The organism is Bacillus sp. AFS015802, from assembly GCF_002561455.1.
In the GTDB taxonomy this organism is placed as follows: domain Bacteria; phylum Bacillota; class Bacilli; order Bacillales; family Bacillaceae_B; genus Rossellomorea.
Genome location: NZ_NTUP01000065.1, coordinates 1 through 55,665 on the forward strand (window position 1 = coordinate 1; position 55,665 = coordinate 55,665).

Sequence of the window (55,665 nt, forward strand, 5' to 3'; positions counted from 1 at the left end):
TGCTTCTGTTTGAAGCGACCCTTTAAATATTACATTATCAACTCGTTTAAGTCAATAACTTTTTTAAAAAGTTTTTTGTATCGTTTGTCGCCGTTTTGCGGCAACAGATAATACTATACCACCATAAAAACCGGTGCGCAAGAGTTTTTTTCGATTCTTTTCCTTCTATTATTCAATACAAGTCAAATGGCATTGTTTCCTTTCATTTTATCGTAATGAAAAGGAGCCTTTCGTCCCGTTTTCGAGCTGGTGATGACACCATCCTATTATGTGCAAACTTCCCCATTAGATTCTAAAAAAATAACAGCCGGGAAAGCCCGGCTGTTGTTATAGAAATATCTTATTAGTCACGATGACGCATCAATGGGAATAATAATACGTCCCGGATGGATGGGGAATTCGTTAACAGCATAACCAGTCTGTCGATCCCGATTCCAAGTCCACCTGTTGGTGGCATTCCGTATTCAAGAGCCTCGATGAAGTCATTGTCCATCATGTGGGCTTCGTCGTTTCCTTCTTCTCTTTCTTTCAATTGCGCCTCGAAGCGTTCACGTTGATCGATTGGATCATTAAGCTCCGTGAAGGCATTGGCATGTTCACGACCTACAATGAATAGCTCAAAGCGATCGGTGAAGCGTGGATCTTCGTCATTCTTCTTCGCAAGTGGAGAAATTTCCACGGGGTGACCGTAAATGAAGGTAGGCTGAATCAGCTTGTCTTCCACTTTTTGTTCGAAGAATTCATTGACCACATGACCATACTGCATATTGTCTTTGATTTCGATGCCGTGTTCTTTCGCAAGGGCACGGGCATCTTCATCGGACATTTCCTGCCAGAAGTCTACACCTGTGTGCTCTTTCACTGCGTCTACCATATGAAGACGTGTCCACTCCGGCTCGAGGTTGATTTCATAGTCGGCATATTGAACAGTGGTCGAACCGAATACCTCTTTGGCAATATGTGCAACAAGATTTTCCGTAAGGGCCATGATATCACGGTAATCCGCATACGCTTCATATAGCTCGATCATCGTGAACTCAGGGTTATGTCGGGTTGAAACTCCTTCGTTACGGAATACACGGCCGATTTCGTATACTTTTTCAAGGCCTCCGACGATCAGACGTTTTAAGTGAAGCTCGATTGCGATACGCATAAATAGCGGCATATCAAGAGCGTTATGATGTGTATTGAACGGACGGGCAGAGGCCCCTCCTGCGATGGCGTGCATCATTGGTGTTTCTACTTCCAGGTAACCGTTGTTGTCCAGGTATCTTCTCATGGATTGGATGATACGGCTGCGGGCAATGAACGTTTCTTTACTTTCCTGACTTGTGATAAGGTCCAGGTAACGTTGACGGTAGCGTTGTTCAACGTCTTTTAAGCCGTGGAACTTCTCGGGAAGCGGGCGGAGTGCTTTCGTCAGAAGGTGGAATTCTTTCGCTTTTACAGAAAGTTCCCCTACTTTTGTCTTGAATACTGTACCCGTGATCCCTACGATATCCCCGAGGTCTGCTGTATTGAATACTTCATAAGCCTCTTCACCGATGGCATCTTTACGAACATAGATTTGGACTTGTCCAGCCAGATCCTGAAGGTGGGCGAATCCCGCTTTCCCTTTTCCACGCTTGGTCATGATACGACCTGCGATGGTGACCGTGATATCCTTCTCTTCCAATTCCTCTTTAGAAAATTCATCGAATTGGGATTTAATATCCGATGAACTGTGTGTGCGATCATAGCGTTTACCGAATGGATCCTGTCCTTTTTCACGGATGGCCTCCATTTTTTCGCGTCTGACTCGAAGCTGGTCGTTGATTTCTTCGTGACTCATGTATTTCACTCCTATTCTATCTGCTTGCTTTACTAGACTAATACGATTATATACCATACTATTTTACACAATATCTATGTTTGTAACACCCCTAAAGTATGAGTAATTTCAGAAACGTACTTCGGCATGTTAAAAACATATGAAAAAAATCTAAAAAAGGCCGATCCAACCTGGTGACGGGGTCACGTATTGGTTCCAGCCTTTTCTAGGATAACATAAAAAGAAATACAGGTGAATGAAACGGCATTCGTTGATCCGGTTAAGGGTTTTCCCGCTTCTCAGGTGCAATGCAGTACCGTTGATCTTCACTCACTGCGTTCATCGCCTTCATCCGGCATGAGGTCATGCAACGGGACGTTCAGCACGTCTGCCACGTTCTCTAAGAAATCTTCTTTCGGTATCCGGCTTCCTCTTTCGACTTCCCCGAGGACCGATACGGAGATGGAGAGTTCCTTAGCCAAACTTTCCTGAGTATATCCTTTTAGCTTTCTGAATGCACGAATGCGTCTTCCCCATTGATCTGTTTCCATAACCGAACTCCTTCTTTGTCAGGTATTTCGTCCAGAAATTCAGCTAACGGGGCATTAAAAGACGGGTGCTCTACTTCTGGAGCCACCTCTAATAATGGAATTAATACAAATGCTCTTTCTTGCATCCTTGGATGAGGGATGAGTAAATCGTCGGTTTCGATTTTTTCGTGATTATAGAGCAAGATATCAAGGTCTATTATTCGGGGACCCCACTTGAACTCCCTTTCCCTTCCAAGGTCGATCTCCACCTGCAAGCACTGATGTAATAGAGTTTCTGGACTTAAACTGGTACGAATTTCGATGACCATATTCAAAAATTGACCTTGTTCTGTAAATCCTACCGGGTCTGTTTCATACAGAGAGGATCGTTTCGTTACCTCTATCTTACCATGACTGCCCAAAATGTTTATGGCTTTTTCTAAATAACCCGCCCTGTCTCCCATATTGGAACCAAGGGAAATATATGCAGTATTCATCCTATCGACTCCTATTGATCTCCACTGCCACCGATTGGTAATGACCCGGAATAGGTGGATCAGGCTTGATTAGTGTGATTTTACAGCTGTTTACGACTACGAATGTGTCCAGGATACGGGAAGAAATGTCTTCAGCCACCGCTTCGACCAGATTCCTCGGCTCTCCCTCTACGACCGATTTGGTGATGGAATAGACCTCTGCATAGTTGACGGAGTCCTCCAGCTGATCACTTTGTCCGGACTTCTTTAAATCCAGGTTCAACTCTACACTGACACGAAAACGTTGTCCAAGTTTGTTTTCTTCCTTAAATACACCATGATAGCCGTAAAACTCCATTTCATTCAATAGAATCTTATCCATACGATTTCTCCTTTCCAATAAGGGCGTCCATCATTTTGGCCATGCGCGCCATTTCCTTTACATCATGGACCCGTACGATGTGGCAGCCCTTTTGAATCCCGTAGCATACTGTAGCCCCCGTACCTTCCATCCGCTCCTCCACGGGAAGATCGAGGACATGTCCAATGACCGATTTACGTGACGTTCCCAGAAGCACCGGATAGCCAAGGGAGACGATGACATCCAGATGCCTCATCATATCTATGTTCAATTGTACTGTTTTGGCAAAACCAATGCCAGGATCTAGGATGATTTGCTCATCTGTTACGCCGGCCGCCTTTACCAGGGTGATGCTTTCCTGGAGATCCTGTATGGCATCCCGCATGAAGTGACTGTATTCCTGATTATCCCGGTTATGCATGAGGATGATGGGGGCACCCGTTTCCGCGGCAACGGCCGCCATTTCAGGATCCTTCTTCGCGCCCCAGACATCGTTGATGATGCTTGCTCCTGCTTCCAGGGCTTTACGTGCCGTCGCAGCCTTGTACGTGTCGATGGAGATGGGTACGTCCACTTCCCGGGAGATTGCCTCTATAATCGGTGCGACCCGTGAAATTTCTTCTTCGGCAGCTACAACCTGGTGCCCCGGCCGGGTGGACTCTCCACCTATATCGATCATATCCGCTCCCATTTCCACCATTTCTTTCGCACGCTCCACTGCCCTGTTCAACTCATTGTAAGACCCGCCGTCCGAAAATGAATCGGGAGTGATATTCAAGATCCCCATAATGAGGGTCTTCTGTGAAAAATCAAGCTCATATTTTCCGAACTTCATTGCGTCATTCCCCCTGCTTTAATTCCTTTATTGAACTCAAGTGTCGTTTATAGTAGGTGTACCGCTCATGGAGCAAACCAACATACTTACCGTTCCGCCCCGGAAAAGAGAAAGATCCCATTTTATTTACCGGTATGATTTCTTGAACGGAATTTGTAAAAAAAACCTCATCTGCTTCCAGTATGTCCTCTTGGTCAAAGAACCCCACCCGGACCGGCATGTCCAATAGACCGGAAAGTTCCAGGATGAACTGACGGGTAATCCCATTTAAAAGCCCGGTTTCCACCGATGGGGTAAATAATTCTCCGTCCTTTACCCAGAAAAGGTTCGAGGTGATCCCCTCGCACAGATGCCCGTCTTTTGTCAGAAAGATCCCTTCCTGATCAAATGAAGCTCCGATTTCCCGCTTGGCCGCCATATTGTTCAGGTAATGGTGGGATTTCAGCCGCTCTCCCGTTTCCGGAGTATTTCTCCTAAGCTTCAGGAATACACCTTCTTTTTCTTTTAGCGGGACGGAAGGTGGTAATTCCTTCTGAAAAAGAATCACCGTTGCGTTCTCATAAGGGGTCGTCTTCAGCCCGATTTCCCCCGGTCCACCCGACACATTGAACCGGCAATACGCATCCTTAAGATCATTCTTCTTTAACAGTTCAGCTATCGTCCACCTGATTTTCCCTTCATCAAGGTCGGCTGTAATATTCAATTCCGCTAAACCCCGGGATAGCCTCTCCAAGTGATCCTTTAACAAAAATGGATGACCATCATACGTCCGAAAGGTTTCAAACACTCCCATCCCATACAAGTATCCATGATCCAATGGAGAAATGGCCGCTTCTGATAGATGAACGATGTCTCCGTTTAAATAGAGATACATGGATCAGGCCATCCCGACTTTTTTATAGGTGTTCAGGAAGTTCAGGAGAAGCTGCTTCCCATGCTCCGTCATGATGGACTCAGGATGGAACTGCACTCCCTCAAGGGGAAGGTGTTTATGTCGGATGGCCATGATTTCTCCCTCTGATGTTTCGGCTGAAATGTCGAAGCATTCGGGAAGGGTCTCCCGTTTCACGATCAGGGAATGATACCTCGTTGCATTAAAAGGTTTCGGCATCCCTTCGAAAATCGTTTTTCCATCATGGATCACCGGGGAGACCTTTCCGTGCATTAACCGTTCGGCACGTACAACGTCTCCTCCGAAAACCTGGGCGATCGACTGATGTCCGAGACAAACGCCGAAAATCGGGATCTTACCGGCGAAGGTCCGGATGGCATCGAGACTCACACCGGCTTCGTTCGGGCTGCAAGGGCCGGGGGAGATCATCAGATAATCAGGGGACAAAGCTGCCATTTCATCCAGGGTGATCTCGTCATTGCGCTTCACGATAAGCTCTTCCCCAAGCTCTCCCAGAAATTGTACAAGATTATAGGTGAATGAATCATAGTTATCAATCATGAGGATCATAGATGTTCTCCTTCCGCCCTTGCCTTCGCTACCCAGAGGGCCTTCGCTTTCTTCAGGGATTCTTTGTATTCATACGTTGGGTTGGAATCAATCACGACTCCCGCTCCCGCTTGAATATGTCCTTTTCCTTCTTTCACGAGCATCGTCCGTATGACGATGTTCAATTCCATATCGCCATTGACCCCGATCCAGCCAATGGAACCGGTGTAAATGCCCCGCCTGACCGGTTCAAGCTCTTCGATGATTTCCATCGTCCTCACTTTGGGCGCACCGGTAATCGTTCCCCCGGGGAAAACAGACCGGATTAGATCCGCTCCCGTTTTCGCCTCATCCAATGTTCCTCTTACATTGGACACAATGTGCATGACATGGGAATATTTTTCGATCACCATGAACTCGTTCACTTCTACCGTCCCGTATCGGCATACCCTTCCGAGATCATTCCGCTCCAGGTCCACAAGCATCACATGCTCGGCTCTTTCTTTTTCATTGTGGATCAGTTCAAGGGCAAGTCTCTCATCCTCTTCGGCATCCTTGCCCCGGGAACGGGTACCTGCGATTGGCCTTGTACTTACTTCCATGCCCTTTTTCTTCACGAGGAGCTCCGGTGATCCGGATACAATTTGAAAGTCCGGGCTATGAATATAGCTCATATAAGGGGAGGGATTTAATTCCCGAAGCTTTTGATAAACCGTGTACGGCTCGGCCTTCAACGTTTGGGACTGCCTGACAGATAAATTCACCTGAAAGACATCACCCTGCGAAATATAGGATTGGATTTTCTTCACTGCCTCTGAGAATTCTTCCTCATCCATCGACACTTCAATACCCGCCGTTTCCCGTGGCACAGGATTTCCCTCAGGCTCTTTGGTTGGGGACAAGGCATCCAACCACGATGACGTCCAGTGGGCAAGCTGAACCTCAGCGGATGCCGCTTCTTCACCCGAGAGAAGCATCGTCCATAAACAATTCTCCTGATGATCAAACACGGCCCACTCCCTCAGGTAGTAAAAATAGAGATCGGGAATCTCCAGGTCGTCACGCCCCATTGAGGGAAGCTTCTCAATTTTTCTTGCATAATCGTAGCTAAGAAATCCGATCACTCCCCCCTGGAAGTCAGGCAGGTCGTCTCTTCTTTCCGTTCGAAAGGGAGTCATCCATTTTTCCAGCTCAATTAGCGGATCCCCATGTATCGTTTCCACTCCAGATGAGTCTTGTATGGTCAATCCCTCCGGCACACTTTGTAATATGACGTCAGGTTCCAGTCCAGCAACACTATATCGTCCACCACGTCCACTTTCTAACAAAATATGATGTGTCTGATGCTGACTGAGCCGTTTGTACGCTGCGAAGAATTGCTCTTTGGTTGAATGGTTTTTATGAAAATATAGGTGCTGCACTGACCCCTCACACTCCTCATCTTTATCTCCTTTCATGATACATGAACTTCAGGAAGGTTTCATCGTTAAAAAATTGAAATTATGTGTAGATTGGGAGGGGTGTAAACATAAAAAAACGGATCCTGAAGCATCGTGCGCTTCAGGATCCGAAATCGGGCTCTTATTCTTCATCAAATTGGTAAAGAGGCGTGCTGAGATAGCGTTCTCCGTTACTAGGGATGATCGCGAGGACTTTTTTGCCCTTCCCTAGCTTCTTCGCTACTTCAAGGGCTGCATAAATGGCTGCCCCGGAGGAAATCCCGCCAAGGATCCCTTCTTCCTTCGCCGCTCTTCTTGCATATTCAAAGGCTGAATCTTTCCCGACCTGTATGATATGGTCGTATAGTTCCGTATCTAAAATATCAGGGATGAATCCGGCACCGATCCCTTGAATCTTATGGGGTCCGGGCTTCCCTCCCGATAATACAGGGGAGTCCGATGGTTCTACAGCATATAGTTCAACGGATGGATAATGCTTCTTCAGCACTTCACCGACCCCTGTAATCGTTCCCCCCGTTCCGATACCGGCGATGAAGGCATCGAGCTGGTCACCCATCTGTTCGACGATTTCCGGTCCCGTTGTTTCACGATGGACTTTAGGGTTTGCCTCATTCTTAAATTGCTGCGGCATGAAATATCCTTTTTCATTCGCCAACTCCTCGGCTTTACGGATGGCGCCTCCCATCCCTTCAGCACCAGGGGTCAACACCAATTCAGCACCGTATGCACGCAGCAGGTTCCGTCGTTCCATACTCATCGTGTCCGGCATGACGAGCAATGAACGGTAGCCTTTAGCAGCTGCGACCATCGCCAGGCCGATCCCCGTGTTACCACTCGTCGGTTCCACAATCGTATCTCCCGGCTTGATCGTGCCTGCGGCTTCACCCGCTTCGATCATCGCGAGGGCGATCCTGTCTTTCACAGAGCTTCCCGGGTTCATATATTCCAGTTTCAAATAAACATCCGCACTATTTTCATCTACTAATCGATTCAGTTTTACCACTGGAGTCTGACCTATTAATTCTGAAATTGAATTGGCTACTCTCACCATTCATTCATCACTCCTAATTCCAAGTAAATTTGTTGGTTTTAATAAAATGTAACAATATTCAATAAATTTGTCAATGATATTGCACTTCTTATCCAGGCACCGCTCTGATGCCTCCCATACTCACCTACATATATATGCACATTACACTTATCCTATGTTTCGTTGAAAGTGACCGAACTATGTAAAAGGAGCTGACCGAAAATAAGGTCAGCTCCTCCATCACTCCTGCTTACCGTAAAACCACTCGACGTTCACCTCATCCCAGAAAGATTCCGGCTTCAATGGTGTCTCGACTTGTTCCAGAGCAATCTGCCTCCGGATTTGGGATTTTACGTCTTTAAAAGAAAAATGCCTCTCCTTCAAGATATCGTCCAGATAATAGATAACATATCCCGAATCTTGCTGTATCGGCGCTGTCCATTCTCCCGGTGACAACGGCTCTATCTCAGACTTGGCGGTTGAGGAGAGAATATCACCATCAAGGGGGACATACCCGAGGTCCCCTCCTAAATGAGCACTTTGCTCATCGGTTGACCGCTCCATGGCCAGTGCTTCGAAGTTAGAACCGGCATCGAGTTCCTCTAGAACCTGCTCCGCTTCTGTTCGACCCGCTACCTTCAACTGCTTCAGCCTGTACATTTTAGAGATTGAATATTGGTCCTCATTCTTTGTATAGAATTTCTTCAACTCTTTTTCAGGAACCTGTACATCCTTTGTGATGAGCTCCTCTAATAATAATTCAGATTTGATCTGCTTCTTCAGAGTCTCTTCATCTTCAAGGTTCTCTTCGTCATAAGCATCGTAAACAGATTGTATCAGATAGTATTCCTGCTCCACTTCTTTATCGGAAACGGAGATATCGTATTTCTTTGCCAAGTGGTCGATCACTTTTTGATTGACCAATGCCCTCAGCTCTTCCTTACCATGTTGCTGCTCAAGTGCATATAACCAATCCTCCCGGGTCACGGATTCCCCGCCAACCGATGCCACAACTTCCGGGGTGCCGATTTTACCCGAGGACCAGTTCCACACAAGGGTGATCAGGTTGGTGACTAGGAGCAGCCCGATGATCCCCATGAGTACAGATCGTTTAATTCTCATTTCTCCCATTCTCCCTGGACGTGATTTATTACTCTGCGCTTGATTTCAGTTCTTCTAGTTCCTCTTTAGAAAATACATATACTTCATTACAGAAGTGACAGCTTGCTTCCGCACTTCCATCTTCATCAATCATTTCCTGGATTTCCTGCTCGCCCAAGCTGATGATGGCATTTGAAAAGCGCTCTTTGCTGCATTGGCACTTAAATTCCACCGGCATGGTTTCCAGTACTTTGACTTCCCCTTCTCCAAGGACCGCTTCCAATACCTCTTCAGGCGTAAGCCCTTTTTCAATCAACTTCGAGATTGGAGGAATTTTAGCCAGTCGTTCTTCAATCTTCGTAATCGTTTCATCGTCTGTCCCGGGCATAAGCTGCAGGATGAATCCACCTGCTGCAAGGATGGTATTATCAGGGTTCACCAGTACACCCACCCCTACGGAAGAAGGCACTTGTTCCGATGTGACGAAATAATACGTGAAGTCTTCTCCAAGTTCCCCCGAAACAATCGGAACCTGACCCGAGAAGTGATCTCTCATGCCGATATCCTTTACAATCGATAATGTTCCGGTTGTGCCAACCGCACGGGCGACATCAAGCTTTCCGTGCTCGTTCAGATCAAAATGTACATGGGGGTTGGTCACGTATCCTCTGACTTGCCCTTTTGCATTACTATCCACCAGGATGGCACCGATCGGGCCGCCACCTTCTACTTTTATCGTTAATTTGTTGTCACCTTTCAGCATAGCCCCCATCATGACTCCGGCACTGATGCTCCGGCCCAGCGCTGCTGATGCAGTCGGCCATGTATCATGTCTTCTTTGCGCCTCTCCTACTGTATCCGTACTTTTCACTGCATAAGCACGTACCTGCCCGTCATAGGCTAATGCTTTCACTAAATAGTCGCTCATGGTTGAAGCTCCTTTCTTCTCAGCTCATATTTCTCTTGTAGATTAATTTCAACCCTTTTAACGTCAGGAATGGATCCACTACATCGATGCTATTGGATTCTTTCGATATCAGCGTCGCTAATCCTCCCGTTGCAATGACCGTTGGTTCTTTCTTACTTTGTGCTTTCATTCTTTGAACGATACCTTCGACTTGTCCGACATATCCATAAAGGATACCCGCCTGCATGGCTGTAACGGTATTCTTTCCAATGATCTGCTCGGGACGTGCGATTTCAATCCTTGGCAGCTTGGCCGCCTTCGAGTACAGGGCTTCCGTTGATATACCTATCCCCGGGGCGATCGCTCCACCCATATATTGTCGTTCTTCATTGATATAGCAATACGTCGTCGCTGTTCCGAAGTCCACAATGATAAGTGGCCCGCCATATTCGTGAATGCCTGCGACAGCATTGACGATCCGGTCCGCTCCGACTTCCCTTGGATTTTCATATTTAATATTTAAACCTGTCTTGATTCCAGGTCCTACGACAAGCGGAGTAATATGAAAATATTTCTCACACATGCGTTCCAGACTAAACATGATTGGAGGAACAACAGAAGAAATGATGATCCCGTCAATTTCCTCAAACGTCAAATTCACATGCTCAAAGAGATTCTTTACAAGCATGCCAAACTCATCTTCCGTCTTATGTCGATTCGTTTCAGCTCTCCAATGATATTTTAAATGGTCATTTTCATATACACCAAACACAATATTGGTATTCCCTACATCCATTACAAAAATCAATATCCTCACCTACTAAACCAATTGTTTTCACACTGCCAACATCATACCATAATTTATTTAGAATAGGTACAAAAGCGGAACCGGCTTGGTCAGACCCGACAAGCATAAGGCGACTTCACCGGAAAGGCGTTTTTTGCCTTTTTGGTGAAGTTGACTTATGACCTCGAGGGGCTAGCCGATGGAGCTGGATGGTATAAAAGCGCAAGGGCTTTGCCTAGAGGCGACATGCATAAGGTTCAGTAATCAAAAAAGGGATGCACCCATAAATGGATGCATCCCTCTATATTACGTGCGATCTGAATTAGAATCGTCTTCTTTTGAAGCCGTGTCTTCGTCGATCACGTTTTCTTCATTTTTCTTTTGGATATTCACCTTCACGTCACTATTCTCCTGATCGGATGCATAGGTGCGTTCCGGCAGTTTACCGTGATCCATTAGAGACTTGATTTGCGCAGCATCTAATGTTTCAACATCCAATAATGTTTTCGCAATGAGTTCAAGCTTGTCACGATTTTCAGTAAGAATTCGCTTCGCTCTCTCATAGCTTTCCTTGATCAAACGCTGCATTTCAAGATCGATTTCATACGCGATGGCATCTGAATAGTTTTGTTCACTATTGATATCGCGTCCAAGGAATACTTGACCACCTTGCGATTGACCAAACTGAAGTGGTCCGAGCTTATCACTCATACCATATTCAGTGACCATTTTACGGGCGATTCCAGTTGCACGTTGGAAGTCATTGTGCGCACCGGTGGAAACATCTCCGAAGATGATTTCCTCTGCTACACGACCACCGAGTAAACCTGTTATCTTGTCAAGAAGCTCAGGCTTCGTCATAAAGTAACGATCTTCTTTTGGAAGCATGACGGCATATCCGCCAGCCTGCCCACGAGGAACGATGGTCACCTTATGTACCATGTCTGCTTCATCGAGGACTAAACCGATCACGGTGTGACCCGCTTCGTGGAATGCCACGATTTTACGTTCTTTTTCAGATATGACGCGGCTCTTCTTGGCAGGACCTGCAATGACGCGGTCGGTTGCTTCGTCGATATCACGCATATCGATTTTCTTCTTATCCTCACGGGCTGCAACAAGTGCCGCCTCGTTCAGAAGGTTTTCTAAATCGGCTCCGGAGAAGCCAGGTGTTCTCATCGCAATCGCTTTTAGATCCACTGAATCATCAAGCGGTTTATTATGAGAATGTACTTTAAGAACAGCTTCACGGCCTTTTAAGTCTGGACGGTCTACTGTGATTTGACGGTCGAAACGTCCTGGACGCAATAATGCTGGATCCAGAATGTCAGGGCGGTTCGTTGCAGCGACGATGATGATTCCTTCGTTCGCTCCGAAACCGTCCATTTCAACAAGTAACTGGTTCAGGGTTTGTTCACGCTCATCGTGACCTCCGCCCAAGCCTGCTCCACGTTGACGACCGACTGCATCAATCTCATCAATGAAGATGATACATGGTGCATTCTTCTTCGCGTTTTCAAATAAGTCACGTACACGAGATGCACCGACACCGACAAACATTTCAACGAAGTCGGAACCACTGATTGAGAAGAAAGGAACTCCCGCTTCTCCAGCCACGGCTCGTGCAAGTAGGGTTTTACCTGTACCAGGAGGTCCCACTAGAAGGACACCCTTTGGAATACGGGCACCCACTTCAGAGAACTTGCGTGGATCCTTTAGGAATTCCACTACTTCTACAAGCTCCTGCTTTTCTTCGTCGGCTCCCGCTACATCTTTAAAGCGGACTTTCTTCTTCTCTTCACTGTAAAGCTTAGCCTTACTCTTACCGAAGTTCATGACACGGCTTCCGCCGCCCTGAGCCTGGTTAAGTAAGAAGAAGAACAGAATGAAGATGATGACAAACGGAATGATGGTGGTGAAGAAAGATACCCAGCCGCTTGTTTCTTTGGCCTGTAATACTTTAACATCGATGCCTTGATCCGATGCCGCTGCATTGATCTTATCCATCAGCTTTCCATCTGTGGTTAGGACATAAGTCAAGAAGTATTCTCCTTCTTTAGCGCCTTTCATCTGTCCTTTTACTTCATAAACACCTCTGCCAGGTTGAATTGAAAAAGAAGAAACGTCTCCGTCTTCAAGGTTATTAATAAATGTGCTGTACTCGATATTTTTGGTTGGCTCGTTGTTGTTGCTGAAATAACTCACCACACCTATGATCACTAAAAAGACCAGTAAATAGAATATGGTGTTTCGAAAGATCCGGTTCATCCCTTACCTCCTCCCACGGGTAAACAAACTAAGTAAAATAGTATCATAGAAAATCATGGCATTACAACAAATTGCACTTGCAAGATTCCTCTTTAGAATATACTTATTCTCCCGTTGTATACACTCTTGGTTTTAAAACACCGATATACGGCAGATTACGATATCTTTCAGCGTAATCAAGACCATATCCGACCACGAATTCGTCAGGAACGATAAAGCCTACGTAGTCTGCTTTGATGTCTGCTTTGCGGCCTGTTGGTTTGTCAAGCAGGGTCACAATACTGATGGATTTCGCCTTACGATAGCGGAAAAGCTCCACCAGATAGCTTAATGTCAATCCGCTGTCGATGATATCTTCAATGATGAGGATATCCCGGCCTTCCACCTTTGTATCTAAATCTTTCACAATCTTTACTTCTCCTGAAGAGACAGTAGAGTTCCCGTAGCTGGAAACGTCCATGAAATCCATTTCCATATGGGTATCCATACGTTTACAAAGGTCAGCCATAAATGGCATTGCCCCTTTTAAAACGCCAATGGCCAAAGGAAAGCGGTCTTGATATTCCTCTGTTAATTGTGCACCTAATGCTTTGATCTTTTCTTGAAGTTCTTCTTCTGAAATTAACACTTTCTCAATATCTTGGTTTAACAATGTTCAACTGCCTCCTAGAAGATGATTGCTTGTAAATTGTAGTACTAAACTATTTCCCTGCACTTCTCCCAAATCGTAAATGGACTTCTTCATTCCCGGAACCCAGAGTATGTGGTCGTCTGCGTCCACTACAATCGGCCACGCCTCACGGAGGTGAGGGGGAAGTTTATGGTCGATAAAGAGGGTCTTAAGCTTCTTAGAGCCTTCGAGCCCCTTCACTTTCATCCGATCTCCGCTTCTTCTTGTACGTACGTATAGAGGCAGGGATACCTCGTTTGGATCCAGATGGATCACGTCGCCGGTAAGTGCCTCATCGGGCGGCGAAGAAGAGAGAAGGAATTGATATTCACCTTGGATTTCAAGCCGTTTATTGACCTTGAGCTCACAATGATATGGAACCTCGGTCACGGCTAATTCCCCAAAGTGAAAATAACATGTATGATACGCACGCGTTACCTTAAGCCCATGAGGTAGATCTAAGCTGGCATTCGGCGTTTTCCCTTTTAAAATACCCAATACATCGTAAATATGTATAGACGATAAGGAAGATGGTCTTAGTTTGTAAAGATAGTTTAATATTAGATTAATCCCTCTTCTTTGTAAAGGCTGAGCCATTGCAAGAAAACCATCGATATGTAAAGTCGAGTAATCCCCGGTGTTATTCCATACTCTATTCAACTTTTCCCGTGTTAATTCCTCTAAATATGCCTCATCTTCTGTCAATTCTTCACTAAATCGTTGGAATTGAAGATGCACCAGAGGATTTTCCTGTTTCAGGAACGGAAGCATCCTTTTTCTAAACCGGTTCCTCGTATAATCTTCCTTCTCATTGCTGGGGTCTCTTCTCGGGTGCAGGCCATGCCTTTCACAGTAGCTCTCGATTTCTTCTTTTGTCACCGATAGGAACGGCCGGATGATGTCACCTTCCCCAAATGGTCGTTTCAAGGGAATTCCTGCCCTGCCGGCACCGGACGCACCTCTTGTCAGCTTCATCAGGATGGTTTCAACTTGATCATCACCGTGGTGCCCAAGGGCCAATTTGGAAGCGGACACCTCTTCCATGACACCCTTCATGAAGTCATAACGGATCTGACGCGCCCTATCCTGCAGACTTCCGCCGGTCCGCTCGATTTCCCCTCCGACATCCATTCTTTTTCCGTAAAAAGGAATGTTTCGATTGTTGCAGTAGTCCTGGACGAACAATAACTCCTGAAAGGATTCGTCCCCCCTGAACATATGATCAAGGTGAGCCGCTGCCACTTCTGCCCCCAGACCCTCTTTGTTCGAGTCAAGAAAATGAAGAAGCGCTAAGGAGTCGGGACCGCCTGAAACGGCTACAACGATACGGTCGCCCTTTTTAATGAGCCGGTGCTCTTGAATAAATCGTTTTGTCGTTTGCTCTAACATTGTGATCCTCTTCCTAAACCATTTTCCCCATTGTATCAATTTCTCCTCTATCCTCACACTATTACGCTACATCAATTCTCCATAGATATATAAAACGTACAGCAGGGATACAATAATCACAACGAGCACCGTCTCCAGGAAGTGACTGGATTTTTTACTCCGCTGGTTCTGATATCTGCTTGTGTGGGGAGAAGATGCTCTGACAGAAGAACCGTTAGGGACGGACCTTTGGACTTTTGGCTTCGGTTTCGACTGCGGCACCGTCTGGGCGTGTGAAAGTCCGTTTAAAAGGCTCACTCTCATTTCACCGGCGGATTGAAATGTCCCTTCCAGGGCATCTTGGATCGTCCCTGAGAACTTCTTCAATTGGTCCTTGGCATCGACGGCCTGCCTCAGTTGTTTCATATTCCCTTCCCCCGCTTTAGTGAAACGCGCAGGGTAGGCTAAATTGATCAGGATCATCCCCACAGAGAATAGATCATAGGAAGGTTCCGCCCGCCTCGATCCCCCTATCCAGTATCCTCTATCAAAAAACTCCGTAAACTCCTTGATGGCCCGGCCATTAATCGTCGTTCCACCCACATCGATGCAGCGTATTCTGTAAGGAGGACCTGTCACAATCAAATTTTCAGGTTTTAAATCCCCAAAGACCCATCCTTCCTTATGAATCCGCTCCAGGTCTGTCAGGAGCTGGGCAACGAGGACACCCGTCCAGGAAAATCCCTTGGACTGGACGAAGGACAAGAGATCGGTGCCCTGTATATATTCCATCACATAGAAATGGATTTTTTGACCCCTTACCTCCCAATCGTCCACATCAAGAAGCTTTGGCCCAAGGGGAGAGCCTTGGACCTTGGAGAAAGCTTTTAATACATTGACTTCAGATGTAATCGACACATTGCTGTCGCTCATCTTTAACGCCTGATATCCTGAGGATCCCTGCACCAGATAGACCATTCCATTGGCGCCGAACCCCAGTTCTTTTACGATTGTATAAATATTCTTGTACCATTTGCCTCTTATAACTGTTCCAGGTGGAAAACTAAATGGTTTCTTCGAAGTATTGTTCATCATCGCCACGAGAGAGCAATCCCCTTAATGAACGTTTTTTCTTAAAGTGTGTAATGGCTTCTGAGATTGCAGGCCCCGTTGGAGTGATTCCGCCTGGAGACAATTTAGAGAAAATACTCGTCAGTGTTTCGAGTCTTGGTGTCCAATCCAGCAGTTTTTCGACATCTTGTCGTTTCCCGGGAAATACAAACACAGAAAACTTATTATCACCCATCCTTGCATTTAAGCTTAATGATAGGTCCAATAGGGCTTCCTTGACTGTCGGAAGCTTATGTTTCATACTTGCTGACGTATCGACAAGAATCAACACTTCCATATCGACGGATTCACCCAGTTCATCGACCACTTCCATGACCTCTCCACGCTGTTCGGGCGGAAGTTCCTCCATGGAGGCGGATTTCCCAAGGATTTGTTTCAATTCTTTATTCACAACCCCCTGCAAGGTTTGGGTCATCGCTTTACGCGTGACCATCTGTACCGTTTGCGAAAGCTGCTGTGCATATACGATCTGGCTCACTCCACCCCCCGATAGAGCAATCCCTTCAATTTCCTGCATCCCATTATCATCTATGACATCATTGTCCATCACACCGATCACATTGACCGAGATTCCCTGCTCCTTGGCGAGGGCCGCCATTGCAATCGGGTCTTCTCCTTGATTCGAGCAACCATCCGTAATTAAAAGAATTTGACGAAGTGTACCTGGCTTCATCAGACTCCCCTCCTCATTCTAAAGTTGATATCATCTTCGCCGAAAGAGGAGGGATTTATACTCTAGTTAACTATTTTTATAGGGACGTGTGCGCCCTAGGAAATTTTATCTCTCGTTTTCGCTTTTTGCATCGGGATCGATGACCATTTCGGAATATTATGTTTGATCTTCGACACCACGATGGTCATATCGTCCTCTATTAAACCGGAGCTCGACCGGATGACCTCCTCCATTAAGATGTCCGCGACTTCCTGTGGATCGTCGGTCTGGAGTTCCTTTATCTTTCTCTTCATCCACAGATCATAATTCTCTACATGTTTCGGCCCCTCAAAGGCACCGTCGCTCATCATGATGAGGAGATCACCCGCTTTCAGCTGTTCTGACACGACATCGACATCAAAGTCCTGCTGAAGCATTCCCATCGGTAAGTTACTGGCTTCCACCTTGAGGATTTTATCCCCGCGCTTGATGAAGCTAGGGGTCGAGCCAATCTTTAAGAACCTGGATGACGCATTCTGGAGATCGATCATCGCTAAATCCAATGTCGAGAATATTTCATCATTCGTTCTGAGGGACAGGATCGAGTTGATGGACTTGATCGCCACCTGTTCTTCAATTCCCGATTCCAGGATTTTTTTAAGCAGCCTCAGTGTTTCATTGCTTTCATAGTGGGCCCGTTCTCCGTTCCCCATCCCGTCACTGATGGCGACGGCATATTTCCCCCTTCCTAATTCAATCATGGAGTAACTGTCTCCCGAAACCAGCCCGCCTCCTTTTGCCGCATGAGAAGCCCCTGTATCCACTACAAATTTCTTGGCAGATTGAAAGGTTACATGACATTGACCATTTGGAAATTGAGCACACTCCTCCTTTTGCACGACGATGTTTTCGCCTAATATATCCGATAACATGGGCGCAATGAGTTTTTCTCCCTGACCGTGCCCCCCGCAGTAAGGCATGGTGATATCGATATCGACATTTCCCTGTTCCAGATTATAGATTTCAATGTTTTCAATCTCGATCCCAAACTCCCCGATACTGGATAAAATCTGCTCTTCTTGAATATGATGATTTTCCCTTTCCCTTTGGATTTCTTTTGCGAAGTTCCCCATTACCTCTGATACACCAAGCAGCTGATCCGCCACAAGCTTCCTGCTTTCCTGAACCTGTTTCTTCAATTTCAGATTGGCCTGATAGAAAGTAAGCTCCTGATAGATCGTATCCTTCAGCTTCTTCTCTCTCGTACAATGCTTCTCTACCTCTCTTGCAAGTTTCGGGGAAAGGGGGACCCTGCCCTGGTCGTACTCGGTCATCACATCTTTCATGAGATTATAGGTCTTATCAAAATTCCTTGCCCAGCACTGATCTTTCTTAAAGCAGGTTTGACACGTCTTCTCCGTGACATTGCTTAAGAAATAGTCAAACTCTTTATCTTCCTCCTCTTCGAACCGGTCTTCTATTTGTTGAAAGCTGTTTGATAAAGCCTGGAACACCGAAGAGAACTGGGTGACCCGGTGGGCGGTCACATCCCTCACCCGGCGCATATACCCCTGTTGATCCTGCTGATATTCAGCCGTCCCCGGTATATGCCTCGCAATTTTAGATGTTAAGCTTTGAGGGGTTAAAAACAGGAGTAAGATCGCTGCCCCCGATTCATAAAGTGTTTTCGTAATGACTGTATCTGTATCTCCGTACATGCCCATCAATAATGTAGCAATTAACAAACCGATTGCCGCTCCGAATTTCTTCCCTTCTTTCATGAGTCCGCCCAGAAGTCCCGAGAAAGCAAGCAAGCTCATTTGATAAAAGCTTGAAACGTTCGCTAAACTGAAAACGAGTCCGGTCACAACCCCGACTGTCGATCCGACTGTGGCCCCCGCTATAAAGGAAAACAGCAGCACCAGATATCTCGATAACACATGTTCGACAGACAGATTGTATAAAGACCATCCGATCGTCCCTGTCATGATCGAGGCTAAAAGGATGATCAGACTGACGACTTCTTCGGTCTTCAGCGATTTTCTTCTGCGCTGAACCGTCACAAGCGGCACGCTCTGGATGAAGATATAGGTTAAGAGAAATGCAAGGCTCGCTTCTATTACCGCCATCACTCCGTTATAAATCGTGAGGGCCTGTCCCTGTTGGATATAATCGAAGCCAAGTTTTGCAGCGATGACCGTGAAGAATACATAAAAAGCGACAGCCCTCACATTATTTTTATGATATTTCTGTGATAACCGAAAAGCTAATAGGAATATTATTGCACTGACAAACGTATAACTGATACTAGGAATCGATAAGGTAAGAGCTCCTGCCAGCAACCCGATGAGTGCAATCGGTGACTTCTCTCTTCGAATAATATAAACAGACGCAAAGAACGGCAGAGCAAAAGGTGTCAGGTGTGATAGGATTAAAGCTCTTCCGAGTAGAAACCCGATAAAAAATAGAGCGATCCCCTTTTCTACGAATAACCACTCAAGCTTCGAGTAAATGGACCGGATTCCCTTGGACAGTTCCACTCTCGTATGTTCAATGTCTACGTTCTGAACAGGTTCGATGATCGACTGATCGACTTTCCCCATGTATGAAACACTCCCCATTTCTTTTTTGTTCAGTATAAATGGTACAAGCTTAAAACTTTGTCAAAATGAGGGAATGTATACCAAGAATGTTTCGACGTCTTTCTATGGATTCCGGTAAAATATTCAGAATATTCCAGGTTAATATCCTTGTGGAATTTATATATTTTCTTTTAAATGCTTATGTAACCGTGCTTAAGGGAATTCTGACAAATTCTTTATCATAGGTTATTGACAAGATAATTCTTTCTGGGTATCATAGATTTTGTGCCAAAAAGGCGCATATCCATATGGCGGTGTAGCTCAGCTGGCTAGAGCGTACGGTTCATACCCGTGAGGTCGGGGGTTCGATCCCCTCCGCCGCTACCATATTATTCCGGCCCGTTGGTCAAGCGGTTAAGACACCGCCCTTTCACGGCGGTAACACGGGTTCGAATCCCGTACGGGTCATAGAAAAAAGACTATCTTCGATGATAGTCTTTTTTTGTTTCACCTATTTGGCTGTTTCACCAAGCCTTTTCCGCGGACACCACTTCTTCAATCTGCTCCTGATGATGTTTATCGTGACCCATGAAGTCTTCGAAAAATTCTTCAAGTGTGAAGCCTTGATCGCCGACTTTGAACGATTGGTGAAAATCATTGTCCGACAGGCCCTTCACATATGTGATCAACGAATTCCGCGTTTTGATCCCTTCTTCGATTAAGGCTGTCTGATTGACCACATGGTGGGCATACTCTTCAGCTTCCCCGTTAAAACGTTGAAAATCAGGAAACGGAGGCAGCTCTGCCCCTTCTAGAGGTTGAGAGAGAATCTCCCTTAAGGAATATTGGTCCCACTTGATGATGTGAGAGACGTTGGCCGCGATCGACCATTTACCCTCCTCCATCGGCTGAAGCCATTCTTTTTCATGTATCAGCTTCAACTCATTCAGCCATACCTTAAATGATTCATGATGATCGATGATCTGCTCTTTTTGCATACAACCTGCCCCCACAAATTTATTTATCACTAATTATTCGATACGGGAAGGCAAATATCCTGTGTATACCTGCTGACAGAACCATAAAAAAACAGGCACACTCATCAGTATGAGTATGCCTGTTTTCCGTTCACAACCTGCTATATGGGTTAATAGACAGCAAGTTAACCTTTTTTCGCCCCTTTTCCGCCACGACGAGACTCAGTGTTTTTCTTTAAAGATGATAAACGATCTTCACTGTCTTTCAAGAAACGTGCCATCTTTTGTTCAAAACTCTCTTTCGTGCGAGTGTCGTTCGGTTTGTTATTACTACGCGGGCGCTGAGGACGCTGAGGGCGCTGCGGGCGTTGTGGTTGATCTTTCGCTTTACGGATGGATAAACCGATCTTTCCATCTTTCTCAACATTAATAACCTTAACTGTTACTTCGTCGCCGACTTTAAGGTGTTCGTTAATATCCTTAACATAGTTGTCTGCAACTTCACTAATGTGAACTAAACCAGTTGAACCTTCCGATAATTCCACGAACGCTCCAAAATTTGTAATACCTGTTACCTTACCCTGTAACTTGCTGCCTACTTCGATTGACATAAAAGAAATGCTCCTCCTTAAAATTATAAAAGATAAACCTTATTATATATTATAGCCAATTAAAAAAAAGAGTGTCAATAAGACACCTCTTCTTCTTTCTCTTTATCTGGTTCAGGTATGTTGAAAATAATCTCACCTTCATCTGATAAAAAGTAATCCCGGCGTGCCAGTTTGGCTATATATTCATCATCGTTAAGCTTCACAATCTCTTCTTCCAAGGCAGATTGCTTATCTTTCAGGTGTTCTAACTTTTTTTCCAATTGTGCTTTTTCCGTTTGTTTATCTTCTAAAACCTGGGCTCTGGAAATGAGGGTCGAGATTAAAAATCCACTAATTGCCAAAACTAAAACAAAGAAAACTGCTAATCGACGGACCAAACGCTTTTTTCTCTTAGAAGAAGATTTATGCATATGCTCCTGATGACGGACATATTCATTTTCCATTGGTGTCACGTTCTTTCTCATTCCCAAACCTCCCTTACAATATGGAGTGGCGAAGCCTTAAACCTATTCGTTGTCTTTCGGTTTCTTTTTGAACGTTTCTGCCACTCTATATACTTTTTTGATGTACACTTTCAAAATCCCTGCCACTTTATTATATAACTTCTCGACTCTTTTTGTAATATTTTTCGGCAATAAATTCCAAATACCCTTTAATATCCACCATATTGGTGTGATTATGAGCTTAATCGCCCATTGCACCACCCTCAAAATGACCTTTAAAAGGAATAATATGACGGATAAGAGCCCTTTGCCTACAGACAACACAATCGTGATCAGAAGCACAATCAACCATTTTATCGGTGAATAAATCATTTTCTTTATCATTTTCACGCCAAAATTATAGAGGGCGATAAAAAACAGGATCACCCGTTCCAGGAATCTCAGATAATACTGCTTGATCAACGCCTGATATCCGGCAAATCCGCACAAGAGCGCAAGGAAAATATAAAAGCGGATCTCGCCGAAATTAACGACGAATAAAATATAAAAGATCGAAAGGGCCTGTAAAATCCAAAACAGGATATCGTTAATGAATACAAGCCAACGTTTTCTCTCTGACCGGTTCAAAAACCGGGAGTACGTGTCGAGTGCCGCACCAAATAATGCTCCCATGCCGATCATGGAGAGCATCGTATAGAACTGGGTCGTGAGGGTCATCGAAACAGCTTGCTAAAGAAGCCTTTAGCCTTCTCCCCATTTTGTTCATCCAGGTAAACGAGATCGAACACCTTTCCTTTTATAGAGACGATGCCTTTATCCACGTCAAGATTTTTCATTTGAAGGTTCTCGCCCCTGACAGATAGAAATCCCATCACGGTTTCGAGGAGAAACTCTTCGTTATCGAAGCTTTCCACCTGCTTCACGCCGGTGATATCGAGAAGCTTTCGGCCCCTCATCATCACGTCATGTTCCTGAAACGTCGTTTTATCTTTGTTTCCATCATAATATTGATTCATATCCATCCCTCACATTCCCATAGTACAAGCTTTGTAACTATGTTTATGTGTCCAGGGGAAAAATAGAACCAAATAACAGACCAGGAGCTATGTAATCTTTACTCCGTTTCTTCCTGGATCCTTTCTTCTGAAAGGACGGAATAAAGCCCGCTCGCTTCTTCTTTTTTGGTTGTTTCCAGAAGCCTTTCTATCTTTACCCTCATGATCCTCTGCCCAAACCTTACGCTCAGTTCATCTCCTACTTTTACATTGGAGCTCGCTTTGGCCTGCTGGCCGTTCACAGTGATGCGCCCCTGGTCGGCAATCTCTTTCGCAAGTGTTCTCCTTTTTATAAGCCTGGATACTTTTAAAAATTTATCTAATCTCATGGATACCATTATACATTTCCCCTTATTCGATATTCATCTTTTTCGCTTCGTTCCAAAAGCGGTCTAATTCTTCCAATGAAAAATCCTCGAAGCTCTTTCCGGATTTCAACACCTGCTCTTCCACATAGGAAAAACGACGGTAAAATTTCGTGTTCGTCATGGCCAATGCTTCCTCAGGAAAAATCTTATAAAATCTTGCCACATTGATGAGGGCGAACAGGACATCTCCAAATTCCTTCTTCATGTGGTTTTCACTATTATTCTCGACCTCGTTTTCAAATTCCTTTAATTCTTCCCAAACTTTCTCCCAGGCACCTCGGGGGTCTGCCCAATCAAAGCCCACCTTTGCAGCTTTTTTCTGATATTCATATGCCTTCATAAGGGCCGGCATACCTTTTGCTACGTTTTTAAGCATCGGCTCCCTATCGTCCTGTTTTTCACGTTTTTTGATTTCGTCCCAGTTTGCTTTCACCTGTTCCGTGTTTTCCACTTGAACCGTCCCGAATACATGAGGATGTCTGCGGACCATCTTGGAAGCAAGGCCTTCGATCACTTCCTCCATGTTGAACATGCCCTCATCCTCGCCTATTTGGGCATGGAGCATGATTTGAAGAAGGACATCACCCAGCTCTTCGATCATATGATCAACGTCTTCTTCCTCGATGGCCTCCAACAACTCATACGTTTCTTCGAGGAGGTATTTTTTGAGAGAGTGGTGGGTTTGTTCCTTATCCCATGGACAGCCGTCCGGTCCCCTGAGCGTCGAGATGATTCCCCTTAAGGTTGCATATTGCTTATAGGTAGATTCCATTTCTTTCACCGCCGGGACATAGAGACTGGTCAAATTGCTCAGATCGGCAACACGGTCAAGCTCCACCAACGGGATTCGCTCCACCTTTTCTTCGCCGCTACCGGCAGCCGTTACAAGCATGACCTCATAATCATATGGATAGAGCTCCATCAAGGTGAGCTTTACTTCAGAGGCAATGAAGGCATCATACACCTGCCCGATGATGAGCTGCTGGTTCATATGGATATCATGAAGCTTTAAGCTGGTTCCGTCCAGAAGCTGAAATCCATCGATCGGATCCGCTCCGACAGAAGCAAACAGAGCATCGATAAAGCTTTGCCCCCCACCGATCTCAACACGGATCTTTCCTTCATTGTGAAGATCCAGAAGCATTTGCACAGCTTTTTCAGCGACCAACGGGTGACCCGGAACTGCATACACAAGCGAATGCTCTGTTGAGGCCTCTACAAGTTCTGAGACAATCTCTTCATACACAAGATCGAACTGATCATATTTTTCATATACAGCATCGAAGGATTGAAACGTGACTCCTTCTGCTGTTAAATCCTTTACGACGGGATGCCGATCCGTCCGCAAGTAAAGGTGGGAACTGCTTTTAATCCGCCTATATACGCCTAACGGAAGCTGTTCTATATCTCCTGCACCTAACCCTACAATCGTTATCGTATTCATGTTAATCTCCTCACTACTCTTTATTCGGCTGAATTTTATTCATCAGCCACACCCATTTACTCCCAAAAGGCAAGAAACTGATATCTTCTCTTGAGAGGACATTCCCTCTTAAAAACACGAGCAGAAAAAGAACACCTCCGACGCAAACGCCCCCTAATGAAAAAAAGACGGAAAGGAGACGCTCAGGCATTCCATTATCTAAAAGTGTATCATAAATCAGAAGCAACCCCTGTAATCCAACCGTCATGGCTGCACCGCTCATCAGTAATGTTTTATAAAATGAGAGTTTGAAAAACCGGATCGGAAACAGTTTTCTCAAAGAGATCACCATCATGATGGTAATAAAGCTTAAAGAGCCTACAGTCGAGACAGAGGCCCCCATAATTCCCATCAAGGGAACAAGCCAGGCATTGCCAAGATACTTTACGCAAATACCCAGTAAAATGCAAAAGGCCGGATAATATATTTTTCCGATTCCCTGGAAAATGCCTGCAAAGGTCAGAATGAGGCAGCTGAAGAAAATCGACAAACTGAACACAGCGATGACCTTTGAACCGAGGGCATTTTCAAACAGCATCGTATTGGTCGGAACCATGATGTTGATGATGCCCAGCGTGGCAGCAAACCCGATGGTAATACTGATCTTAAGAGCCAGCTGACTGTACTCCCTCACTAACGCCTCTCTTTTTTTAAGATAGGCATTGGTCACCAGTGGGACGATGGTCAGTGAAATGGATGTAGCCACAACCGTTCCAAGCTGTACAAAGGGCTGTCCCCGGTCATAAATACCCTTCCACGTTTTCGCCCTTTCCGCTTCCATCCCGGATGACAGGAGAAGGGAATAGACATTCAGTGAATCCACAAACTGGAGTAAGACCAGCAGCATGGCACTTATGCAAATGGCTGTTCCATTCTTGAATAACCGCGACCAAATATGTACATAATCAACAGGCAGAGACAGATATTTCCGTGAAAACAGCTTTTCCCTGCGTGCCGTCATAAAGGAAAGGAGAACCAGCAGGCCCCCAAGACCTCCGGTGATCGATCCGAATAGCGCCCCGTTACCTGTCATGTACAAGGAATACCCTTCTGATACCAGGATCGTTGAAAACAACAGAATGGTCGCCACTCTGATCGATTGTTCCGTCACCTGTGAAACAGCCGTCGGCACCATATCTTCCTTTCCTTGATAATATCCCCTTATAACAGAAAGGGGAGCAAGCAGGAGAAACGATAAAGAAATCACTTGAATCAGCGGTTTCAACAGGGGATCCCCCATCCACCGGGCGATCGCGCCGGCACCGAAGTAGATGAGCAGAAACCAGGTCAAACCAATGAGACAGAGAAACAGGAATGAGGTAACGGCCACACTCTTTGCGCCTTCCTCATCATCCTTTTCCAATTTCTCTGCTACCATCTTTGAAATGATGACAGGGAATCCATAGGTGGATAATGCGATGGCAATCCCGTAAAACGGATAAACTTGCTGATATATATAAAATCCAATATCCCCAACAATATTTTGAAACGGCACCCGATAGACAGCACTTAATATCTTCGTTACCAATGCCGCAATCGTTAATACCATGGCCCCTTTCAAAAATGAATTGGAAGAATACTTCTTACTCAACCCGTTTTCCTGCCTTTCTGTACCACTTTTTTCAATGCCAGAGTTCTTTGATAAATCAGTTTATGTACTGGTCATTTTACCATAAAGAGCTGTATGGTTTAGCCGTTTGGCGGCAAAAAAAAGAAGAGCGGCATTATGCCACTCCTTTGGATTATGACTCCATTTGTCTTGCTAAAAAGCCAGCTGCCGTTTCTACTGCCTTTTGTTCCACTTCGCCCACTGTACGTTCCTTCGAGAAAATCGCAACGGCACCAATCGGATCTCCATTTGCGACAATCGGAGCAATCGTATAGGAAGCAAGATCTTCACCGTGTCCTTCGACAAGCTCAGCTTGTCCCTGTTGAGTGTGTAATAGAGACGTTCGGTCATCCATTACCTTCTCAACGAGTTCACTGATGTTCTTATTTAAATACTCTTTCTTCGAGGCGCCGGAAATGGCAATGACGGCATCTCGATCACAAATTAACACAGCACTTCCCAAACTGTCGTATAATGCTTCGCCATATTCCTTAGCAAAGTCACCAAGTTCACTGATTGGGGAATATTTCTTTAAGATGACTTCTCCGTCGCGATCAACGAAGATTTCCAGGGGATCTCCCTCGCGAATCCTTAATGTCCTGCGAATTTCTTTTGGAATGACGACACGTCCTAAATCATCAATACGACGAACAATACCAGTTGCTTTCATCTATAGTTGCCTCACTTTCATCAGATGATTTTATTTGGCAAATTACCCACTTGTAAATGAATCCTTTACCATTGTTGAGTTTAGTATCTTACAACTTAGAAGTTCTATACACATTCAGTTATTTTTTCTGTAATTTCACTAAAATTCTAATGCAGGTATCTTTTTCCATTGTTGGCAGCTGCATAAATACTAATACCCTTATCATAGTAAAGTAAAACAATCCACGCGTTTACATTTTGGTTACATTATTATAACGAAGGGAAGAAATACCACTGGTTTGTGTCAAATTGATGAAATGATCACACGTTTTCTTCTATTTTTATCGCTTCATCCAAATGTTTGATGATGTCATAGGCCATATTAAACCATTTGGACGGTTTCAAGCGTGTTGTGTTAATCGATATTTTGAGCTTGGAGCCTTCCATTCCAAGTCCGACTGCACGGCCGTGTTTGTTGCAAAGATTGAATACTTTGGACCCGTCGATCTGTGCCGTTCCTTCCGGTGACATAAAGATATTCACCGTTTTCTTATCCTGCTTGATGGATTCGAGCTTTGTATTCTTCGCATAGATCTTCATTTCAGAGATGAGGAATAAGTAGCCCACCTCTTCCGGATATTCACCGAACCGGTCCAGGATCTCTTCTTCGAGCTCCTCGATTTCAAGAAGGGAAGAAAGGGATCGGAACCGTTTATACATTTCAATCTTTTGATGACCATCTTTAATATAATCATCCGGAATATAAGCGTCGATTTCAATGTCCACTTCAAAGCTTGACTCAGGCTGCTTCGGAAGATCTCCTTTTCGTTCTTCGATGGCTTCTTTCAGCATTTGGGAGTACAGGTCGAATCCGACAGAATCGATGAATCCGTGCTGTTGTGCTCCCAGGAGATTTCCCGCTCCACGGATCGTCAGGTCACGCATGGCAATCTTGAATCCTGATCCAAGCTCTGTGAACTCCTTGATCGCCTGCAACCGTTTTTCCGCCACTTCTGTCAGGACCTTATCTTTACGATAGGTGAAATAGGCGTAGGCCACCCTGTTCGAACGCCCGACACGTCCTCTTAATTGATACAGTTGAGACAAGCCCATCCGGTCTGCGTCAAAGACGATCAGCGTGTTGACATTCGGAATGTCCACCCCGGTTTCAATAATCGTGGTGGTGACCAGTACATCATATTCACCTGCAAGGAAGCTTAAAATGACGGCTTCGAGTTCGTTTTCGCTCATTTGACCATGGGCGTAGGCGATACGGGCATCCGGGACCAGCATGGAAATCTCATCGGCTTTTCGTTCGATATCCTCCACACGATTGTACAGGAAGTATACTTGGCCATTCCGGGCCATTTCCCTTTCAATCGCTTCTTTGATCAACGCTCCGTTGTACTCCATCACGTAGGTCTGAACCGGGAACCGGTTCTCCGGTGGTGTCTCGATGACCGAGAGATCCCTTACCCCAAGCATCGACATGTGAAGGGTACGGGGAATCGGTGTAGCCGTTAAGGTCAGCACATCAATATTCGTCTTTAATTGCTTGATCTTCTCCTTATGCGTGACACCGAACCTTTGTTCTTCATCGATGATCAAAAGTCCTAAGTCACTGTATTGAATGTCTTTTGATAGGAGGCGATGAGTTCCGACCACAATATCGACCGTCCCATTTTTCAGCCCCTTTGTTGTCTCCTGCTGCTGCTTTCTGGTCCGGAAACGGCTCAATAAACCGATCTCAACCGGAAAATCCTGAAAACGCTCTTTAATCGTTTCAAAGTGCTGTTGAGCAAGGATCGTGGTCGGCACGAGGATGGCTACCTGTTTTCCATCGGCAATCGCCTTGAAGGCGGCACGGATTGCCACCTCGGTCTTCCCATAGCCCACGTCCCCGCATAATAACCGGTCCATCGGGCGTTCCCTTTCCATATCGTGCTTGATTTCACTGACGGAACGCAGCTGATCTTCCGTTTCTTCATAAGGGAACGCGATTTCAAACTCTCTTTGCATATCCCCGTCAGGAGAAAAGGCATAACCTTTTGCCGCTTCCCGTTCAGCATAGAGCTTGATCAGATCATCGGCTATATCCTGAACAGAAGATTGAACCTTGGACTTGACCTTTTTCCATTCGCTTCCGCCTAATTTGTATAGTTTTGGATCCTTGTTCTCGGAGGCAACATATTTTTGGACAAGCTCGATTTGATCGACCGGTACATACAGTTTGTCATTTCCCTGATATTTCACATGGAGATAATCTTTATGAACCCCATTGATCTCCAACGTTTCAATTCCAAGGAATTTACCGATCCCGTGATTCACATGAACCACATGGTCCCCGACCTTCAGCTCGGAATAGCTTTTGATTCTTTCTGCGTTTGAAAGCTTCTGCCTTCTTGGCTTCTTTTGGGTTTTCTTATTGAACAGTTCCTCTTCGGTAATGACCGCGAGCTTCTGAAGGGGAAACTCAAACCCGCTTGTCAGGCTTCCGTTGATCATTTGAATCGTACCCGGCAGAAGCTTATCTCCATCTTCGACAAAGGCAATCTCAATTTCATAATCATCCAGTACCCTTTGAAGCTTCTTCACGCGTTCTTCATCGGGTCCAAGCAGTACGACGGTATATTTTCCTTTTTTCCACCTGTCCAGCTCAGCCTTCAGTACGTTCATCTGTCCATGGAAATTCTGCATGGGCTTAGTGGAAACGTTGAAGATATTCTGTGGGCTGGTATTGGGAATATGACGCAGGAACAAAGAGAAATAAACCTTCGGCAGCATTGTCCCGCTAACGAGCGCGGAAAAAGTATGGGATACGGGTACGTCATGAATGATCTGCCCATCTTGCAGCAGGGAGGTATACCATTCCGCTTCCTCTTTCTCGAGGGATTCACTCATTTCCTGGACGCGACTGAACTCATCAAAGAATAGGACCCCATCAGCGGGTAAATAGTCTAGTAAACTACTAGGCTTCTCATATGCAAGGGACAAGTACTTGAAGATCTGCTCAGGGATCTGTCCGTTCTCAAGCTGATCCACCTCATGTCCTATGTACTCTGTCAGCTTCTCCTTTACAGCTGCCGATTTGACCTTCTTTAAACTGCCTGACAGTCCGGCATTGATTTCACGAATGAGCCTTTCCATATTCTCGTATTTCAACAAGACCTCTGTAGCAGGCCCTATCTCCATTTCATTGAGTTTATCAATCGAACGTTGGTCTTCAGCTGAAAAAATACGGATCGAATCGATTTCGGTATCGAATAATTCAATTCGGACAGGGTTCTGGGACGTCAAAGGGAAAATGTCGACAATCCCTCCACGCAGGCTGAATTCACCAGGTGTTCCGACCATCCCAGTCCGTTGATATCCCATCTGGACCAATTGATTCAACACTTCATCCAAGTCGATATCTTCACCTGTCTGGAAACGGATCTGATTCGATTCCCACATCGATTTAGGGGGTAGGATTTTTCGTAATCCAGCGACAGGGACGATGTAGACCCCCTGGTGTTGCTTTGAAAGCTTATTCAACACTTCGATTCGTTGTGCCCTCAGTTCCGGGCTCGCTACACTTAATTCAGCCGCGATCAGCTCATTAGCAGAATATAAATATACTTCATCCTCGGATAAAAACTGAACGAGATCGTCATAAACTTTCTGGGCTTGAAACAAATTATGTGTCACCACTACGGTGGATTTATTCGTTTGTAAGTACACATCCGCTATATAAGCCGTCCGGGATGAGCCGGACAATCCTGCCACAAGCTGTTCAGACAGTCGCTCCTCCACTCCGGCGATGATTGACTGAATCTCTTCACTTTGGTGAACCTGTTTTAAAATACCTTTCAAGTGTACGCTCCTCCCCTGTGGATCTCTTTATAAATAATTTATAGATAAGTGTAAACAGAAAAATGCTTTGGTTCGGAACCAAAGCGTCTTACTGAATGATATGATCTAATTCATGATAGGCCGGATTTCTCTCCAGACTCTCCTGACAATCTTCACAGATCGTCCTTACTTGAATGTCTCCATTGTCCTGATACTGAACCATATGTAACCGTTCTTCATCCGTCAGCATATGAATGCCAAGCTGCTCAGAATCCACGGATACATTTGAAAGGGTCCCTACCTTCGTACCACAATGCCTGCACTGATAATGGATTGCCATATCCTTCCCTCCATACACATTTATACTGTTAGTATGGACCTGATAGAAGGCAGTTATTCAACCTTGACGGGGAATGGTCCCTGGACATTCAGTATATGAAATGGTTAGTTGAATTTATTCATCACTTCAAGGAATGGTTTATCCAACCATGTTTCACACGCTTCCACGCTGGAGGAAATGGCTTTATCCAGTTCAGGCTGCTCTTCCTTTGAAAATTTCCCAAGGACGTAATCGGGAACGCTCATTCCGTTGGTTGGGCGGTCTATTCCCACCCGCAGGCGGTTAAACTGCTGGGAACCCAAATGAGCGATGGTTGACTTAATGCCATTATGCCCACCAGCACTTCCCTTTTGTCTTAATCTCAATTTCCCTACCGGCAAGTCCAAATCATCATAAATGACCAGTAAATCCTCATCTTCAATCCCGAAATAATCCATTAAGGGTACAATGCTTTCCCCTGACAGATTCATATACGTAAGAGGCTTTAAAAGAACGACCTTCTCACCTTTATGATGATATGTGCCGTAAACCCCTTTAAACTTTGACTGGTTCAACGAAACGCCCAGCCGATCGGCTAACGCATCTATAATAACGAATCCGATATTATGTCTCGTTTTCTCATATTGAGATCCCGGATTCCCAAGACCAACGATTAACTTCATTTCTAACACCTCTTCTGACCTTATACCTCTAGAATAACGTAAAAAGCGCAACCTGCAAAAGGTTACGCCAAAAAATAGTGATTTTTATTCTTCCGTTGATTCACTTTCTTCACTGGCTTCTGATTCTCTGCCTTCTTCATTATCAGGTGTGCCGGCTTCCTGCTCTTCACCGCTGTCGATTTCTTCTTCCTGTCTTGGTGCCAGGATCGAAGCGATGGTACGATCGTCCTCTTCATTGAGAGTGACGCTGTACTTGTCGCGGATATCGCTGATCGTTACCGTTTCTCCCACTTGAAGCTCCGTTACGTCCACTTCAATGGATTCCGGAATATCATTCGGTTTGGCTGTTACTGATACCTCATGTAACGGCTGCTGCATCACGCCTCCGTCTTTCACGCCTGCCGCTTCTCCTACAAGCTCGATACGAACATCCGCATCGATCTCCTCTGACATATTCACAGCAAGGAAATCAACATGAGTAACGGCATCCTTCAAGTGATCCTGTTGATAGTCACTTAAAATGACGTTTTGTTTAGTACCATCTACGTTTAAAGAAATAATTCCGTTTCTTCCTACTTCACGGATCGTTTTAATGAATGTAATGGCATCTACCATGATTGGTGTATTATCTGCTTTGTAGCCGTACACAACTCCAGGAATATTCCCCTCGTGTCTCAGCTTTGTTAATGAAGATCGTTTAAAATCTTTTCTGGTATTTGCTTTTAGTTCTGTTGCCATGTCTAATCCAACACCTTCCCTAATCTTTTATGTTAGTTAAAGTTCTATATATAGTAATTACCCTAATCCCATTTGAAATAAACATAGAAAAAGCAATTAATAACGGGAGAAGCGCTCGGGGAATGTTGGCAGATGGGCGTTTTCACTCCTGATACCGTTCGTGCAGAAAACGAAAAAAGAAGAGCCTGACATAAGGGACAGGCTCTTCTTTCTATGCACAAACTACAAATATTAATTCTTAATCAAATAGCGTACTGACAGATTGTTGTTCGTAGACACGGATGATCGCTTCACTGATCAGAGGAGCCACTGACAGGGACTTCACTTTACCGATCATTTTCTCTTCCCCTAGTGGGATGGAGTTCGTTACAACCAATTCTTTAATATTAGAGTTTTCGATGCGCTCGATGGCAGGACCGGAAAGAACCGGGTGCGTACAGCAAGCATATACTTCTTTCGCTCCGTTCTCTACTAACGCATTGGCTGCAAGTGTGATCGTACCCGCCGTATCGATGATGTCATCGATCAGGATCGCAATTTTCCCATCGATATTACCGACGATGTTCATAACCTCAGCCACGTTTGGTTTCGGACGACGCTTATCAATGATGGCGATAGGAGCTTTCAGGCGCTCTGCAAGCTTACGTGCTCTTGTTACCCCTCCATGGTCAGGGGAAACGATGACAAGATCTTCTGTATTGAATCCTCTTTCCTCGAAATAATCCGCTAAGATCGGAACACCCATCAGGTGATCGATCAGGATATCGAAGAAACCTTGGATCTGAGGAGCATGCAGATCCAGTGTGATGACACGTGTAGCACCGGCTGTTTCAAGTAGGTTCGCCACTAATTTAGCGGTGATTGGTTCACGTGCTCTCGCTTTACGGTCTTGACGGGCATAACCGTAATATGGCATCACGATGTTAATCGTTTTAGCAGAAGCACGTTTAAGCGCATCTACCATGATCAAAAGCTCCATCAGATTTTCATTTACAGGCTGACATGTAGATTGGATGACGAACACATCACAACCACGGATACTTTCTTCGATGTTGATCTGGATTTCACCGTCACTAAAACGTTTAACAGAAGATTTCCCTAATTCAACTCCTACCTCATCAGCGATTTCCTTTGCAAGGTGGTAGTTAGAATTAAGAGAGAAGATTTTCAACTTGGAATTAATATAAGAGTTTGGCATTGTGGACCTCCCGTTATTTCTTATGATTTAGATTTTGAACATAATTTTCTTTATTTACCTGGCGTGCCCTCGCAATGGAAAGGGACTCACCCGGAACATCCTCGGTAATCGTAGAACCGGCAGCGATATACGCACCTTTGCCTACGTTCACAGGAGCAACCAGATTTGAATTACAGCCGACGAATACACCGTCTTCGATCTTCGTCAGGTGCTTGTTCTTTCCATCATAGTTCACCGTGATCGATCCACACCCGATGTTGACGTCTTGTCCAACCTCAGCATCACCGATGTAGCTTAAATGTGATGCCTTGCTCGCCTTACCGAAAGTAGCTTTCTTGATCTCGACAAAGTTGCCGATCTTCACTTCATCTTCAATGGAAGAAGCGGGGCGGATATGAGCAAATGGCCCAATTTGAACATCCGACCCAATCGAGCTGTCATGGGCAACAGACTGTTTCAAAACGGTCCGGTCCCCGATCTGACAATCCTTCACCTCGGAGTTCGGTCCGATTATGGCGTCCTCACCGATTGCAGTGTTCCCTTTAAGCACTGTACCCGGCAGGATCAGGGTATCTCTTCCGATTGTCACATCTGCATCGATATACGTATTGTTCGGATCTTTAATTGTTACACCGTTACGCATATGGTACTCATTGATGCGCTTTTTCATTGTGATCTCAGCTTGGGAAAGCGCTACACGGTCGTTGACACCCAAAGTCTCGTCAAAGTCACTTGTCTGGTACGCACTGACGATTTCACCTTCCGATTGAAGGATCTCAATGACATCCGGCAGGTAGTACTCACCTTGTACATTATCATTCGACACTTTCTTTAACGCGTCAAATAATGCTTTATTATCAAAACAATATGTTCCCGTGTTGATTTCCTTAACGCTTCTTTCTGCTTCCGTTGCGTCCTTATGTTCCACAATGCGTTCAACTAACCCCTCCTGGTTACGGATGATTCGTCCGTAGCCATCTGGGGATTCTGTATGACCTGTCAAAATAGTCGCTTTGGCACCCTGTCCCTCATGGTGTTTCACCAATGCTTCCATTGTCTCTCCTTTAATGAGCGGCGTATCACCACATACCACTAAAGTCGTACCTTCCAGGTCACCCAGGACATCCTCAGACTGCATGACAGCATGAGCTGTGCCTAATTGCTCAGCCTGAAGGGCGAAATCACTCTTGCCTTCTAAATGCGACTTCACAAGCTCGGCACCATGACCGATGATCGTGACAGTCTTCTCTATATGTAGTGTTGAAATTTGGTCGACCACATGTTCCACCATTGGCTTGCCACACACAGGATGAAGAACTTTATAAAGCTTCGACTTCATTCTCGTACCTTGTCCGGCAGCTAATATAACGGCATATCGATTTGTCATTTTTGGTCCTCCAATAACCTTTTTATCCATAACGAATATATCCTAAAAACTTTATCATTTCAAGGATTCATGTAAAAGTACATATATTTGACAAACGAAAAGCGGAGGCGGCTTGCCCAGGCCCGACAAGCATAAGATGAATTGACCGGAAAGGCGTTCTTTGCCTTTTTGGTCAATTTAGCTTATGACCTCGAGGGACTAGCCGCCGGAGCTGGACAATTCGAAAAGCGGAAGGGGCTCGCACTGGGGCGACAAGCATAAGACGAGGAACCCGGAAAGGCGTCCTTTGCCTTTTTGGTTGATTTGACTTATGACCTCGAGCCTCTAGCCGCCGGAGCTGGACATCAGAAAAGCGGAAGGGGCTCGCACTGGGGCGACAAGCATAAGACGAGGAACCCGGAAAGGCGCTCTTTGCCTTTTTGGGTTCCTTGGCTTATGACCTCGAGCCCCAAGCCCCCGGAGCTGGACATCGCAGAAAAGAGGATGCAACCCATGTCGAATTTTCTTTACCACAAAAAAACAAAAAAAGTTTATATAGAGGTTTCGCCATTCTATAAGCCTGGGTATACAAAAAACGTAAGAACCAACTTTTTTAAAAAGGGGCTCCAAAAGACAAAAAAAAGAGCCTTACAAAAAGTAGGCTCTTGATGCTATAGATCCTATTAGGAAGCCCCAGCTTCTTCTAACTCAACTTCTTCAAGCTCTCCTAAACGATGGTACTCAGCTAAGACGGCATCTTGAATCTTGCCGCGAGTACCCGAGTTAATTGGATGAGCAATATCACGGAATTCCCCATCCGGAGTCCGCTTACTTGGCATCGCTACAAATAAGCCATTGTTCCCATCAATCACGCGAATGTCATGAACAACAAATTCATTATCCAGCGTAATAGATGCGATAGCTCTCATGCGACCATCGGTGTTTACTCGGCGTAATCTTACGTCTGTTACTTCCATTCTGTTCACCACCTTTTTCCCTAGATGAAATCTACTCTATGTATTCAACGAATTATTTAGATATTCCTTCTTAAATTGTAAAATTTTTTGAAAAGTTTTATTTTTTCCATTCATTCATCCATTCCATTTGAACTACACTTCTTTTTTGATACAAAAAAACACCCGTGAAGATTACTTCACGAGTGCGATTACTTCGATTTCAACCTTGGCATCTTTCGGTAAGCGGGCTACTTCTACACAAGAACGAGCAGGCTTGTGGCTGCTGAAATACTCCCCATATACTTCATTGATCGTGCCGAAATCATTCATATCCTTAATGAAGACCGTTGCTTTGACCACTGTTTCAAGCGTTGCCCCGGCTTCAGATAAAACGGCTTGAAGATTGCGAAACACTTGATGCGTCTGTTCCGCTACATCTCCCTCAATCATTGAACCCTCCGCTGTCAAAGGGATTTGCCCTGAACTGTAGAACAAATTGTTTACGACAATACCCTGTGAATATGGACCAATTGCTGCTGGTGCTTCCTTAGTAGAAACTACACGCATATTAAGATGCCTCCCCTTATGGTAAAAATGTTAGATTGGATTGAAAATAATTTCCTTCCGTTAAGGAAATCTGCTTATCCTTTTCATTGACATCAGACAATTTTAACAATGATACATAATCATCCACCAGTCGACCGTCCATGCTATTGGATTCAACCAATACCCCGATTCCCGACAGGGTGGCAGAGAACTCTTCAAGGAGGTTCTTCATCCCATTGATGGTTCCCCCTGCTTTCATGAAATCATCCACGACCAATACTTTTGACCCTTCCTTCAGACTTCTTTTAGAAAGAACCATGGATTGGATTCTCTTGGATGAACCTGACACATAATTGATGCTCACAGTCGACCCTTCGGTTACACGGCTGTCCCGTCTGACGATGACAACCGGAACATTCAAATAGGAAGCAATCGCATTGGCAATCGGTATCCCTTTCGTCGCCACTGTCATAATGACATCAATATCTTTCTCTGCAAAAGCAGATGCCAGCAATTTCCCGACACTCTTCATGAGCTGAGGGTTACCAAGCAGATCCGTCATGTAAAGGTACCCGCCCGGCAATAGACGATCGGAGCTTTCCAGGTGAACACAAAGTTCCTCGATCATTTCTTTCGCTTCCTGACTGTTTACCTTTGGAACATATTTCACTCCACCTGCTGCCCCGGGAACCGTTTGAACCGTCCCGACACCCCGTCCTTCAAATGTTTCCTTTACAATCGTCAAATCCTCACTGATGGAAGACTTGGCAGAACCGTACCGTTCAGAGAAAAAAGTCAAAGGAACAAGCTGGTGGGGCCGTTCTAATAAATAGTGCGTCATATCAATCAATCGTTCGCTGCGCTTAAACTTCACCAAAGATACCTCCTGAATCCGAATATTATAATGTAAATATATCATTAATATACGGATTTCGGCAAGAGCTCTTAATCTCCAAGCATACGCACTGCGAACACTTGATCACAAAAACCTCTTAAACCATTGTAGATTCGATGAAGTCTTGATTCATATTGCACCAATCCATATACTGTCGGACCGCTTCCGCTCATCAGAACGGCATCGGCACCAAACCGCTCCATTTGATCTTTAATCTGGGACACTTCGGGATGCATATCCAATGTAACCGATTCGAGTACATTTCCTAAATTGGAGCAAATATCATGATAATTTCCATGTTCTAATGCTGATATCATTGCATTTGTATTCGGATGTGTCATGTTTTTAAGATCCAAATTTTTATAAACATCCGCTGTTGAAACTCCTATTGTCGGTTTTGCCAGTATCACCCAACAGTTCGGTGGAGCAGGAAGATGCTTGATCTTCTCTCCTCTACCCGACGCTAACGCTGTACCTCCGTAAACACAGAAGGATACATCCGAGCCGATTTCTGCACCCAGCTCTGCCAGCTCGTCCATACTGAGGCCTAAACCCCATAAGCGATTCAATCCTTTTAACGTTGCTGCCGCATCACTGCTTCCCCCTGCTAACCCTGCAGCTACGGGGATCACTTTATCGATGGAAATGGCTACACCCTTCTTGATGTTCAATCTCTCTTTAAGCAGCTGTGCAGCCTGATAGGCAAGGTTTCTTCCATCGTCCGGTACAAATCGATTGTGGGAGAGAATTTTGATCGTGTCGTCTGAAAGATTCGTGAGCTCGATTCTATCCGCTAAATCAATTGTCGTCATAACCATCTCAACTTCATGGTAACCATCTGAACGTTTATGTAAAACATCAAGTGATAGGTTAATTTTTGCCGGCGCCTTCACTAATAACCTCATATCATCACCTTCTTACCAATACTCTTTGTTATATTGTATCATACACTTATTATAGAGAGTGTTAACTTCTAAACATACTCATACAAGTATGTTATTTTATCACGGAAAGTACTGATAGGAAAGATGGTCTTGTCTCTTACTAAACAAAGGCCGCCTGAAAAGCATTACACTTTTAAGGCGACCCTCTGTATATGGTACTGATAAAAGATGTAATCATATGTGAAAAAAAGAGTTAGTGTGGATGATTTTCAGAAAGCTGCCGGCTTGCGCGCTCAACCGCACGCTTGACCATATTCCCAGCGTCCCGGGACGTGATCCCGCCCCAACCATCCTTCTGAACAACGTCATAGAATCCCAATTCCTGAGCGATTTCTTCTTTTAATTGATCAGACATGATTCCTCTTCTTCTACCCATTGTTTACCTCCTTTTTGATGCACCACATGTATAGTATGTGTATTGGAGGTCAAAAGATGAGAAGGATAATATGTAAAACATGTATTTTAAACAAATAAAAAAGCAGCAAACAATTGTCTACTGCTGGCTAAAGATGATATTTCCTGTTGCTTCATCATAAAATGTTAATTGAACTGTCTCAGTGAGAACATCTGCATAGCTGTAAGAAACTCGTTCGAACGCATTCTCTTCTTGATCCAGTTGAACCACGAACACAGAAGGATACGTTTCGGCTAGAACACCTGAACGCTCAATTGTTTTTCGACGTCCACCGTTTGCTTTAAGCATTAAACGTTTCCCCAGATTAGAATCAAGGGATCTTTTAATGTCGGCTAATGTTTTTGGCATTTCGCTTCCACCTCACTGTTATTAAATATAACACATTATGTAATTTTAGTCAAATAAATTTATTATTTTAACAAGAATCATGAACACCTGTCAATATATTTTATTCAACAAAAAGTACGTTTTTTCTACATCCCTAACATTCCCCAATGAATGAAAAATTATGTAAACAATAAAAGCGGAAGGGCTTTGCCCAGAGGCGACAAGCATAAGACGAGCCTGCCGGAAAGGCGTTCTTTGCCTTTTTGGCAGGCTTGGCTTATGACCTCGAGCCTCTAAGCCCTGGAGCTGGATAACAATAAAAGCGCAGGAGGCTTGCTTATGCCTGACAAGTAAAAAAACCACCACCCAACCAGTATATGACACCCCAAAATGAAATAGACCTTACAATTCTGGCGTAAATTGCAAGGTCTTCAAGGGTTTTGTCGAACATTCTCTATTCTTCTTCACTGATTTTGTAAGGCATTCCTGTACGAAGAACGCCTTTTGTTTCGATCCCGCCAAGTCCTTTGTCCCCTGTCAATGTATTGCGGATGACATCCCAGACATTCACCGAATCTTTAAATCCCGTAAAACAGATTTTCGCTACGATATAGACGGGATCCAGGGCATGGATATTGACTCTGGAAGGGGAACTCGCAAAATTGGCACCTGCATGGATCAAAGATTCAAAGTGGGATTGACAAGCGCCTGCGAAGATCACGAGTTGATCCAGGTGGGGAGATTTACTGCGAGCCTCTCTTACTGCCTGAACAAAGTACTTTGAATGGCGGTATGCATTGATATCCGCCTTGGACCCTTTCCCCTTGGAATAGGCATCGTGACCGGTTAATACGATAATATTCGGTCTATATTTATCGATAAGTGGCCCGATCTGTTGAGGCATCTCTGTTTCACTGCAGTGAACACCTTTTACCGGGACACCGATTTTCTCATAAAGATCTAGGCATTTCCTTAAATAGCTGGGATCTCCATCAAGATGAAGCACTTTCCCCGGAACTTGGAAATAGTTATAATCGTCTCGATAAGCATTCGTTACCCTGTATTCCTGCTTATACTTGAGAAGCTCTATATCCTGGCGGAACAGGTCCAGGGATTGTTCCTCTTTCGAACGAAACTCCTCTGCAATACGGTCCTGTTCTCTAGGGTCCATCTTCTTCAAATCATGAAAAGGAGCATCCGCTATTAATCGAAAATCTTCACCATACAGCACTGCCGTTTTATGACCATCTATCATACGGATATCTATTACCCTGAATAAAATATCACATTGATATGAAAGGCGAGCTACGACATCATTGATTTCGATATTCACATCAGTCACTCCCATGGGATAAACATTCGTTGATTAATCAAAAAAGGAAAAGAACAAGCCGAGGAGGACCAGCACCTGCCCTACCCTTTTCTACCCTTTCCTTATCATCAATTAAGTAAATATTCCCTGTGATAACCTATGCAATCCACGAAAATTCGGTGTCAATAAAAAATGGCTGAACGCACTTTCACGTTCAGCCATCTGTCTGTGGTTTATTTAAAATGAGGGTACAATGCATCGCTCAACTGACCGAATTCCTGAATGGTCAGCGTCTCTCCCCGGCGGGCAGGTTCAATCCCGGCTTGTGATAAAGCTTCGAGGATCATGTCTTTCTTTTCTTTTCCTTCAGGGAGCTGGCTTGTTAAGTTATTCAAGATCGTCTTTCTTCTCTGGGCAAAAGACGAGCGTGTAACGGTGAAGAAGAAGTCTTCACTGATGACCTCTACAGGAGGCTTCTCACGCTTCGTTAAACGGATGACGGCAGAGTCCACATTCGGCTGCGGCATAAAGACCGTCTTCGGGACTGTCATGACCATCTCGGCCTCTGTGTAATACTGAATGGCGATCGAAAGGGATCCATAGGCTTTCGTTCCCGGTCTTGCCGAAATACGGTCTCCTACTTCCTTTTGCAGCATCACGCATATCCCCCTGATTGGAAGGCGCTCCATCAACAACTTCAGGATGATGGGTGTTGTGACGTAATATGGAAGGTTGGCGACCACCATAATATCGTCAAACCCTTCAAATTCTCTGTTAATGATTGATTCGACGTCCGCCTCAAGAATATCTTCATTAATGATTTTTACGTTATCATAAGGAGATAAGGTATCATCAAGGATCGGGATCAGACGCTGATCGATCTCAAAGGCCACGACTTTACCTGACGTACGGGCAAGGTGCTCTGTCAAAGCTCCGATACCAGGCCCGATTTCAATGGCGGCCGTTTTCTCTGATAAGCCTGCGTACTCCGTGATGTTTCGCAGGATATTGGGGTCGATTAAAAAGTTCTGACCCAGGCTCTTCTTAAACGAAAAGCCATACTTTGCAAGGATTTCTTTCGTGCGTATCGGGGTTGCAATATCTTTATGCATTTTCTTCCTCCTGAATGATTTCCATTAACGCTTTTTTAAACTCTTCTCTTTGAATATTAAACATGCGTAATCTTTTATGCAGCTGTTTCCCATTAGTGTATCCGATTCGGAGCTTCTCTCCAAGCGCTATTCTAAGATCCTTGGATTGTGGACTCCCGATTAAACCGGCATCGATCAAATCCTCTTTTGAAATGACTTCTTCCTGCTCGTCATCCAATAGATGTGCTTCCTTCAAGCATTCACGTATGACCTCTGGTGCTGCATGTTCTACACCTATCCCCCTGCCTGATTTCGGCAGCGCGTCCTTCTTATGTACAAAGGCATGCTTACATCCCGGCACTGCTTCTGCCACGATTTTCCGGATTCGTTCTCCCGGATAATCGGGATCCGTAAATATGATGACGCCCCTTTTTTCCTGGGCGTGTTTGATTTTCTCTATAGTAGCAGGAGACACCGCTGAACCATTCGTTTCGATGGTATCTGCATCGACGGCACGCTGAATGGCTACTGTATCATCTTTTCCTTCCACAACAATGATTTCTTTTATTTTCATAATTCCTCCAAAAAAATTGAAACATTTCTGCTTTTCATTTCGTCTAAATACATGAAGACCTAAAATCATTATAACGGTTTTATCCAAGAAATAAAAAAAAGCAGGAAAATACCCTGCTCTTAGTTCAATATCTTCACTTTGATGGTTTTTCTTCCCCATCGATAGGCGTCCGATTTGGATGCGAAGAATACATCGATTTTATTTCCTTTGATTGCTCCGCCTGTATCTGCCGCAACGGCATACCCATAGCCTTCCACATACACCTTGGATCCTAAAGGAATAACGGAAGGATCGACCGCAATCACTTTGACGTTAGGATTGGATTTTAAATTGATGCCTGTAGCTGTATGGCCTGAGCAACCATTACATGACGCTGTGTACGCGGTGGAACTGACATAGAATTCCCGTCCGCCACTCGGAGCGGCTGAAGCTTGCGAGCTGGTTGAGGATGAAGAGCTTCCCCGTGAAACCTGGGCCACTAATACCTTTGTACCGACGTTCACGATTTTATCCTGGCTTTCTTCCACGACTTTTTCACTCACTAGTTTCCTAGAAACTTCTTTGCCGTTCTCTTTTACGATTTCATATTTCTTTTCAATCTTCCCGGTTTTACCTTCTTGAACGACTTTCTCTTTTCCTTTTGAGAGGTCTGAGTCCTTCTTTGAAATAACGGTGAAATTCTTTGTCTCTTCCACTACATCGGTGACTTTTTCAACTCGAACGACATTTACGACATCATTTGCTTTAACAACTTTGTCTAAACTTGGTTCAACACGGTCTGAATCTTTTAGTGTAATTCCTTGTTGCTTTAAAAAGTCAGCGACCGTAGTCGAAGTAGACCATACCTTTTGCTCTTTCCCACCGTTTACAAGCTTGAGTGAAAATGCGGTATCAATCTTTACATTCATGTTCCCTGTTACTTTTTCTGATAAGCCGGGTTGGATCTTATCATATTCTCCTACTTTGATTTCATTTTCAGAGAGTAACTCTTTTACTGTATCGGCAGTCGTCCAGATCTTTTTCTCCTGGCCTCCTACAACGATCCCTACCTGTTTTGCCGGTTCCCAAACAATGTTCATGTTATTTGAAACCTTCGTATTCCCCGAGGGGTACAAATAGTCTTCTGAGCGGGGTGAAATCTCTAATTCTTTTAATATATCTTGAATTGTGTCTGCATGCGTCCTAATCTCTTTTTGCTCGCCGTCTAAGGTCAATGCTACAGTGTTTTTGGATCCTTCATAAAAAAGAATCCCGAATACAGCTGCAGATGTTACTATTGTTCCGATTGTAACAATCCATTTCCTTCGACTCAAAGACTTGGAAAACAGGCTTTTCATGGCTTTAAAGTTCATGAAAAACGCCTCCTTTTCTCGGAGTGATTATATAGAGTTATCCAGTGACTGTCAACCCTTACTTCTTCTAACCTAAACTAGCAAAATATTGAAACCCGGGAACATAAACCATATTATGCAGAAAAGAAGAGAAAAAGAAAAGAGAGAGTTATCGACACGTTTATCCTATGAAACCAGATTCCTATGTAGAACTTTTTGTTTTTACTTCCTATTTGGACAAGCTCTCTCAATTCTCGACAATATCTGGTGTCATTTTATGTTGAATAATTTTTTTGCATTTTCGGTTGTAATGGTTTCTACTTCTTCCACTGTCAATTCTTTTAATTCAGCGATCTGTTCCGCCACCAGCTTCACGTAAGCCGGTTCATTCCTCTTTCCTCTATAAGGATGAGGGGCAAGATAAGGACAATCCGTCTCGATCAGAAGCTTTTCCAAAGGGATTTCCTTTGCCACTTCTTTTGGTTTCCTTGCATTCTTAAAGGTGACGGGACCTCCAAGGGAAATATAGAAATTCATGTCGACGCATTCCTTTGCGACTTCCGGACTTCCGCTGAAGCAGTGCATGATCCCTCCTACTTCCTCTGCCCCTTCTTCCCTAAGGATGTCCACAATATCCTGTGTGGCATCACGGTTGTGTATGACGATCGGGAGTTTTACTTTCTTGGCTAGTTGAATCTGTTTCCGGAACACTTCTTTTTGAACATCCCTGGGTGACTTATCCCAATGATAGTCAAGCCCCATTTCCCCAATCGCAACGACTTTAGGGTGTTGTGAAAGCTCTTCTATCCAGGTTAGATCTTCATCCGTCATATCAATTGCATCCACTGGGTGCCAACCGATCGCGGCATATAAGAAATCGTATTGGCCAATGAGCTCCATGGCCCGGTTAATCGTAGGCCGGTCAAAACCGACGACCACCATTTTTTCGACTCCAGCTTCTTTTGCTCTTGACAATACCTCCTCCAGATCTTCGTCAAATTGTTCAGCATTCAAATGAACATGTGTATCAAATAGCATGTAAGACACTCCTTGTAATAAAGATAAGTTTAATATAAAAAAGCATGACAAGCATCACATTCATGTAACATTCATATTACATATTATGGTTTCTATGGATATTTTTTATTTATACTGTTTTATTCGCAGTTACCCCTCATTCTATCTATTTTACTCACAGAACTAAAATAATCTGTTTCTTTCTATTTTATAGTTATATTAATATAATGAATATCTGAAATAACCACTATAAATATTCTTTTTTTTGTTAATTTTTATTTTGCAGAAATAATAAAGGGATGTTCCACGTGGAACATCCCTTTAAGGATAAAATCACAAAAAACTTATTTTACTTTGGTTCCATTTGGTAAAGACTGGTCAATGGAAGCAAGAGACAGCGTTCCATTTTCTTCTCCGGCAAGGATCATTCCCTGGGAGAGCTCCCCTCGCAGTTTTACCGGCTTCAGGTTCGTTACACAGATTACTTTTTTTCCTACCAGTTCGTCGGGCTTATAAAACTTAGCGATCCCCGATACTACTTGGCGTTTTTCAAAGCCAAGATCCAATTGCAGCTTTAGAAGCTTATCCGCTTTTTTAACCGGCTCCGCTCCTATAACCTCGGCTACTCTAAGCTCAACTTTCATGAAATCATCGATCCCGATTTCCTCTGCTTCTTCCACAGCGGGTACTTCCTTCTTTTCTTCCACAGCAGGAGCAGACCCCTGCATTTTCTCTTTAATGAAATTCACCTCTTCTTGAAGTTCAAGACGCGGGAAAATAGGTTCACCCTTTTTGACTACTTCGGTGCCTGCCGGAATCGCTCCGAAACGCTCCAGGCTTTCCCATGTGTGCATCTTTTCCTCATGAAGATTCAGTTGCTCAAAAATCTTCTTCGGTGTTCTTGTCAAGAAAGGCTGCAATAAGACCGCAACTCTTCTTAACGATTCAGCCAGATGACTCATGACACTGCCAAGCTCTTCTTTCTTGCTTTCATCTTTCGCAAGGGCCCAAGGCTGGGTTTCGTCGATGTATTTATTCGTGCGGCTGATTAACTGCCAAAGACTTGATAGGGCCACTGAAAACTCCATATTTTCCATGGCGTTTTCATATTTTTTCACCGTTTCATTATTCATATCCAGGAGGGCTTGATCAAATTCACCTTTGGAATCAACATACGCCGGGATGACTCCATCAAAGTATTTATTGATCATGGCGACGGTACGATTTAGCAGATTCCCCAAATCATTTGCCAGATCAAAGTTGATCCGCTCGACGAATCCTTCCGGGGTGAACACTCCGTCCGATCCAAACGGTACTTCTCTTAACAGATAGTAGCGAAGGGAATCCAGTCCGTAACGGTCGATCAGGGTAACGGGATCCACGACGTTCCCTTTGGATTTGGACATTTTTCCGTCCTTCATCAAAAGCCATCCATGGGCGAATACCTTCTTAGGAAGGGGCAGGTCCAGTGCCATCAGCATGATCGGCCAATAGATCGTATGGAAACGGACAATTTCTTTTCCTACCAGATGGACGTCGGCAGGCCAATATTTCAAGTAGTTCGCATCATTTTCGCTTCCATATCCCAATGCCGTAATATAGTTGGAAAGAGCATCGATCCAAACGTAAATCACATGCTTCGGATCTCCCGGTACCTTCACTCCCCAATCAAAGGTCGTACGTGAAACAGCCAGGTCTTCCAAACCAGGTTTAATGAAGTTGTTCACCATCTCATTCTTACGGGACTCTGGTTGAATGAACTCAGGGTTTTCTTCATAATAGGCAAGAAGTCGATCGACGTATTTACTCATCTTGAAGAAATACGATTCTTCCTTTACTTTTTCAACCGGTCGCCCGCAATCGGGACAATTCCCGTTTTCCAATTGTCTTTCCGTAAAGAAGGATTCACAAGGTGTGCAGTACCAACCTTCATACTGATCCAGATAAATATCCCCTTGATCTACAAGCTGATTGAAGATCTTTTCGACGATATCCTTGTGGCGCTTCTCTGTAGTCCGGATGAAGTCATCATAGGAAATATCCAACTTCCCCCATAGATCTTTGATGCCGCTCACAATGCCATCGACATAAGCTTGAGGAGTGATGCCTTCTTCCTGGGCTTTTCTCTGGATCTTCTGTCCATGCTCATCCGTTCCTGTCAGATACATGACATCGAATCCACGCATTCTTTTATAACGGGCCATGGCATCACCGGCAACCGTGGTGTAGGCATGTCCTATATGTAAATTTCCACTTGGATAATAAATCGGCGTTGTAATATAGAAGGTGTTCAACTTTTCTTCCACTTTCTGTTCCTCCTCTTTTTTTCTTCTACCCCCATAAAGCCAAATAAGCCTCCGTATGGTTTATAGTGGTATGTCTGCTATATACATCCAGTCTCTACGCAGGATAGTCTTACCTATCATCTTAACCTCTTATCTCATCAAAATATACCTAAAATATAGGGTTTCTGCAACTATACAATGCTGATATTGGAATTTGTCGAAATGGATATGGGTTTTTGTCGAATTATGTCGATTTTGTGCAAATAATAAAGAAAATTCGACATACTCTGTTCATATCGTTTTTATTACAATAATATTTAATTGGTAATACAATTTTTTACAATAAAGCGTAAAGCTTATTGTAACAGTATTTTTATATCCATTTTTTAATAATAATTTACAGATTAAATTATTGACGAGTTTCCAAATCGTTGGTATGATAGTATCAGCAAAAGAAATTTGTCGAATATTGACGAAATAGAGAGAGATAAATAATATTTATTTGGAGGAGATTTTCAAATGAAATCTACAGGTATTGTAAGAAAAGTTGATGAATTAGGCCGTGTCGTTATTCCAATCGAATTACGCCGTACATTAGGTATCGCTGAGAAAGATGCTTTGGAGATTTATGTGGATGACGAGAGAATCATCTTAAAGAAATATAAGCCGAGCATGACTTGTCAGATCACTGGAGAAGTTTCTGATGACAACATCAAGCTTGCGAACGGTAAATTGGTTCTTAGCCGTGAAGGTGCAGACCAATTACTTAAAGAAATCCAGGAATCACTACAAACAAAATAATTTGTTTTTTCTATACGTCAGGCCTGAGTCTACTCGACTCAGGCCTTTTTGTGTGGATGCTTTCAGGACAATGTCCCTGCGCCGTCCTTATTCTACATGATAAGCTTGATACACGTCCCTTTTGGGGAGAGACCTCTCTTTTGAGACTAGTTTGATGGCCTCTTTGGAGGACATGCTTTTTTCGTTCACATAATACTGGACGTGATCTTGCAGTGAGTAACGGCTCCACCAAGACTCTTCCTCTTCTTTTTCCAGCGGGCCTGCTCCTTCGATCAATAAGCAGAATTCCCCACGCACTTCTCCATCGTTTGCCCATTCCATGACTTCTTCCAAAGAGCCGCGGATGAATTCCTCGAACTTCTTCGTAAGCTCACGACAAATGACGATTTGTCTATTTCCTAAGATCGTATATAATTCTTTTAATGTTTCTTTTAATCTGTGTGGTGATTCATATAGGATAAAGGTATCTTCCAACGATTTTAATGTTTCAAGCTCAGCCCTTTTGTCTTTTTTCCCTCTATGTAAAAACCCATAGAAGTAAAATGGCTGCGGAGTCAAACCTGAAGCAATCAGAGCCGTAAGAGCAGCGTTCGCCCCCGGCAATGGAATGACTGCAATATCGTGATCGATTGCTTCCTTCACCAGTTCGTAACCCGGGTCTGAGATCGACGGCATCCCTGCATCACTTACAAGGGCAACGAGTTCCCCTCTTTCCATTCGATCAATCAGCTTCTGTCCGCTCGTTTCTTTGTTGTGCTCATGATAGCTGATGATAGGCGTGTCAATTTCAAAGTAATTACACAGCTTTTTAGTGTTTCTTGTATCTTCAGCTGCGATTACGGACGCCTCCTTCATCATTCGGATGGCACGAAACGTCATATCTTCTAAATTCCCGATTGGCGTCGGCACAAGATATAAGCTTCCCTTGTCACGATCTTGAAAGCTTTTTTGTTGATTCATGGTTCATTTCACCTCCTGTTTCACGTTTGTTCGTTTGTTTCATTATGTCCAAATAACATATCATGTACTTCCATGGAGTATTCATTCTTTTCATCATACACATATAAAGGAGGAAGGATCTTTAGGTCCGGTTTCCCATCTTTTATTCCTTCAATCAGGATGGTGTTGGCTTCTCTTCCCGGCTTCGGATAGACAAAGCGTAATCGTTTAGGCTCGAGACGGTGCTTCCTCATCAATGACAGGATGTCCATCAAACGGCCCGGACGGTGCACGAAAGAAGCCTTTCCACCCTGCTTCAATAAATAGCTTGATGCCTTGATGGTATCCTCCAGTGTGCATAAAATTTCATGACGGGCAATCGCATAATGCTCATTCACATTCCGCTTATCCCCTGGCGGCGTATTGAAATAGGGAGGATTACATGTCACCACATCGTAATGGGAATGATGAAGGAGTGTATCGATTTCCTTTATATCCCCCTGTTTCATGGTTATCTGATGTTGGCGGTCGTTATACTCGATGCTTCTTTGTGCCATATCAAACAGCCGCTCCTGGATTTCTACACCTGTAATATGGACATTGGTCCTTGCGCTGAGCAACAAGGGGATGATCCCGTTACCCGAGCATAGATCAACCACTTTTCCTTTATGAATCGGCAAATAGCTGAAATGGGCCAAAAGGACCGCATCTGTTGAAAAAGAGAAAACAGATGGACTTTGAATGATCCTCATCTCTTCTGCCAATAAATAATCCAAGCGTTCATCTTCTTTTAACTCGACCATAGGCTTCCTCCATTTTTCTTCTATTATATGTTGTTTTGCTTTTCAATTTGTCCAGCTGCGGGGCTTAGGGGCTCGAGGTCATAAGCCCATTCTGTCTAAAAGGCAAAATACGCCTTTCCGACAGACTCGTCTTATGCTTGTCGCCCCTGGGCAAAGCCCCTCCGCTTTTCGAATAAAAAGGACCAATCCCACTTGAAGTGGATCAGTCCTTTTTATCTGTATTCAATTATAAGGATGGGTTGTTCCTCACTTCTTGTTCAAGAAAGAAAGACAGAACAAGCAGTCTTCATCCTTCCGGGGACTTCCAAAGTGTATGTTACAAATATGGAATCCTTCCTGGTATAATCGGGCAAGGTTGTCGTAGCCTTCTCCGATATCCAGTGTTCTATCTTCTAAGTCTGACTCACTCGTCGTACCCGTATCGCTGTTTGTTTGTACCTTTTTTGGTGAGTTCGCTGTTTGTTCCAGTCTACGGCGCAAATGTTCATTTTCTAGCTTTAGAGAGTTATTCTCCTCTAACATTTCAGCTAGGCATTGTTTGAGCTCACCTAATTGATGATATAAATGACCAATTTGTTGTTCCATGTTACTGACTGAATCAAAGAACTCTTTCTTATCCACGACACTACACCCCGTTACTCTGTGGCTTGGAATGATACGGCACCCTCGTTCATAATTTCATCTAATGTAAATTCCAGAACCCGTTCTTCTCCTTTGATTTCCACTTGAAGAATACGTTCCAGAATATTAAGACCTACCACTTTACCTTTTCCATGAGGTGTCTTAATCACTTCTCCGATATCAGGTAATTCTTCTTTCGCTGCTTCATACTCGTCATTCTCGTATTTCAGACAGCACATCAATCGTCCGCATAAACCTGAAATCTTCGTTGGATTAAGAGATAGATTCTGATCCTTCGCCATCTTGATGGACACAGGTTCAAAATCACCTAAAAAGGTTGAACAACATAGCATGCGGCCACAAGGACCAATACCACCCAGCATTTTTGCTTCGTCTCGAACGCCAATCTGACGAAGTTCAATGCGTGTACGGAAAATGGAGGCCAGATCTTTCACCAGCTCCCGGAAATCAACACGTCCATCAGCCGTAAAATAGAATATGACTTTATTACGATCGAATGTATATTCTACATCTACCAATTTCATATCCAATTGATGCTGATTGATTTTATCACAACATACGTTATAGGCTTCCGTTGCAGACGATTTATTCTCGTCTACGATCAAACGATCTTTTTGATCAGCGATACGAATCACTTTTTTCAAAGGAAGCACTACATCGTTTTCTCCTACTTGCTTTCTCTCTACGACTACTTTTCCAAATTCGACTCCGCGGACCGTTTCAACGATTACATAACAATCTTTTTGAATGTCCAAATCACCCGGATCGAAATAATAGATTTTACCCGCTTTTTTAAAGCGAACTCCTACAACATCGTACAAAGGACCATCACCCCTGCAGTTTTAGCATAAGCTGTTCTACTAGCAGCTGCGAATTCATATTGGCGTTTAACTTGCGTTTTGCTTCAAGGATCACCGTCATATTAGTAGAAAGACGATTCGTTGATACTTGAAGTGCGTTGGATTTCCAGTTTTCCTTTTGGTCCGGGTACACGAGCTGTTCTTCTTTTCCCAGCTGGATATGAAGTAAGTCTTTATATATTAGAAGTAAAAGATCCAATGCCCGATCGACTTGATCTTTTTCTTTGAAGTGCTGTACAAAATCCTCTTGTATTTTGACCATTGCTTGGAAGGGACTTTTCTGGAGGACTTCATATAATTTTAACACTATTATTCTTGCTTGTGCAAACCACTCATTTTGACATATTTCTACAGCTTCCTCATAATGGTTCGTCAAGTTGGCTGCGAGCGTGGCAAAATGGGGCGGGATCCCCTCTTCCAACAATTGTTGGGTCAGCTGTTCTTTCGGCAACGGCTTAAATGAAACCGTCTGGCACCGCGAAAGGATGGTAGGCAGGATCCGATGAATATTTTCCGTGATCAGGATCGCTGTTGTATCCGCCAACGGCTCTTCAAGAAACTTAAGTAGGCTATTAGCCGCATTCGCCGTCATTTTATCCCCATGGACAATGATGTATATCTTTTTCTTCGATTCTACACCCGTTTTCGAGAATTCTTCTTGCAGACTTTTGATCTGTTCCTTCTTGATTGATAGACCATCAGGCTCCACCACATGCAGATCCGGGTGATTCCCGTGGTTGATCCTTTTGCAGTTAGAGCAGTTTTCACAAGGCTTTCCGTCTACCCGGTTCAGGCACAGCAATGCCTTGGCGAACAGGATGCTCATTTCTTTCTTTCGTGTCCCTTTTTCACCCTCAAATAAATAAGCATGAGCGACACGATCCTTTAAAATGCTATTCTGGAGCATTTGAAGGACGACGGGCTGAAATGGTTGTATCTCTTCAAACAACATGTCTTAACATCACTCTCTTACATATAAAGATTGATAAGCAATCCTTTTATTTCTCCGATTTTTCCTAATATATCAATGGATTTCTTTTCTTTATCCAATACATCTTCCGTTAACCCGACAAGATGCTGATCAACCGTTTCGACGATATTGAGCTTCCGCCCTTCCCCATACTGATTCCATGTATGGGATTGCTTCAGGTCCATCCCGAAATCGACGGCTTCCCTCACGAACTTCTTGACCAGCGTTTTATACTTGGCAAGATCCTTGAAGGTCCTTGATTGGGCTAAACGCCTGCCGGCATCCTCTATCGTCGTGAGAAGCTTATTGAGCTGATCCATCTGCATTTTCTGATCGTGTTTCTGAACAAGCTGCCCGAACTTAACTTGACCCGTACCGACGGATCTCTGATCTTTCGCTACACTATCCAGGGACACACGATGATCTTGATTTATTTTCATACGGCCAACCTCACTTTAAAACTGATGGAATTGTTCTACAGGGAGAACGAATACAGTCGCACCGCCAACGGCCACTTCGACGGGATACGGCACGTAGGAATCTGCATTTCCGCCCATTGGGGATACAGGCGCCACCATCTGATCACGGGACTGACAATTTTCTTTAATGACCTGTAGCGCTTTCTCCACGCGAATATCCTCTGTCCCGATAATGAACGTCGTATTCCCGGACTTCAAGAATCCCCCGGTGCTCGCTAATTTTGTCGAACGAAAATTATGTTCCATCAGGGCATTTGACAAACGATTGCTATCTTTATCCTGTACAACTGCCATAATTACCTTCATGAATGAATTCCTCCGTTATAAAGCCATTTACTTCCTTCTATTATATCATTGAACCGACTCCAATGCTTCATCTAAAAAAGAGACGGACTTCTTAGCAGCGATGGATGCTTAGAAGTCCGCCTTATTCCATTAACCAGCCTTACTTATTTACATATCGAGTCACGATTTCATACGCATCGGCAAACACCGCTTCTTTGCTCTTACTGGCATCAATGACGTGAATGCGCTCAGGGTACTGTCTGATTACTTTCTGATATCCTTCCCGGACGAGGGTATGGAAATCCACCGATTCCAGGTCCAGTCGATTCACTTCCCTGCCATTATGCTTGGCAATCCTCTTTAATCCTTCTTCAGGGTCGATGTCAAAATACAGGGTGAGATCCGGCATCTTATCCTCGATCGCAAATTGATTGATTTCCATGACTTCTTCCATCCCGATCCCACGGGCATTCCCCTGATAGGCAAGGGAGCTGTCTATGAACCGGTCACAGATCACAATCTTTCCCTCGTTAAGGGCAGGGATCACCTTCTCTACCAGATGCTGACGCCTTGCAGCTGCATATAACAGGGCTTCCGTCCGTTTATCCATTTCCGTATTCGCTGTATGTAATATGACTTCCCTGATCTGCTCAGCAATGGAAATGCCCCCCGGCTCCCTCGTCTGAACAACATCCAATCCATCCTGCAATAGCTGATTATATAACTCTGATAATATCGTTGATTTTCCAGCTCCCTCAGGACCTTCAACGGTAATGAACAATCCTCTTGTCATCTAGTTCCCTCCGCTTTATCGATACACATACACACAGTGGTCCGCCAATCGGTGATGACCCTGTATGTTTGCCTTATTCACTATATATTCTTTTAACCGCTCGATTACATCTGCGGTAATCCTTTCCCCTGGTACCAACAGCGGGATCCCCGGTGGGTAAGGTATCACCATCCCGGCGGATATTTCACCTTCCGCAGCGTCCAGGGAAACAGGGACTTCCTCTTTCCCGTCCATTTCCTCCAAGGTTAAGGCCAAGGTGGAAAAATGGGCCCTTCTTTCCGGATGGCCGGTCCCTTTCTTTAGAGGGGCCTCCATCACCGGCTCATCCTCCAGCGCCCTGTTGATCCTTCTGGCTGCCTCTTGATATGGGAACGAAAGGCCCTTCTTTACTAAAGGAAGGATCAGCAGGACCTGAGCAGGATCAGCAAGCTCCGGATAGATGCCTTCTGACTCTAACAGTTCCTGAAGAACATAACCTGTACGCCCTTGAAGCGCCAGGACAAGCTTCAAGGGATCATGGGTCCGTTTAACCATAAGCTGGGGATGGCCCCCTTCGATCGCTTGTACAAACTTCCCGATATCCTCCAGCGCTTGATCCAGGTCCTCTTCAGAGAACGTCCCGACATAAGACCTCGCATAGTCAAGGGATGCCATAATCGGATAAGATGGACTACTTGATTGTAGCATAGATAAATACTCTTTTACCTTCCGCTCATTCACCCGATTACTTCCAATATGTAAAAAAGACCCCATCGTCATGGCCGGAAGCATTTTATGAGCTGAATGAACCACAATGTCTGCCCCGCAACCCAGTGCAGATTCCGGAAAAGGGGAACCCAGGGTAAAATGCGGACCATGCGCCTCATCAATGATGCACGTTACCTCATGCTTATGTAATTCTTTTATGATTTCTTCAAGATTATAGACAAACCCGTAATAAGTCGGATACGTCAGGACACATGCTTTTACATGAGGGAACGCCTTCAGCGCTTCCTTCACAGCATCCAACCCGATCCCAAGGGCCGTCCCTTCCTCATTCCACTCTGTTTCTATAAATATCGGAACAGCCTTGGCAAGCTTAATGCCATTCAGCACCGACTTATGACAATTCCGTTGAACAAACACCATATCCTCAGGACCACAGGAAGCAAGGATCGCCGCAATATTCCCTACCGTACTTCCATTCACCAGGAAATAACTCTTTAAAGACCCATATACATCCTTCAGCAATTCCTCGGCTTCCCGAATCGCCTCATGCGGATCGTGTAAATCATCCAATCCGCTCAATTCCGTAAGATCCCATTGAAATCGTGAGTGGTGGTCTCCCATCAATAAACCATTCTTATGCCCGGGAACATGAAATGAAATAGGGGTTGAGGACCGATGTCTTTCCAATGCCTCAATAAGAGGGGTTCTCGTATGATCACGCTTCATTCAATCTATCTCCTCAATAAAAATCTACATTCATATCGTATCATAACCCTGCTGTCCTGGAGTATGAAAATCATACGGACCTTGAATCAATCAACCTAGTAAATCACGACAAAAAAAAATCATAACCATGTATACCTTCTGGTTATGAGTAGATTTGAGGAGTATTCACTTTTTTCAGCCTCTGTATGAACAGCTTATACAAAGGATCATTCGTTTCTGTGTGAACCATTTCTTTCTCACATTCTGTGCAGATAAACGATGTGTATAGATGGATTCCAACCTTTTTCTCAACGTGACAAACGATACACTCTTCCCCATCCGCCTTACGTTCCTGATTTACCATAGGGCTCTCCACCTCCATACAACCTATTCTGCCTCAAAACCACCAATTGTATACATAATTTAAAACATTTCAACTGACAGAATAATCAAGTGTAATCCTATCTTATGTTACAGTCACCATGTCTGTGTATGTCTCTCTAAAAAAGATTGTGAAAAGATGTTGGTATATATGGGGATGTGCTTTAAATGTAATAGGTTGAGAGATGAAGAGATATGAAGGGAGGATTTTGATGTAGATCGGGAATCAGGGGCTGGTGCGATGGTATGTATAAGGAAAATTTGTTAAAAACAAGAGGATTTTGAACAGATATAGAAAAAATGGCCCTCTTCACCGGCTATTTAGGTCATCATTTACGTTAAGGTTTGGCCCGTTCGGTGGGGATTGCGTCATTTTGGAAGGTGATTGCGTCGTTTTCAGATTAATTGCGTCATTATTTTAATTTATGCGTCGTTTTCCATTTACTTCCTATATTACGAGATGCGCCACTGCCTCACTGAAACCTTTTGTAGAAATTACATTCAAAAAAAACCAAACAAAAAAGAGTAACCCCTAAGAGCTACTCTTTCTTCAAATATTGCCTGGCGACGTCCTACTCTCACAGGGGGAGCCCCAACTACCATCGGCGCTGAAGGCTGCGGCTAGTGATGAGCGGCGAATCTCTTCGTCCGCTTCACTCGTTCAGATCCTCGTGTGGGAACCACACTCCGGTCTTCACTCCCTCGCGTCCTCGACCTTCTTGCTCCTCCCTACCCTCGCAGTGCGTTTGAGGAGATATCAAATAAACCTACTTTGTTCTTCGAACCAGATAAAAAACTTATTTTAATCACAAAAAAGAGTAACTCCAATGAGCTACTCTTTTTCCTATTTGCCTGGCGACGTCCTACT

At 44.3% G+C, this 55,665-nt stretch carries 55 protein-coding genes, 2 tRNA genes and 2 pseudogenes; 3 read left to right on the forward strand and 56 right to left on the reverse strand.

Going from position 1 to position 55,665, the window contains the following annotated elements:
- Positions 1 to 343 precede the first annotated feature (343 nt).
- The 18 genes from lysS to spoIIE all read right to left on the reverse strand — a co-directional run bounded on the left by lysS (position 344) and on the right by spoIIE (position 19,430).
- On the reverse strand, positions 344 to 1,840 hold the full coding sequence (gene lysS, locus CN378_RS16935; RefSeq protein WP_098353676.1) for a lysine--tRNA ligase: 1,497 nt from the start codon (positions 1,838 to 1,840) through the stop codon (positions 344 to 346).
- A gap of 296 nt (positions 1,841 to 2,136) precedes the next feature.
- A complete protein-coding gene (locus CN378_RS16940) occupies positions 2,137 to 2,361 on the reverse strand; it encodes a helix-turn-helix domain-containing protein (protein ID WP_098353677.1) in 225 nt (74 codons plus the stop codon).
- Positions 2,313 to 2,837, reverse strand: a complete 525-nt coding sequence (gene folK, locus CN378_RS16945; RefSeq protein ID WP_098353678.1) for a 2-amino-4-hydroxy-6-hydroxymethyldihydropteridine diphosphokinase — start codon at positions 2,835 to 2,837, stop codon at positions 2,313 to 2,315. Before folK ends, CN378_RS16940 begins: the two co-directional genes overlap by 49 nt.
- A 1-nt stretch (position 2,838) precedes the next feature.
- Positions 2,839 to 3,198 (reverse strand): dihydroneopterin aldolase, encoded by a 360-nt coding sequence (gene folB / locus CN378_RS16950; RefSeq protein WP_098353679.1) that lies wholly within the window; start codon positions 3,196 to 3,198, stop codon positions 2,839 to 2,841.
- Positions 3,191 to 4,012 carry a dihydropteroate synthase gene (gene folP / locus CN378_RS16955; protein ID WP_098353680.1) on the reverse strand — a complete coding sequence of 274 codons (822 nt, stop codon included), beginning with the start codon at positions 4,010 to 4,012 and terminating at the stop codon, positions 3,191 to 3,193. Before folP ends, folB begins: the two co-directional genes overlap by 8 nt.
- Positions 4,013 to 4,016: 4 nt before the next feature.
- A complete protein-coding gene (gene pabC / locus CN378_RS16960) occupies positions 4,017 to 4,886 on the reverse strand; it encodes an aminodeoxychorismate lyase (protein WP_098353681.1) in 870 nt (289 codons plus the stop codon).
- A gap of 3 nt (positions 4,887 to 4,889) precedes the next feature.
- Positions 4,890 to 5,474 (reverse strand): aminodeoxychorismate/anthranilate synthase component II, encoded by a 585-nt coding sequence (pabA, locus tag CN378_RS16965; protein WP_098353682.1) that lies wholly within the window; start codon positions 5,472 to 5,474, stop codon positions 4,890 to 4,892.
- A complete protein-coding gene (gene pabB / locus CN378_RS16970) occupies positions 5,471 to 6,874 on the reverse strand; it encodes an aminodeoxychorismate synthase, component I (protein WP_257141185.1) in 1,404 nt (467 codons plus the stop codon). Before pabB ends, pabA begins: the two co-directional genes overlap by 4 nt.
- A 160-nt stretch (positions 6,875 to 7,034) precedes the next feature.
- Complete coding sequence (gene cysK, locus CN378_RS16975; RefSeq protein WP_098353684.1) at positions 7,035 to 7,964, reverse strand: cysteine synthase A; 930 nt, start codon at positions 7,962 to 7,964, stop codon at positions 7,035 to 7,037.
- A 219-nt stretch (positions 7,965 to 8,183) separates the two neighbouring features.
- Positions 8,184 to 9,065, reverse strand: coding sequence for a peptidyl-prolyl cis-trans isomerase (locus CN378_RS16980; RefSeq protein WP_179884953.1), 882 nt, complete (start codon positions 9,063 to 9,065; stop codon positions 8,184 to 8,186).
- 28 nt (positions 9,066 to 9,093) lie between these two features.
- Positions 9,094 to 9,972, reverse strand: a complete 879-nt coding sequence (gene hslO, locus CN378_RS16985) for an Hsp33 family molecular chaperone HslO (protein WP_098353686.1) — start codon at positions 9,970 to 9,972, stop codon at positions 9,094 to 9,096.
- 19 nt (positions 9,973 to 9,991) lie between these two features.
- On the reverse strand, positions 9,992 to 10,759 hold the full coding sequence (locus tag CN378_RS16990) for a type III pantothenate kinase (RefSeq protein WP_179884954.1): 768 nt from the start codon (positions 10,757 to 10,759) through the stop codon (positions 9,992 to 9,994).
- 285 nt (positions 10,760 to 11,044) lie between these two features.
- A complete protein-coding gene (ftsH, locus tag CN378_RS16995; protein WP_098353687.1) occupies positions 11,045 to 13,006 on the reverse strand; it encodes an ATP-dependent zinc metalloprotease FtsH in 1,962 nt (653 codons plus the stop codon).
- A 103-nt stretch (positions 13,007 to 13,109) separates the two neighbouring features.
- A complete protein-coding gene (gene hpt / locus CN378_RS22995; protein ID WP_034762998.1) occupies positions 13,110 to 13,658 on the reverse strand; it encodes a hypoxanthine phosphoribosyltransferase in 549 nt (182 codons plus the stop codon).
- 3 nt (positions 13,659 to 13,661) lie between these two features.
- The gene (gene tilS, locus CN378_RS17005) at positions 13,662 to 15,065 is read right to left on the reverse strand and encodes a tRNA lysidine(34) synthetase TilS (protein WP_098353688.1); all 1,404 of its coding nucleotides are present in this window, start codon (positions 15,063 to 15,065) and stop codon (positions 13,662 to 13,664) included.
- A gap of 66 nt (positions 15,066 to 15,131) precedes the next feature.
- Positions 15,132 to 16,139, reverse strand: a complete 1,008-nt coding sequence (locus CN378_RS17010; protein WP_098353722.1) for a protein kinase domain-containing protein — start codon at positions 16,137 to 16,139, stop codon at positions 15,132 to 15,134.
- On the reverse strand, positions 16,108 to 16,848 hold the full coding sequence (locus CN378_RS17015) for a VWA domain-containing protein (RefSeq protein ID WP_034762994.1): 741 nt from the start codon (positions 16,846 to 16,848) through the stop codon (positions 16,108 to 16,110). The genes CN378_RS17010 and CN378_RS17015 overlap by 32 nt, the downstream gene beginning before the upstream one ends.
- A gap of 95 nt (positions 16,849 to 16,943) precedes the next feature.
- Positions 16,944 to 19,430 carry a stage II sporulation protein E gene (gene spoIIE, locus CN378_RS17020; protein ID WP_098353689.1) on the reverse strand — a complete coding sequence of 829 codons (2,487 nt, stop codon included), beginning with the start codon at positions 19,428 to 19,430 and terminating at the stop codon, positions 16,944 to 16,946.
- 289 nt (positions 19,431 to 19,719) lie between these two features.
- On the opposite strand from spoIIE, the gene CN378_RS17025 reads away from it, so the two are divergent.
- Together CN378_RS17025 and CN378_RS17030 are read left to right on the forward strand one after the other, a co-directional pair.
- Positions 19,720 to 19,796 (forward strand) — tRNA-Met (locus CN378_RS17025).
- 9 nt (positions 19,797 to 19,805) lie between these two features.
- Positions 19,806 to 19,877 (forward strand) — tRNA-Glu (locus CN378_RS17030).
- 56 nt (positions 19,878 to 19,933) lie between these two features.
- On the opposite strand, the gene CN378_RS17035 is transcribed toward CN378_RS17030, so the two are convergent.
- The 28 genes and pseudogenes from CN378_RS17035 to metG form a co-directional block, all read right to left on the reverse strand.
- Positions 19,934 to 20,407, reverse strand: a complete 474-nt coding sequence (locus CN378_RS17035) for a DinB family protein (RefSeq protein WP_098353690.1) — start codon at positions 20,405 to 20,407, stop codon at positions 19,934 to 19,936.
- 164 nt (positions 20,408 to 20,571) lie between these two features.
- Positions 20,572 to 20,997, reverse strand: coding sequence for a S1 domain-containing RNA-binding protein (locus tag CN378_RS17040; protein WP_098353691.1), 426 nt, complete (start codon positions 20,995 to 20,997; stop codon positions 20,572 to 20,574).
- 74 nt (positions 20,998 to 21,071) lie between these two features.
- Positions 21,072 to 21,461, reverse strand: coding sequence for an FtsB family cell division protein (locus CN378_RS17045; protein WP_098353692.1), 390 nt, complete (start codon positions 21,459 to 21,461; stop codon positions 21,072 to 21,074).
- 42 nt (positions 21,462 to 21,503) lie between these two features.
- Entirely contained in the window at positions 21,504 to 22,157 is a 654-nt protein-coding gene (yabQ, locus tag CN378_RS17050; protein WP_098353693.1) for a spore cortex biosynthesis protein YabQ, read from the reverse strand.
- Positions 22,154 to 22,456, reverse strand: a complete 303-nt coding sequence (gene yabP, locus CN378_RS17055; RefSeq protein ID WP_098353723.1) for a sporulation protein YabP — start codon at positions 22,454 to 22,456, stop codon at positions 22,154 to 22,156. Before yabP ends, yabQ begins: the two co-directional genes overlap by 4 nt.
- Positions 22,457 to 22,554: 98 nt before the next feature.
- Positions 22,555 to 22,824: an RNA-binding S4 domain-containing protein gene (locus CN378_RS17060; RefSeq protein ID WP_098353724.1), complete on the reverse strand. Its 270-nt coding sequence runs from the start codon at positions 22,822 to 22,824 to the stop codon at positions 22,555 to 22,557.
- Positions 22,825 to 22,846: 22 nt separating this feature from the next.
- Positions 22,847 to 24,307: a bifunctional methyltransferase/pyrophosphohydrolase YabN gene (yabN, locus tag CN378_RS17065; protein WP_098353694.1), complete on the reverse strand. Its 1,461-nt coding sequence runs from the start codon at positions 24,305 to 24,307 to the stop codon at positions 22,847 to 22,849.
- Between the two features lie 13 nt (positions 24,308 to 24,320).
- Entirely contained in the window at positions 24,321 to 25,937 is a 1,617-nt protein-coding gene (locus CN378_RS17070; protein ID WP_257141189.1) for a putative polysaccharide biosynthesis protein, read from the reverse strand.
- A 151-nt stretch (positions 25,938 to 26,088) separates the two neighbouring features.
- Entirely contained in the window at positions 26,089 to 26,625 is a 537-nt protein-coding gene (gene spoVT, locus CN378_RS17075; RefSeq protein ID WP_098353695.1) for a stage V sporulation protein T, read from the reverse strand.
- A 299-nt stretch (positions 26,626 to 26,924) separates the two neighbouring features.
- Complete coding sequence (mfd, locus tag CN378_RS17080; RefSeq protein WP_098353696.1) at positions 26,925 to 30,455, reverse strand: transcription-repair coupling factor; 3,531 nt, start codon at positions 30,453 to 30,455, stop codon at positions 26,925 to 26,927.
- Positions 30,456 to 30,543: 88 nt separating this feature from the next.
- Positions 30,544 to 30,774 carry an anti-sigma-F factor Fin gene (gene fin, locus CN378_RS17085; RefSeq protein WP_098353697.1) on the reverse strand — a complete coding sequence of 77 codons (231 nt, stop codon included), beginning with the start codon at positions 30,772 to 30,774 and terminating at the stop codon, positions 30,544 to 30,546.
- Positions 30,775 to 30,878: 104 nt separating this feature from the next.
- Positions 30,879 to 31,436: an aminoacyl-tRNA hydrolase gene (gene pth, locus CN378_RS17090; RefSeq protein WP_098353698.1), complete on the reverse strand. Its 558-nt coding sequence runs from the start codon at positions 31,434 to 31,436 to the stop codon at positions 30,879 to 30,881.
- An 84-nt stretch (positions 31,437 to 31,520) separates the two neighbouring features.
- Positions 31,521 to 32,174 (reverse strand): 50S ribosomal protein L25/general stress protein Ctc, encoded by a 654-nt coding sequence (locus CN378_RS17095; protein WP_098353699.1) that lies wholly within the window; start codon positions 32,172 to 32,174, stop codon positions 31,521 to 31,523.
- Positions 32,175 to 32,412: 238 nt separating this feature from the next.
- Positions 32,413 to 33,372 (reverse strand): ribose-phosphate diphosphokinase, encoded by a 960-nt coding sequence (locus tag CN378_RS17100; RefSeq protein ID WP_098353700.1) that lies wholly within the window; start codon positions 33,370 to 33,372, stop codon positions 32,413 to 32,415.
- 13 nt (positions 33,373 to 33,385) lie between these two features.
- On the reverse strand, positions 33,386 to 34,759 hold the full coding sequence (gene glmU, locus CN378_RS17105) for a bifunctional UDP-N-acetylglucosamine diphosphorylase/glucosamine-1-phosphate N-acetyltransferase GlmU (protein ID WP_098353701.1): 1,374 nt from the start codon (positions 34,757 to 34,759) through the stop codon (positions 33,386 to 33,388).
- Between the two features lie 662 nt (positions 34,760 to 35,421).
- Positions 35,422 to 35,715, reverse strand: coding sequence for a septation regulator SpoVG (gene spoVG / locus CN378_RS17115; protein ID WP_032085215.1), 294 nt, complete (start codon positions 35,713 to 35,715; stop codon positions 35,422 to 35,424).
- A gap of 171 nt (positions 35,716 to 35,886) precedes the next feature.
- On the reverse strand, positions 35,887 to 36,261 hold the full coding sequence (locus tag CN378_RS17120) for a RidA family protein (RefSeq protein WP_098353703.1): 375 nt from the start codon (positions 36,259 to 36,261) through the stop codon (positions 35,887 to 35,889).
- A 16-nt stretch (positions 36,262 to 36,277) separates the two neighbouring features.
- Positions 36,278 to 37,114 carry a pur operon repressor gene (purR, locus tag CN378_RS17125; protein WP_098353704.1) on the reverse strand — a complete coding sequence of 279 codons (837 nt, stop codon included), beginning with the start codon at positions 37,112 to 37,114 and terminating at the stop codon, positions 36,278 to 36,280.
- Between the two features lie 71 nt (positions 37,115 to 37,185).
- Entirely contained in the window at positions 37,186 to 38,040 is an 855-nt protein-coding gene (ispE, locus tag CN378_RS17130; RefSeq protein WP_098353705.1) for a 4-(cytidine 5'-diphospho)-2-C-methyl-D-erythritol kinase, read from the reverse strand.
- A gap of 232 nt (positions 38,041 to 38,272) precedes the next feature.
- The gene (locus CN378_RS17135; protein ID WP_098353706.1) at positions 38,273 to 38,455 is read right to left on the reverse strand and encodes a small, acid-soluble spore protein, alpha/beta type; all 183 of its coding nucleotides are present in this window, start codon (positions 38,453 to 38,455) and stop codon (positions 38,273 to 38,275) included.
- Positions 38,456 to 38,572: 117 nt separating this feature from the next.
- The gene (gene veg / locus CN378_RS17140; protein WP_032085220.1) at positions 38,573 to 38,842 is read right to left on the reverse strand and encodes a biofilm formation stimulator Veg; all 270 of its coding nucleotides are present in this window, start codon (positions 38,840 to 38,842) and stop codon (positions 38,573 to 38,575) included.
- A 433-nt stretch (positions 38,843 to 39,275) separates the two neighbouring features.
- Positions 39,276 to 40,154: a sporulation peptidase YabG gene (yabG, locus tag CN378_RS17145; protein WP_179884955.1), complete on the reverse strand. Its 879-nt coding sequence runs from the start codon at positions 40,152 to 40,154 to the stop codon at positions 39,276 to 39,278.
- Positions 40,155 to 40,366: 212 nt separating this feature from the next.
- Entirely contained in the window at positions 40,367 to 41,245 is an 879-nt protein-coding gene (gene rsmA / locus CN378_RS17150; RefSeq protein WP_098353708.1) for a 16S rRNA (adenine(1518)-N(6)/adenine(1519)-N(6))-dimethyltransferase RsmA, read from the reverse strand.
- Entirely contained in the window at positions 41,238 to 41,798 is a 561-nt protein-coding gene (gene rnmV / locus CN378_RS17155) for a ribonuclease M5 (RefSeq protein WP_098353726.1), read from the reverse strand. The genes rsmA and rnmV overlap by 8 nt, the downstream gene beginning before the upstream one ends.
- Positions 41,799 to 41,917: 119 nt before the next feature.
- Positions 41,918 to 42,193 (reverse strand): annotated as a pseudogene (locus CN378_RS23455) (3D domain-containing protein); the annotation flags it as partial.
- A 150-nt stretch (positions 42,194 to 42,343) separates the two neighbouring features.
- Positions 42,344 to 43,150, reverse strand: a pseudogene (locus CN378_RS17160) (ubiquitin-like domain-containing protein); the annotation flags it as partial.
- A gap of 249 nt (positions 43,151 to 43,399) precedes the next feature.
- Positions 43,400 to 44,167, reverse strand: a complete 768-nt coding sequence (locus CN378_RS17165; protein ID WP_098353709.1) for a TatD family hydrolase — start codon at positions 44,165 to 44,167, stop codon at positions 43,400 to 43,402.
- Between the two features lie 323 nt (positions 44,168 to 44,490).
- A complete protein-coding gene (gene metG, locus CN378_RS17170; RefSeq protein ID WP_098353710.1) occupies positions 44,491 to 46,452 on the reverse strand; it encodes a methionine--tRNA ligase in 1,962 nt (653 codons plus the stop codon).
- Positions 46,453 to 46,950: 498 nt separating this feature from the next.
- Here metG and CN378_RS17175 point away from each other — a divergent pair, with 498 nt between their 5' ends.
- Positions 46,951 to 47,232: a transition state genes transcriptional regulator AbrB gene (locus tag CN378_RS17175; RefSeq protein ID WP_098353711.1), complete on the forward strand. Its 282-nt coding sequence runs from the start codon at positions 46,951 to 46,953 to the stop codon at positions 47,230 to 47,232.
- An 87-nt stretch (positions 47,233 to 47,319) separates the two neighbouring features.
- Here CN378_RS17175 and rsmI read toward each other — a convergent pair whose 3' ends face one another.
- The 10 genes from rsmI to CN378_RS17225 form a co-directional block, all read right to left on the reverse strand.
- Positions 47,320 to 48,192: a 16S rRNA (cytidine(1402)-2'-O)-methyltransferase gene (gene rsmI, locus CN378_RS17180; protein WP_098353712.1), complete on the reverse strand. Its 873-nt coding sequence runs from the start codon at positions 48,190 to 48,192 to the stop codon at positions 47,320 to 47,322.
- A gap of 20 nt (positions 48,193 to 48,212) precedes the next feature.
- Entirely contained in the window at positions 48,213 to 48,974 is a 762-nt protein-coding gene (locus tag CN378_RS17185) for a tRNA1(Val) (adenine(37)-N6)-methyltransferase (protein WP_098353713.1), read from the reverse strand.
- 246 nt (positions 48,975 to 49,220) lie between these two features.
- The gene (gene yabA, locus CN378_RS17190) at positions 49,221 to 49,595 is read right to left on the reverse strand and encodes a DNA replication initiation control protein YabA (RefSeq protein WP_098353714.1); all 375 of its coding nucleotides are present in this window, start codon (positions 49,593 to 49,595) and stop codon (positions 49,221 to 49,223) included.
- A gap of 14 nt (positions 49,596 to 49,609) precedes the next feature.
- A complete protein-coding gene (locus tag CN378_RS17195) occupies positions 49,610 to 50,437 on the reverse strand; it encodes a PSP1 domain-containing protein (RefSeq protein WP_098353715.1) in 828 nt (275 codons plus the stop codon).
- A gap of 7 nt (positions 50,438 to 50,444) precedes the next feature.
- Complete coding sequence (gene holB / locus CN378_RS17200) at positions 50,445 to 51,428, reverse strand: DNA polymerase III subunit delta' (RefSeq protein WP_098353716.1); 984 nt, start codon at positions 51,426 to 51,428, stop codon at positions 50,445 to 50,447.
- Between the two features lie 17 nt (positions 51,429 to 51,445).
- Positions 51,446 to 51,886, reverse strand: a complete 441-nt coding sequence (locus CN378_RS17205) for a YaaR family protein (RefSeq protein ID WP_098353717.1) — start codon at positions 51,884 to 51,886, stop codon at positions 51,446 to 51,448.
- 15 nt (positions 51,887 to 51,901) lie between these two features.
- Entirely contained in the window at positions 51,902 to 52,231 is a 330-nt protein-coding gene (locus tag CN378_RS17210) for a cyclic-di-AMP receptor (RefSeq protein WP_034762933.1), read from the reverse strand.
- A 139-nt stretch (positions 52,232 to 52,370) separates the two neighbouring features.
- Positions 52,371 to 53,003 (reverse strand): dTMP kinase, encoded by a 633-nt coding sequence (tmk, locus tag CN378_RS17215; protein WP_098353718.1) that lies wholly within the window; start codon positions 53,001 to 53,003, stop codon positions 52,371 to 52,373.
- A gap of 15 nt (positions 53,004 to 53,018) precedes the next feature.
- Positions 53,019 to 54,437, reverse strand: coding sequence for an aminotransferase class I/II-fold pyridoxal phosphate-dependent enzyme (locus tag CN378_RS17220; RefSeq protein ID WP_098353719.1), 1,419 nt, complete (start codon positions 54,435 to 54,437; stop codon positions 53,019 to 53,021).
- Positions 54,438 to 54,579: 142 nt separating this feature from the next.
- Complete coding sequence (locus CN378_RS17225; protein WP_257141193.1) at positions 54,580 to 54,780, reverse strand: sigma factor G inhibitor Gin; 201 nt, start codon at positions 54,778 to 54,780, stop codon at positions 54,580 to 54,582.
- Positions 54,781 to 55,665: the final 885 nt, after the last annotated feature.

Excerpts from the sequence above, each read along its gene's own strand:
- CN378_RS16940 (WP_098353677.1), bottom strand. The coding sequence starts at position 2,361 with ATGGAAACAGATCAATGGGGAAGACGCATTCGTGCATTCAGAAAGCTA.
- folK (WP_098353678.1), bottom strand. The coding sequence starts at position 2,837 with ATGAATACTGCATATATTTCCCTTGGTTCCAATATGGGAGACAGGGCG.
- folB (WP_098353679.1), bottom strand. The coding sequence starts at position 3,198 with ATGGATAAGATTCTATTGAATGAAATGGAGTTTTACGGCTATCATGGT.
- folP (WP_098353680.1), bottom strand. The coding sequence starts at position 4,012 with ATGAAGTTCGGAAAATATGAGCTTGATTTTTCACAGAAGACCCTCATT.
- pabC (WP_098353681.1), bottom strand. The coding sequence starts at position 4,886 with ATGTATCTCTATTTAAACGGAGACATCGTTCATCTATCAGAAGCGGCC.
- pabA (WP_098353682.1), bottom strand. The coding sequence starts at position 5,474 with ATGATCCTCATGATTGATAACTATGATTCATTCACCTATAATCTTGTA.
- cysK (WP_098353684.1), bottom strand. The coding sequence starts at position 7,964 with ATGGTGAGAGTAGCCAATTCAATTTCAGAATTAATAGGTCAGACTCCA.
- CN378_RS16980 (WP_179884953.1), bottom strand. The coding sequence starts at position 9,065 with ATGAGAATTAAACGATCTGTACTCATGGGGATCATCGGGCTGCTCCTA.
- hslO (WP_098353686.1), bottom strand. The coding sequence starts at position 9,972 with ATGAGCGACTATTTAGTGAAAGCATTAGCCTATGACGGGCAGGTACGT.
- ftsH (WP_098353687.1), bottom strand. The coding sequence starts at position 13,006 with ATGAACCGGATCTTTCGAAACACCATATTCTATTTACTGGTCTTTTTA.
- tilS (WP_098353688.1), bottom strand. The coding sequence starts at position 15,065 with ATGTTAGAGCAAACGACAAAACGATTTATTCAAGAGCACCGGCTCATT.
- CN378_RS17010 (WP_098353722.1), bottom strand. The coding sequence starts at position 16,139 with ATGATGAACAATACTTCGAAGAAACCATTTAGTTTTCCACCTGGAACA.
- CN378_RS17015 (WP_034762994.1), bottom strand. The coding sequence starts at position 16,848 with ATGAAGCCAGGTACACTTCGTCAAATTCTTTTAATTACGGATGGTTGC.
- spoIIE (WP_098353689.1), bottom strand. The coding sequence starts at position 19,430 with ATGGGGAAAGTCGATCAGTCGATCATCGAACCTGTTCAGAACGTAGAC.
- CN378_RS17035 (WP_098353690.1), bottom strand. The coding sequence starts at position 20,407 with ATGCAAAAAGAGCAGATCATCGATCATCATGAATCATTTAAGGTATGG.
- CN378_RS17040 (WP_098353691.1), bottom strand. The coding sequence starts at position 20,997 with ATGTCAATCGAAGTAGGCAGCAAGTTACAGGGTAAGGTAACAGGTATT.
- CN378_RS17045 (WP_098353692.1), bottom strand. The coding sequence starts at position 21,461 with ATGAGAAAGAACGTGACACCAATGGAAAATGAATATGTCCGTCATCAG.
- yabQ (WP_098353693.1), bottom strand. The coding sequence starts at position 22,157 with ATGACCCTCACGACCCAGTTCTATACGATGCTCTCCATGATCGGCATG.
- yabP (WP_098353723.1), bottom strand. The coding sequence starts at position 22,456 with ATGAATCAATATTATGATGGAAACAAAGATAAAACGACGTTTCAGGAA.
- CN378_RS17060 (WP_098353724.1), bottom strand. The coding sequence starts at position 22,824 with ATGAGATTAGATAAATTTTTAAAAGTATCCAGGCTTATAAAAAGGAGA.
- yabN (WP_098353694.1), bottom strand. The coding sequence starts at position 24,307 with ATGAATACGATAACGATTGTAGGGTTAGGTGCAGGAGATATAGAACAG.
- spoVT (WP_098353695.1), bottom strand. The coding sequence starts at position 26,625 with ATGAAAGCAACTGGTATTGTTCGTCGTATTGATGATTTAGGACGTGTC.
- fin (WP_098353697.1), bottom strand. The coding sequence starts at position 30,774 with ATGGCAATCCATTATCAGTGCAGGCATTGTGGTACGAAGGTAGGGACC.
- pth (WP_098353698.1), bottom strand. The coding sequence starts at position 31,436 with ATGAAGTTAATCGTTGGTCTTGGGAATCCGGGATCTCAATATGAGAAA.
- CN378_RS17095 (WP_098353699.1), bottom strand. The coding sequence starts at position 32,174 with ATGGCAACAGAACTAAAAGCAAATACCAGAAAAGATTTTAAACGATCT.
- CN378_RS17100 (WP_098353700.1), bottom strand. The coding sequence starts at position 33,372 with ATGCCAAACTCTTATATTAATTCCAAGTTGAAAATCTTCTCTCTTAAT.
- glmU (WP_098353701.1), bottom strand. The coding sequence starts at position 34,759 with ATGACAAATCGATATGCCGTTATATTAGCTGCCGGACAAGGTACGAGA.
- spoVG (WP_032085215.1), bottom strand. The coding sequence starts at position 35,715 with ATGGAAGTAACAGACGTAAGATTACGCCGAGTAAACACCGATGGTCGC.
- CN378_RS17120 (WP_098353703.1), bottom strand. The coding sequence starts at position 36,261 with ATGCGTGTAGTTTCTACTAAGGAAGCACCAGCAGCAATTGGTCCATAT.
- ispE (WP_098353705.1), bottom strand. The coding sequence starts at position 38,040 with ATGAGGTTATTAGTGAAGGCGCCGGCAAAAATTAACCTATCACTTGAT.
- CN378_RS17135 (WP_098353706.1), bottom strand. The coding sequence starts at position 38,455 with ATGGGTAGAAGAAGAGGAATCATGTCTGATCAATTAAAAGAAGAAATC.
- veg (WP_032085220.1), bottom strand. The coding sequence starts at position 38,842 with ATGCCAAAAACATTAGCCGACATTAAAAGATCCCTTGATTCTAATCTG.
- rsmA (WP_098353708.1), bottom strand. The coding sequence starts at position 41,245 with ATGCATAAAGATATTGCAACCCCGATACGCACGAAAGAAATCCTTGCA.
- rnmV (WP_098353726.1), bottom strand. The coding sequence starts at position 41,798 with ATGAAAATAAAAGAAATCATTGTTGTGGAAGGAAAAGATGATACAGTA.
- CN378_RS17165 (WP_098353709.1), bottom strand. The coding sequence starts at position 44,167 with ATGCTATTTGATACACATGTTCATTTGAATGCTGAACAATTTGACGAA.
- CN378_RS17175 (WP_098353711.1), top strand. The coding sequence starts at position 46,951 with ATGAAATCTACAGGTATTGTAAGAAAAGTTGATGAATTAGGCCGTGTC.
- rsmI (WP_098353712.1), bottom strand. The coding sequence starts at position 48,192 with ATGAATCAACAAAAAAGCTTTCAAGATCGTGACAAGGGAAGCTTATAT.
- CN378_RS17185 (WP_098353713.1), bottom strand. The coding sequence starts at position 48,974 with ATGGTCGAGTTAAAAGAAGATGAACGCTTGGATTATTTATTGGCAGAA.
- holB (WP_098353716.1), bottom strand. The coding sequence starts at position 51,428 with ATGTTGTTTGAAGAGATACAACCATTTCAGCCCGTCGTCCTTCAAATG.
- CN378_RS17205 (WP_098353717.1), bottom strand. The coding sequence starts at position 51,886 with ATGAAAATAAATCAAGATCATCGTGTGTCCCTGGATAGTGTAGCGAAA.
- CN378_RS17210 (WP_034762933.1), bottom strand. The coding sequence starts at position 52,231 with ATGAAGGTAATTATGGCAGTTGTACAGGATAAAGATAGCAATCGTTTG.
- tmk (WP_098353718.1), bottom strand. The coding sequence starts at position 53,003 with ATGACAAGAGGATTGTTCATTACCGTTGAAGGTCCTGAGGGAGCTGGA.
- CN378_RS17220 (WP_098353719.1), bottom strand. The coding sequence starts at position 54,437 with ATGAAGCGTGATCATACGAGAACCCCTCTTATTGAGGCATTGGAAAGA.
- CN378_RS17225 (WP_257141193.1), bottom strand. The coding sequence starts at position 54,780 with ATGGTAAATCAGGAACGTAAGGCGGATGGGGAAGAGTGTATCGTTTGT.